The organism is Geodermatophilus marinus (genome assembly GCF_003428645.1).
GTDB lineage: Bacteria > Actinomycetota > Actinomycetes > Mycobacteriales > Geodermatophilaceae > Geodermatophilus.
The window spans coordinates 115,344-158,344 of the sequence record NZ_QVQH01000010.1 but is presented as its reverse complement, the minus strand read 5'-3'; the positions used below and the strand labels follow the sequence as shown (position 1 = coordinate 158,344).

43 protein-coding genes and 1 tRNA gene (1 of these 44 only partly in view) are annotated in these 43,001 nt (G+C 75.0%); 20 read left to right on the top strand and 24 right to left on the bottom strand.

Annotation, left to right across the window (positions count from 1 at the left end; genetic code table 11):
- Nucleotides 1-239: 239 nt before the first annotated feature.
- Nucleotides 240-980 (bottom strand): GntR family transcriptional regulator, encoded by a 741-nt coding sequence (locus tag D0Z06_RS13445; protein ID WP_233517663.1) that lies wholly within the window; start codon nt 978-980, stop codon nt 240-242.
- Between the two features lie 160 nt (nt 981-1,140).
- Between D0Z06_RS13445 and D0Z06_RS13440 the strand changes: the two genes are divergently transcribed.
- Entirely contained in the window at nt 1,141-1,707 is a 567-nt protein-coding gene (locus tag D0Z06_RS13440; protein ID WP_117377932.1) for a TetR/AcrR family transcriptional regulator, read from the top strand.
- 82 nt (nt 1,708-1,789) lie between these two features.
- Here D0Z06_RS13440 and D0Z06_RS13435 read toward each other — a convergent pair whose 3' ends face one another.
- Together D0Z06_RS13435 and D0Z06_RS13430 are read right to left on the bottom strand one after the other, a co-directional pair.
- Complete coding sequence (locus tag D0Z06_RS13435) at nt 1,790-2,902, bottom strand: metallophosphoesterase (protein WP_233517662.1); 1,113 nt, start codon at nt 2,900-2,902, stop codon at nt 1,790-1,792.
- A 214-nt stretch (nt 2,903-3,116) separates the two neighbouring features.
- Nucleotides 3,117-4,727, bottom strand: coding sequence for a CYTH and CHAD domain-containing protein (locus tag D0Z06_RS13430; RefSeq protein ID WP_117377930.1), 1,611 nt, complete (start codon nt 4,725-4,727; stop codon nt 3,117-3,119).
- Nucleotides 4,728-4,861: 134 nt separating this feature from the next.
- Between D0Z06_RS13430 and D0Z06_RS13425 the strand changes: the two genes are divergently transcribed.
- Together D0Z06_RS13425 and D0Z06_RS13420 are read left to right on the top strand one after the other, a co-directional pair.
- Nucleotides 4,862-5,872, top strand: coding sequence for a PRC and DUF2382 domain-containing protein (locus tag D0Z06_RS13425; protein WP_117377929.1), 1,011 nt, complete (start codon nt 4,862-4,864; stop codon nt 5,870-5,872).
- A gap of 106 nt (nt 5,873-5,978) precedes the next feature.
- Nucleotides 5,979-6,344, top strand: coding sequence for a DsrE family protein (locus tag D0Z06_RS13420; protein ID WP_117377928.1), 366 nt, complete (start codon nt 5,979-5,981; stop codon nt 6,342-6,344).
- Here the strand turns inward: D0Z06_RS13420 and D0Z06_RS13415 are convergent.
- From D0Z06_RS13415 to D0Z06_RS13390, 6 genes are read right to left on the bottom strand one after another with little or no spacing between them, the layout of a single operon-like run.
- Nucleotides 6,338-7,150 carry a nitrilase-related carbon-nitrogen hydrolase gene (locus D0Z06_RS13415; RefSeq protein WP_117377927.1) on the bottom strand — a complete coding sequence of 271 codons (813 nt, stop codon included), beginning with the start codon at nt 7,148-7,150 and terminating at the stop codon, nt 6,338-6,340. The genes D0Z06_RS13420 and D0Z06_RS13415 overlap by 7 nt on opposite strands.
- A complete protein-coding gene (locus D0Z06_RS13410; RefSeq protein WP_117377926.1) occupies nt 7,147-8,337 on the bottom strand; it encodes a pyridoxal phosphate-dependent aminotransferase in 1,191 nt (396 codons plus the stop codon). Before D0Z06_RS13410 ends, D0Z06_RS13415 begins: the two co-directional genes overlap by 4 nt.
- Nucleotides 8,334-8,537: a hypothetical protein gene (locus tag D0Z06_RS13405; RefSeq protein ID WP_117377925.1), complete on the bottom strand. Its 204-nt coding sequence runs from the start codon at nt 8,535-8,537 to the stop codon at nt 8,334-8,336. Before D0Z06_RS13405 ends, D0Z06_RS13410 begins: the two co-directional genes overlap by 4 nt.
- A complete protein-coding gene (locus tag D0Z06_RS13400) occupies nt 8,534-8,749 on the bottom strand; it encodes an RNA-binding S4 domain-containing protein (protein WP_199522300.1) in 216 nt (71 codons plus the stop codon). The genes D0Z06_RS13405 and D0Z06_RS13400 overlap by 4 nt, the downstream gene beginning before the upstream one ends.
- Nucleotides 8,750-8,754: 5 nt before the next feature.
- Entirely contained in the window at nt 8,755-9,471 is a 717-nt protein-coding gene (locus tag D0Z06_RS13395; protein ID WP_233517661.1) for an MOSC domain-containing protein, read from the bottom strand.
- 2 nt (nt 9,472-9,473) lie between these two features.
- Nucleotides 9,474-10,397 (bottom strand): aldose 1-epimerase family protein, encoded by a 924-nt coding sequence (locus D0Z06_RS13390; protein ID WP_117377924.1) that lies wholly within the window; start codon nt 10,395-10,397, stop codon nt 9,474-9,476.
- A 364-nt stretch (nt 10,398-10,761) separates the two neighbouring features.
- On the opposite strand from D0Z06_RS13390, the gene D0Z06_RS13385 reads away from it, so the two are divergent.
- Complete coding sequence (locus D0Z06_RS13385) at nt 10,762-11,979, top strand: HNH endonuclease signature motif containing protein (protein WP_370453337.1); 1,218 nt, start codon at nt 10,762-10,764, stop codon at nt 11,977-11,979.
- Nucleotides 11,980-12,160: 181 nt separating this feature from the next.
- Here D0Z06_RS13385 and D0Z06_RS13380 read toward each other — a convergent pair whose 3' ends face one another.
- A complete protein-coding gene (locus D0Z06_RS13380; RefSeq protein ID WP_233517660.1) occupies nt 12,161-12,646 on the bottom strand; it encodes a GNAT family N-acetyltransferase in 486 nt (161 codons plus the stop codon).
- Nucleotides 12,643-13,230, bottom strand: coding sequence for a TetR/AcrR family transcriptional regulator (locus tag D0Z06_RS13375; RefSeq protein WP_117377922.1), 588 nt, complete (start codon nt 13,228-13,230; stop codon nt 12,643-12,645). Before D0Z06_RS13375 ends, D0Z06_RS13380 begins: the two co-directional genes overlap by 4 nt.
- Before the next feature lie 89 nt (nt 13,231-13,319).
- On the opposite strand from D0Z06_RS13375, the gene D0Z06_RS13370 reads away from it, so the two are divergent.
- From D0Z06_RS13370 to D0Z06_RS13350, 5 genes are all read left to right on the top strand, one after another.
- Nucleotides 13,320-14,486 carry an acyl-CoA dehydrogenase family protein gene (locus D0Z06_RS13370; protein WP_117377921.1) on the top strand — a complete coding sequence of 389 codons (1,167 nt, stop codon included), beginning with the start codon at nt 13,320-13,322 and terminating at the stop codon, nt 14,484-14,486.
- A gap of 95 nt (nt 14,487-14,581) precedes the next feature.
- Nucleotides 14,582-15,055: a pyridoxamine 5'-phosphate oxidase family protein gene (locus D0Z06_RS13365; RefSeq protein WP_117377920.1), complete on the top strand. Its 474-nt coding sequence runs from the start codon at nt 14,582-14,584 to the stop codon at nt 15,053-15,055.
- A gap of 96 nt (nt 15,056-15,151) precedes the next feature.
- Nucleotides 15,152-15,625, top strand: coding sequence for a DUF1707 SHOCT-like domain-containing protein (locus D0Z06_RS13360; RefSeq protein ID WP_117377919.1), 474 nt, complete (start codon nt 15,152-15,154; stop codon nt 15,623-15,625).
- A 53-nt stretch (nt 15,626-15,678) separates the two neighbouring features.
- Nucleotides 15,679-16,065: a nuclear transport factor 2 family protein gene (locus D0Z06_RS13355; RefSeq protein WP_117377918.1), complete on the top strand. Its 387-nt coding sequence runs from the start codon at nt 15,679-15,681 to the stop codon at nt 16,063-16,065.
- Between the two features lie 33 nt (nt 16,066-16,098).
- The gene (locus tag D0Z06_RS13350; protein ID WP_117377917.1) at nt 16,099-17,004 is read left to right on the top strand and encodes a DNA-3-methyladenine glycosylase family protein; all 906 of its coding nucleotides are present in this window, start codon (nt 16,099-16,101) and stop codon (nt 17,002-17,004) included.
- 99 nt (nt 17,005-17,103) lie between these two features.
- Here the strand turns inward: D0Z06_RS13350 and D0Z06_RS13345 are convergent, their stop codons facing one another.
- Nucleotides 17,104-18,753, bottom strand: a complete 1,650-nt coding sequence (locus tag D0Z06_RS13345) for a methyl-accepting chemotaxis protein (RefSeq protein WP_117377916.1) — start codon at nt 18,751-18,753, stop codon at nt 17,104-17,106.
- Between the two features lie 456 nt (nt 18,754-19,209).
- Nucleotides 19,210-19,295: transfer RNA gene (locus tag D0Z06_RS13340), tRNA-Leu, on the bottom strand.
- Between the two features lie 166 nt (nt 19,296-19,461).
- Here D0Z06_RS13340 and D0Z06_RS13335 point away from each other — a divergent pair.
- The 7 genes from D0Z06_RS13335 (at nt 19,462) to pknB (ending at nt 29,046) form a co-directional block, all read left to right on the top strand.
- On the top strand, nt 19,462-20,271 hold the full coding sequence (locus D0Z06_RS13335) for an FhaA domain-containing protein (RefSeq protein ID WP_117377915.1): 810 nt from the start codon (nt 19,462-19,464) through the stop codon (nt 20,269-20,271).
- A 19-nt stretch (nt 20,272-20,290) separates the two neighbouring features.
- Nucleotides 20,291-20,755 carry an FHA domain-containing protein FhaB/FipA gene (locus D0Z06_RS13330; RefSeq protein ID WP_117377914.1) on the top strand — a complete coding sequence of 155 codons (465 nt, stop codon included), beginning with the start codon at nt 20,291-20,293 and terminating at the stop codon, nt 20,753-20,755.
- A gap of 58 nt (nt 20,756-20,813) precedes the next feature.
- A complete protein-coding gene (locus D0Z06_RS13325; protein ID WP_117377913.1) occupies nt 20,814-22,295 on the top strand; it encodes a PP2C family protein-serine/threonine phosphatase in 1,482 nt (493 codons plus the stop codon).
- A complete protein-coding gene (locus D0Z06_RS13320; protein ID WP_117377912.1) occupies nt 22,292-23,707 on the top strand; it encodes an FtsW/RodA/SpoVE family cell cycle protein in 1,416 nt (471 codons plus the stop codon). The genes D0Z06_RS13325 and D0Z06_RS13320 overlap by 4 nt, the downstream gene beginning before the upstream one ends.
- Nucleotides 23,704-25,143: a peptidoglycan D,D-transpeptidase FtsI family protein gene (locus D0Z06_RS13315; protein ID WP_117377911.1), complete on the top strand. Its 1,440-nt coding sequence runs from the start codon at nt 23,704-23,706 to the stop codon at nt 25,141-25,143. Before D0Z06_RS13320 ends, D0Z06_RS13315 begins: the two co-directional genes overlap by 4 nt.
- On the top strand, nt 25,143-26,933 hold the full coding sequence (locus D0Z06_RS13310) for a protein kinase domain-containing protein (RefSeq protein ID WP_117377910.1): 1,791 nt from the start codon (nt 25,143-25,145) through the stop codon (nt 26,931-26,933). The genes D0Z06_RS13315 and D0Z06_RS13310 overlap by 1 nt, the downstream gene beginning before the upstream one ends.
- 163 nt (nt 26,934-27,096) lie before the next feature.
- On the top strand, nt 27,097-29,046 hold the full coding sequence (gene pknB, locus D0Z06_RS13305; RefSeq protein ID WP_117377909.1) for a Stk1 family PASTA domain-containing Ser/Thr kinase: 1,950 nt from the start codon (nt 27,097-27,099) through the stop codon (nt 29,044-29,046).
- A 44-nt stretch (nt 29,047-29,090) separates the two neighbouring features.
- Here the strand turns inward: pknB and D0Z06_RS13300 are convergent, their stop codons facing one another.
- Nucleotides 29,091-29,744 carry an aminodeoxychorismate/anthranilate synthase component II gene (locus D0Z06_RS13300; RefSeq protein WP_117377908.1) on the bottom strand — a complete coding sequence of 218 codons (654 nt, stop codon included), beginning with the start codon at nt 29,742-29,744 and terminating at the stop codon, nt 29,091-29,093.
- Between the two features lie 57 nt (nt 29,745-29,801).
- A complete protein-coding gene (locus tag D0Z06_RS13295) occupies nt 29,802-30,569 on the bottom strand; it encodes a DUF881 domain-containing protein (RefSeq protein ID WP_233517659.1) in 768 nt (255 codons plus the stop codon).
- Nucleotides 30,570-30,635: 66 nt separating this feature from the next.
- Here D0Z06_RS13295 and crgA point away from each other — a divergent pair, with 66 nt between their 5' ends.
- Both crgA and D0Z06_RS13285 read left to right on the top strand, forming a co-directional pair.
- Complete coding sequence (gene crgA, locus D0Z06_RS13290) at nt 30,636-30,905, top strand: cell division protein CrgA (protein WP_117377907.1); 270 nt, start codon at nt 30,636-30,638, stop codon at nt 30,903-30,905.
- 526 nt (nt 30,906-31,431) lie between these two features.
- Complete coding sequence (locus D0Z06_RS13285; protein WP_117377906.1) at nt 31,432-31,827, top strand: PH domain-containing protein; 396 nt, start codon at nt 31,432-31,434, stop codon at nt 31,825-31,827.
- Nucleotides 31,828-31,862: 35 nt separating this feature from the next.
- Here the strand turns inward: D0Z06_RS13285 and D0Z06_RS13280 are convergent, their stop codons facing one another.
- From D0Z06_RS13280 to D0Z06_RS13270, 3 genes are all read right to left on the bottom strand, one after another.
- Nucleotides 31,863-32,633, bottom strand: coding sequence for a rhomboid family intramembrane serine protease (locus D0Z06_RS13280; RefSeq protein ID WP_158579980.1), 771 nt, complete (start codon nt 32,631-32,633; stop codon nt 31,863-31,865).
- A gap of 137 nt (nt 32,634-32,770) precedes the next feature.
- Nucleotides 32,771-33,307 carry a peptidylprolyl isomerase gene (locus tag D0Z06_RS13275; protein WP_117377904.1) on the bottom strand — a complete coding sequence of 179 codons (537 nt, stop codon included), beginning with the start codon at nt 33,305-33,307 and terminating at the stop codon, nt 32,771-32,773.
- Between the two features lie 61 nt (nt 33,308-33,368).
- Complete coding sequence (locus D0Z06_RS13270; RefSeq protein WP_117377903.1) at nt 33,369-33,863, bottom strand: DUF1059 domain-containing protein; 495 nt, start codon at nt 33,861-33,863, stop codon at nt 33,369-33,371.
- A 144-nt stretch (nt 33,864-34,007) separates the two neighbouring features.
- Here D0Z06_RS13270 and D0Z06_RS13265 point away from each other — a divergent pair, with 144 nt between their 5' ends.
- A complete protein-coding gene (locus D0Z06_RS13265; protein WP_117377902.1) occupies nt 34,008-35,549 on the top strand; it encodes an HD domain-containing phosphohydrolase in 1,542 nt (513 codons plus the stop codon).
- Between the two features lie 74 nt (nt 35,550-35,623).
- Complete coding sequence (locus tag D0Z06_RS13260) at nt 35,624-36,478, top strand: alpha/beta fold hydrolase (protein WP_117377901.1); 855 nt, start codon at nt 35,624-35,626, stop codon at nt 36,476-36,478.
- 461 nt (nt 36,479-36,939) lie between these two features.
- Here D0Z06_RS13260 and D0Z06_RS25100 read toward each other — a convergent pair whose 3' ends face one another.
- The 6 genes from D0Z06_RS25100 to D0Z06_RS13230 form a co-directional block, all read right to left on the bottom strand.
- Nucleotides 36,940-37,509, bottom strand: coding sequence for a hypothetical protein (locus tag D0Z06_RS25100; RefSeq protein WP_147332048.1), 570 nt, complete (start codon nt 37,507-37,509; stop codon nt 36,940-36,942).
- Nucleotides 37,510-37,515: 6 nt separating this feature from the next.
- Entirely contained in the window at nt 37,516-37,728 is a 213-nt protein-coding gene (locus tag D0Z06_RS13250) for a hypothetical protein (protein WP_117377953.1), read from the bottom strand.
- A 133-nt stretch (nt 37,729-37,861) separates the two neighbouring features.
- A complete protein-coding gene (gene vsr / locus D0Z06_RS13245; protein WP_158579979.1) occupies nt 37,862-39,529 on the bottom strand; it encodes a DNA mismatch endonuclease Vsr in 1,668 nt (555 codons plus the stop codon).
- 101 nt (nt 39,530-39,630) lie between these two features.
- Entirely contained in the window at nt 39,631-40,062 is a 432-nt protein-coding gene (locus tag D0Z06_RS13240) for a hypothetical protein (RefSeq protein ID WP_117377898.1), read from the bottom strand.
- The gene (locus D0Z06_RS13235) at nt 40,059-41,825 is read right to left on the bottom strand and encodes a DEAD/DEAH box helicase (protein WP_117377897.1); all 1,767 of its coding nucleotides are present in this window, start codon (nt 41,823-41,825) and stop codon (nt 40,059-40,061) included. Before D0Z06_RS13235 ends, D0Z06_RS13240 begins: the two co-directional genes overlap by 4 nt.
- Nucleotides 41,822-43,001 carry the 3' portion of a hypothetical protein gene (locus D0Z06_RS13230; RefSeq protein WP_117377896.1) on the bottom strand. Its footprint extends 398 nt past the window's final position, so only the last 1,180 of its 1,578 coding nucleotides appear in the window; the start codon falls outside the window, past its right edge — the gene reads right to left on this strand; the stop codon is at nt 41,822-41,824. Before D0Z06_RS13230 ends, D0Z06_RS13235 begins: the two co-directional genes overlap by 4 nt.

Below are 43,001 nucleotides of genomic sequence, written 5' to 3'. Positions count from 1 at the left end.
GCATCGGTAGAACCCGGCGCGGAATTCCCGCAGTCGATCGGCGGCCTCCGCGGCCGAGACCTCGCCAACGCCGCCTTGCGGGTGAACACTGTCCATCACGGCCACCGGTGATCGTTTGCAGCTCGCACCGGTGATCGTTTGCAGCTCGCAACTCCAAAGGATCACCCGGTGGCCGCCCTCATGCCAGCCCCCGGATCACGGTCCTGTCATTCGAGGACCCACGGGGTTAAACGACAAGCTCAGCGCCCGGGGACCGACACCTCGAACTCCACCTGGCTGACGTCCGGTCGCAGGCGGGAGAAGCTGTGCACCTGCGGCCGGCCGGCGCTGTCACGCACCGTCGTCCGCACCACCAGCAGCGGGGAGCCGGCCACCACGCCCAGCACCTCGGCCTCGTCGGGCGCCGCGGTGCCGACGTCCACGACGATGCGGGCGTGCGCCAGGTCGGCGTCGTACTCCCGGCGCAGGAAGTCGTAGAGCGAGCCCTCGCTGAAGTCCTCCTCCGCCGCGCGGGGGTAGACGTCGGCGGCCATGAAGCTGTGGGCCACGTGGTTGGGCAGGCCGTCGAGGCTGCGCAGCCGCACGAGCTGCACGACGTCCGCCGCCGGTTCCAGGCCCAGCTCGCCGGCGACCGAGGGCGGGACGGAGACCACCCGCTGGGTGAGCACCGTGGTGCCCACCTGGGCGCCCTGCTCGGTCATGACCGAGCTGAACCCGGCGATCCGGTGGACGAAGCTCTCGCGGTACTCGTGCCGGATGGCCGGCCGGGTGACGTAGGTACCCCGCCCCTGCTCGCGTACCAGGTGGCCGTCGGCGACGAGGCCGTCGACGGCGCGGCGCAGGGTGATCCGGCTGACCCCGTACTCGGCGCACAGCACCGGCTCGGGCGGCAGCAGCGTGTGCTCGGGCAGCGCGGAGACCCGGCGGCGCAGGTGCTCCCGGACCGCGAGGTACTTCGGTCCCGACACGGTGCTCGTCACGACGGCAAAGGTACTGGACGCCTAGACGTCTGGTCGTATGAGACGTCTCTCCGGTGGGTAGTGGTCCCGCCGTGTCCACCCGGTGGCGGTGCGTGGTGTGACCGGGACCACGGAACCCCGGCGTCCGGAAGCCTGTGCTCCCGGGTGAGGATGGCTCCTCGTGAGCGAGCCGCGGGAGCCCCGCACCCCGCGCTGGGAGCGGACCCACCGGCGCATCTACGAGGTCGCCATGGGGCTGTTCGCCGAGCACGGCTTCGAGGCGGTCACCGTGGCCGCCATCGCCGCCGCCGCCCGGGTGACCGTGCCGACCTTCTACGACCACTTCTCGAGCAAGGAGAACATCGTCCTGCCGCTCCCGGAGACGAGCGACGTCGAGGCCGTCATGGCGCTGCAGCCGCCCGGCCTCCCCCTCGGCGAGCGGCTCCGCCGGGGGATCCGCGGCTGGCTCGGCGCCGTCCAGGGCCGCGACCGGGAGGAGCTGCTGGACCGGTGGCGCATCGTGATCCGCACCCCCGGGCTGCGCAGCCGGGCGGCGGAGTTCGAGCGGCGGACGGTCGACATCGTGCTGGCCGCGCTCGGCGCCGAGCGCGACGCGACGGCGGCCGTCGTCACGGCGGCGATGTTCTCGGCGTACACCCAGATCCTGCTGCGGTGGGCCGAGTCCGACGGTGACGTCCCCCTGGAGGACCTCATCGAGGAGGTGCTCAGGGCGCTGCGGGAGCTGTGAGCCCGGGGCGCAGGGCGCTGCGGGAGCTGTGAGCCCCGGGGGGCGCAGGGCGCTGCGGGAGCTGTGAGCCCCGGGGGCCCGGTCAGGGCGCGCGCAGCTCCACGACGGTGACCTCCGGCCGGGCGCCCACCCGCATCGGCGGGCCCCAGAACCCGGCGCCGGAGGTGACGTAGAGCTGGGTGTCGCCGAACCGGTGCAGCCCCTCCACCGCCGGCTGGTCGAGCCGGATCGCGTAGTCGAAGGGCCACAGCTGCCCGCCGTGCGTGTGCCCGGACAGCTGCAGGCCCACCCCGGCCGCCCGCGCCTGCTGCACCTGGACCGGCTGGTGCGCGAGCAGCACCACCGGGACGGCGTCGTCGCGGCCGTCGAGCGCGGCGTCGAGGTCGGCACCGTGGCCGGCGACCCCCGAGCCGGCCGCCGTCCGGTCGTCGATGCCGGCCAGGTCGAGCGTCGCCCCGCCGCGGCCGATGGGCACCCGCTCGTTGCGCAGCACCCGCACGCCCAGGGTGGGCAGGTGGGCCAGCCAGGCGGCGGTGTCGACGAAGTACTCGTGGTTGCCGGTCACGAAGAACACGCCGTGCTCGCTCACCAGGTCGGCCAGCGGGGCGACCTCCTCGCGCAGCTCGGCGAGCTCCCCGTCGACCAGGTCGCCGACGACGGCGACCACGTCGGGCCGCTGGGCGTTGACCGTCTCCACGAGTCGCTCGAAGCGGCGGCCGCGGAAGGTCGTCGACAGGTGCGCGTCGGAGAAGGTCACCACGCGCAACCCGGACAGCGCCGGGTCGAGCCCGGCCAGCGTCACCGGCACCCGGCGGACGACGGGCGCCGAGTTGGCCAGCACCATGCCGGTGCCGGCGGTGCCCAGGGCCACGGCCCCGGCGGTGACCGCCAGGCCGCGGGCGAGCAGCAGCCGCCGGGAGGGGTCCGCGACACCGCGGTCCGCGACACCGCGGTCCTCCCGGACCGGACCGCTTCCCGGTGCCGTCCCCCGGTCCGGCGCCGGCTCGCGCACCTCCCCCCGCGCCCAGCGCCGCAGCACCAGCCGCACCGGTTCGAGGACGAGCAGGGTCAGGGCCGTGTAGAAGGCCAGGCCGAGCCAGGTGAAGCCGATCCAGTCCAGCGCGGTGGCCGCCGGGGTGACCGCGTCACGGCCGACGACCACCGCCGCGGCGGGCAGCAGGGCCAGGAGGACCACCGCGGCGGTCCCCCAGCGGCGGGCCCGGCCGGGTCGGGTGGTGCTGCGGACCAGCCGCCACCACAGGTAGCCGTGCAGCAGGACGAGCGCGAGCAGGACGACGGTGACGAAGCCCAGCAGGGCGATGAGGGACAGCGGTGCTCCCCGGTCGGGCGGACGGTGCTCGGGCCGTGGCGGTGCTCGGGCCGTGGCGGTGCTCGGGCGGTGGGGGCGCTCAGGCCTTGGCGGCCGCCTTGACCGCCGACCGCAGGGCGGGCCACAGGTCCCAGAAGTGCGCCTCGCGCGCGTCGGCGCGGGCCTCCTCCAGCGCGTGCAGCCGGCCGTAGGTCCAGGCGTCCTCGCCGGCGGCGGCGGCCTCCCGGCCCACCCGCAGCGCGTACTCCCGGGTCACCACGGTGTCCTGGGCGTCGCCCAGCACGTCCTGGACCTCCTTGGCGCAGGCGACCAACCCCTCGGCAGCGGCGCCCAGCACGGGGACGGCGACCTCGGCCGTGTAGCGCACCCGCTTGGCGGCCTTGCGCGCCTCGTGCAGCGCGTGGTGCCGCTCCTCGCCGGTGGTGTCCTCGGCGGCGTGCACGGCGCGCCGCAACCGCTTGCCGCTGCGCTTGACCGCGTCGGCGAGCACCACGGGGGCCGCCTCCCCGGCGCGCTCGCCGTGGAGGGGGTGGGCCAGCAGGGCGTCCAGCTCGTCGAGCAGCCGCAGGTAGCGGCGGTCGGTGAGGGCGCGCAGGGCCCGCCGCTCGCCGGCCTCGTGGTCTCGGTTCTCGGTCTGCTCGAGGCGGGCGGCGACCGGGCCGCGGACCAGCTCGGGCGGCTGCTCGGCGACCAGCGCCCGCAGGTGCTCGAGCGCGACCTCGCCGTCCCGGGCGCCGGACAGCTCGGACCCGACCCACTGCAGCTCGTCGCGCAGCGGGTCGGTCACCTCGCGGGCCAGCACGGTGCGGTAGGCGGCGAAGATGCTGCGCAGCCGGCGGCAGGCCACCCGCAGGTCGTGCACGCCCTCGGGGCCGCCGGTGCGGACGGCGATGTCCGCCTCGCGCAGGGCCGCCAGCTGACCGGCCACCGCGGCGAGGACGACGTCCCCGGCCGTCACCTGCCGGCCGGCGTCCGCCGCCTCCCGGGCCGCCTTCTTCGCCGCCTTCTTGGTGGCCTTCCCGCCGGTGCCGCCGGTGCCGCCGTCCGCCGGCACCGCCGGGACGTCCTCGGCGGCGCGGGCGGGGCCGAGCACGCGGGCCACCTTGGACGGCGAGGCCGACACCTCGGCGCCGGCCGCGACCAGCCGGTCGCCGACCGCCTGCAGCAGCGCCTCGTCGCCGTCGACGAGCTCGACCTCGATCTCCCGCCACGTCGTCACGGTGGCCGGCTCCCCCGGCTCGGCGGCGAGGGCGGTGCCCCGGACGGTGTCGTCGGCGACCTCGGCCAGCACCCGGCCGTCCTCCGCCTGCAGCCGCCGGACCACCCGGCGCGTGGACAGCGTGGCGACCGGTGCGGTCGTCGCCGTGCCCAGCAGGCCCAGCAACGGCGCCACGACGGCCTTCGGCGCGGTCCTCGCGGCCCGGCCGAGCGGCTGGTGCAGCTCCCGCCGGGCGCCGGCCGCGGCGGGCAGCTTCACGTGCCAGCCGGCGTCGGAGCCGCCGGTGCGCCTGCGCAGCGTGACCCGCGAGCGCAGCAGCCGCAGGTCCGGGGTGTCGTGGTAGGTGGCCTCGAGCTCCTGCTCCTCGGGCTCCCCGACCGCGGCCACCCCGTCCAGGTCCGCGAGGTCGGGGAGCTCGAAGGACTCCTCGGCCTCGAACTTGCGCTCGACCTCCACGTGGCTGGTGCTCACGGAGAGAACGGTAGGCCACCGACCTGCGGCCCAGCAGGTCGGCGGCGTGCGCCGCAGGCGATGTTCGACCTCTGCCCCGGGTGGGCACGTCGGGTCCGAGGAGCGCCGCCCGCGCTCCGGGAGGGAGGGCGACGATGCTCAGCGAACGCGAGCTGTCCGCGGCGATCGGGGCGACGGCGTACGGCCCGGACGGCGACCGCATCGGCACGGTGGAGCACTTCTTCACCGACGACCGGACCGGAGCGCCGACCTGGGTCGCGGTCTCCACCGGGCTGTTCGGCACCCGGCACTCGGTCGTCCCGGCCACCGACGCCGTCCTGGACGGGGGCGGGTTGCGGCTGCCGGTGACGAAGGAGGCCGTGCGCACCGCCCCGCACGTCCCCGACGAGCACCTCGACCCGGAGGCGGAGACGGTGCTGCGCCGCCACTACGGCCTGGAACCGGCGGGTGCGGAGACCACCGGCGGCGGGTGGACGCCGACGGGGACGGGGATGGCCCCGGCGGGCGCCGGGGACGACGTCCCCGACCGGACCGCGGCCGCGGCCGGCGCCCCGGCCGGTGGCGTGCCCCCGACGGTCCCCGCCCCGGTACCGGGGGCAGCGGTCGCCGCCGCCGGCCCCACGGCCGCCGCCGCGGGCACCGGGCCGCGGGCGACCGACGGCGCGACGACCCCGACAAGCGCAGTGACGACCCCGACCGGCGGAGCAGCGACCCCGACCGACGGCGCGATGACCCGCAGCGAGGAACGGCTCGACGTGCACACCGAGCGCGTCGCCGACCGGCGGGTGCGGCTGGTCAAGTACGTGGTGACCGAGGAGGTCCACCTCACCGTCCCGGTGCGGCGGGAGGAGATCCGGCTCGAGGAGGTGTCGGACGACTCCCCCGACCCGGGTCCCGGGGAGACGCTCGTGCCGGCCGGCACGGAGGCGCGTGGCGGCGCCGGCGCGAGGGCCGGTGGCGGCGCGGGCGCCGACCTGCCGGGCGAGATCGTGCTGCACGCCGAGAAGCCGGTGGTGACCGTCGAGGTGGTGCCCGTCGAGCGGGTCCGGCTGCGCACCGAGGTGGTCCGCGGGCAGGAGCAGGTCACCGACCAGGTGGTGCGCGAGCAGGTCGTCGTCGACGAGGACCGGCGTCCGGGCAGCTGACCGACCGCACCGACCCGGCGCACCGCCGCGGCTCCCGCGCGGGGGCCCGGCGGGCTAGGGTCCGGCGGCAGCACGGGGGCCGACTCCCACGCTGCCGGAGGACGTTATGGCCGACAAGGCCGTCATCAGCCTCACCACCGGGCTCGAGGACGCCGAGCGCGTCACCGTCGCCTTCCTCGTCGCGGTCGGCGCGGCCGAGACGGGTCGCCGGACGCTGGTGTTCCTCACCAAGGAGGCCGTGCGGCTGGCCCTCGAGGGGGTGGCCGTGGGCACCGCCTGCGAGGGCTGCCCCTCGCTGCCGTCCCTGCTGCAGCGCTACGCCGCCGCGGGCGGGCGCTACCTGGTGTGCCCGATCTGCTTCGACGCCAAGGGCCTGGACAAGGGCGACCTCATCCCGGGCGCCGAGCTCGGCGGCACCGTGCCGATGTGGCAGTGGATCGGGGAGGACCACGCCGTCACGTTCTCCTACTGACCGGCCCCCTGCTGCGCGGCGGCGGACCGCCGGTCGGGGAGGAAGGCGAAGCGCTCCCGGGTCGCGGCGACCTCGGCAGGGTCCACGTCGGCCACGACGAGGGTCTCCCCGCCGGCCGCGGTGGCCAGCAGCTCCCCCATCGGGCTGACGACCACGCTGTCACCGGCGTGCTCCGTCCCGTCGCCCGCGGTGCCGACCCGGTTGCAGCCGACCACGTAGGCCTGGTTCTCGATGGCCCGGGCCCGCAGCAGCGTGCGCCAGTGCACCCGGCGGGCGGCCGGCCAGTTGGCGGGGACGAGGTAGACGTCGGTGTGCGGCGCGGCGTCCCAGAAGACGTTCGCGAAGCGCAGGTCGTAGCAGATGAGGGGGGTGACCCGCAGCCCGCCGATCCGCACCGTCGCCGGCTCCTCCCCGGCGCGGAAGCGCTCGTGCTCCCCGCCGTGGGTGAACGGGTGCAGCTTGCGGTAGCGGTGCACCGTGCCGTCGGGGCCGGCCAGCACCAGCGAGTTGAACGGCAGCGCCGCGTCCGCCCCGGCCGCACCGCCGGGGCCCGGCGCCACCTCCGGGCAGCTGCCGGCCACCCACACGCCGTGCAGGGCGGCCTGCTCGCAGAGGAAGGCCGACGACGGCCCGCCCTCCGGCTCGCCGATCCCCGGGGTCATGGAGAAGCCGGTCGAGAAGGTCTCGCTCAGCAGCACCAGCTCCGCCCCCGCGCCCACCGCCCGGGCCACCTGCGGGGCCAGCCGCGCGAAGTTGGCCGCGCGGTCCTCCCAGACGATGTCGTGCTGCACCGCGGCGATCCTCATACGGCCATCCTGCCGAGTCGCTCGACGGCCTCGCCGAGCACGGCGTCGCTCTTGCAGAACGCGAACCGCACCAGGTGCCGGCCCAGGTGCGCGTGCGCGGGGTCGTAGAAGACGACGGTGGGGACGGCGACCACCCCGGCCCGCTCCGGCAGCGTGCGGCAGAAGGCCAGCCCGTCCCCGTCGGGCTGCACCGGCCGGACGTCCACGGTCGCGAAGTAGGTGGCCTCCGGGCTGACCACCGGCAGCCCGGCCGCGGTGAGCCCCTCGACCAGCACGTCGCGGCGGTACTCGAGGTCGCGGGCGGCACCGGCGAAGTACTCGTCGGGCAGGCCCAGCCCCGCGGTGACCGCGGGCTGGAACGGGCCGGCGTTGACGTAGGTGAGGAACTGCTTGGCCGTGCGGACGGCGGCCACCAGCTCGGCCGGGCCGCAGACCCACCCGACCTTCCAGCCGGTCACGTTGAAGGTCTTGCCGGCGCTGCTGATCACCAGCGTGCGCTCGCGCATGCCGGGCAGCGTCGCGAGCGAGGTGTGCCGGGCCCCCGAGAACACCAGGTGCTCGTACACCTCGTCGGTGAGCACGAGCAGCTCGTGCTCCATGGCCACCGCGGCGAGGGTCGCCAGCTCGGCGCGGCTGAAGACCTTGCCGGTGGGGTTGTGGGGGGTGTTGACCAGCAGCACCCGGGTGCGCGGGGTGACCGCGGCGCGCAGCTCGGCCGGGTCGAAGGTCCACGGCCCGGCGCCCGACGGCGGCGGGCGCAACGGCACCGGGCGCGCCACCCCGCCGGCCATCGCGACGCCCGCGGCGTAGCAGTCGTACATCGGCTCGAAGAGCACGACCTCGTCGCCGTGCTCGAGCAGCGCCAGCAGCGCACCGGTGAGGGCCTCCGTGGCGCCGGCGGTGACGAGCACCTCGGTGAGGGGGTCGTAGGCGTGCCCGCCGAAGCGCTGCACGTGCGCGGCCACCGCCTCGCGCAGCTCCGGGGTGCCGGGGCCGGGCGGGTACTGGTCGTGCGCGGTCCCGATGGCGGCGCGGGCGGCGTCGAGCACCTCCGGCGGGCCCGGGTAGTCGGGGAAGCCCTGGCCGAGGTTGATCGAGCCCGTGGCCACGGCCAGGGCGCTCATCTCGGCGAACACCGTCGTCCCGAAGCCCTGCAGCCGGCTGGACAGGTACGGCACGCGGGTCATGCGACGTCCTCCCTCCCGAGGCGGGCCGTGCGCCCGGCGACGCCGGCCCCGGTTCCACGTGGAACGGCGCTCACGCGATGCTGGTCGGCGCTCACGCGATGCTGGTCGGCGCTCACGCGATGCTGGTCGGCGCTCACGCGATGCTGGTCGGCGCTCACGCGATGCTGGTCGGCGCTCACGCGATGCTGGTCGGTGCTCACGCGATGCGCACGTCCCCGGCGCCGGGGACGCTGACGACGTCGCCGCGACGCAGCTGCCGGCCCCGCCGGTCCTCGGGCTCGCCGTTGACCCGGATGCCGCCGGTGAGCAGCACGTCCTTGACCTGCGCCCCGGTCGGCACCGCGTCGACGAGCTTGAGCAGCTGCCCGAGCCGGATGGAGTCGTCCCCCGGACGCAGCTCGACGGTCCGCACCCGGCTCAGCCCCCGGTCACCGGCTCGTCGCCGACCCGGACGGTGCCCGGCCGGGCGACGAGCGCGCCCACGGCGAGGGTCCCGCCGCGCTCGCGGTGGATGGTCTTGAGGACCGAGGTGTCCCGGTCGATGCCACCGGGCTGCGGGCGGGTCACCATCACGCAGCGGGGCACGGCGAGGCCGACGTCCAGCACCGCCCCGCCCAGCCGCACGCGGCTGCCGACCAGCGAGTCCTCCCCCGCACCCTCGAGGACGACGTTGGCCCGGAACCGGCGCCTGTCCCACGCGCCGGTGGTGCCGGTGGACAGGAGCGTGACCCGGGCGGCGGCGCTGTCGTGGAAGGCGCCCGCGGCCCCCTCGAAGGCCTCCCACCGCTGCTCCTCGTCGTCGGGCACCTCGTAGGAGGGCGCCGACCCGTCCGCCCGGCGCAGCGCCACCGACCGGCCGAGCCAGTCCGAGAGCACGTCGTCCTCGGTGGTGGCCGAGCCGTCGGGCAGCACCACCTGCAGCTCGCCGTCCGGCCGCAGGCGGGCCGAGCCGAACAGCAGCGCGGGCACCCGCCGGGCGGTCAGCCCGAGGCCGGTCCCGCGGTCGAAGAGGGCCCACTGCCGGTCACCGGCCAACCCCTCCGGGCCGACCTCGGCCACGTCGAGCCGCTCGCCCTGCAGCGACTTCACCGGGTACCGCCACAGCTCGGCGACCCGCATCCGGGTGGCGCCCATCGTCAGTCCCCCCAGGCCAGGCTCCACGTGCCCGACCAGTCGGCGCCCGGCTCGAGGACGACGAGGTCGGCGCCGTCGGCCAGCGCGTTCGGCGGGCAGGTCATGGGCTCGACGGCCACGCTGCGCCGCCGCTCACCCGGCGACAGCGTGTCACCGGTGTAGACCTGCAGCCAGCCCCACGCCGGGTCCACGGCCAGCTCGGTCCAGCCGGCCGGCCCGCGCAGCCGCACCCGCGCCCAGCCGTCGCCGTCCCGCTCGAGGTCGGTGAGCGGGGTGTCGAAGGAGCGCTCGCCGAGGCGGCCCACCGCGCCGTCGAAGGGCCGCCGCTCACCGGTGGGCAGGCCGGCGGCGTCCACCACCAGCTCGGTGCGGGCGGGCAGGGAGAGCTCGGCGTCGGCGATGCCGCCGTCCTCGGTCGCCCCGACCCCGAGGTAGGGGTGCAGGCCCAGCCCGAACGGCGCCGCGGCGTCACCGGCGTTGCGGACCCGCGCGGTGACGGTGAGCCGCCCGGCCTCGAGCCGGTGGTCGAAGGCCGCGGCCAGCCGGAACGGGTAGCCGGGGCGCGGCTCGACGACGGTGCCGACGGTGACCGCCCCGTCGGCCTGCGCCAGCACCGACCACGGCTGCCAGGAGACCAGGCCGTGGATGGCGACCGGCTTCTCCGCCGAGGAGACCTCCAGCCGGTGCTCCTCGCCGCGCCAGGTCCACCGGCCGTCGCGCACCCGGTTGGGCCAGGGCAGCAGCACCCCGCCGCGCCGGCCGGAGGGGAGCGCGCCGGCCGGGTACCCGTCGAGGACCTCCCGGTCGCCGGCGATCAGCGCGCGCAGGGTCCCGCCGCGCAGGTCGACCACCAGCCGGGTGTCGCCGGCGCTCACCACCACCTCGGTGGGCTCGGTGGCGGGCCAGGGCGCGGTGGGGTCGCTCATGGCCTCACCCCACCACACGCCGCCGACGTCCGCGGCCCGCGCTTCTGCAGCCGGCCCCCTCCCCCCGACCTGCTGGCCGGCGCCCGCGACCCGCCGGGCCCGGCCGATCTCGACTGCCGTCCCGCCGATCGGTGTGCGGCCGCGGCGCCGCCCGTCGCGGCGGCGTGCACCGCGGCTGCACATCACCTGCCTGCCAGGCCCGGGCCCGTCCGGACCCGGCCCGTCAGGGACCCGGGCCCACGGCCCTGTCAACCTCTCACCTCCGTCTGTGGACAGCCCGCTGAACTGGGGATTCATGGTGCGACGAGCCCCGTCTGGCGATAGCATTCGTACACGCATTCGATGAACGGGGCAGGGAGGTGCGGTGACGGTGGAGGACCTGTGCGCGGCGATCGACGGGCTGGCCGGGGCCGAGCTGGCCTCGGCGTTCGGCCCGGAACTGCTCGACCGGCTGGGTGGGCTGCTGGTCGCCCAGCACCGGATCGCCGCCGAGGTGGCCCGCACCGTGCGCGCCTGCGAGCTGGCCGGCGCGGCGGAGTTCGACGGACTCAAGACCATGGCCTCCTGGCTGCGCGGGCACGGGCGCATGTCGACCCTGGCCGCGGCCGGGCTGGTCCGCGCCGGCCGGGCCCTGGAGGCGCTCCCCGCCCTGGCCGAAGCGCACGCCGCCGGGGCGGTGTCGGCCGAGGCCGTCGCGACGGTGGCGCCGGTGGCCGCCGACAAGAACCTGGCCGCCGCCGCGGCCGCCGGCGTCGACCTCGCGGAGGTCGACCGGCTGCTCACCGGCGTCGCCGCCGAGCGCCCGCACGCCGACCTCGTGCAGGTCGTGCGGCACTACCTCACCGGCCTGGACCCCGACGGGCCCGAACCCGACCCCACCGAGGGCCGCCGGCTCTCCCTCGTCCGGCACGCCGACGGCACGCTCACCGGCCGGCTGGAGCTGGACGCCGCCGGCGGGGAGAGGCTGCAGGCCGCCCTGGAGAGCCTCCTGCAGGCCGGGCGGTGCGCCGGCGACGAGCGCACCCGGCCCCAGGCGCAGGCCGACGCCCTCGTCCAGCTGTGCGATCTCCAGCTCGCCGCCGGCACCCTGCCGGTGCTGCGCACGGTCAAGCCGCACGTGGCCGTGGTGATCAAGGCTGAAGACCTCATCGACCCCACGGCCGGCCCCGGCGCCGCGGAGCTGGGCTTCGGCGCCACGATCTCCGCCGCCCGGGCCCGCTGGCTGGCCTGCGACGGGGCGGTCACCCGCATCGTGCTGGGCCCCGACGGCACACCCCTGGACGTCGGGCGCACCCACCGGGTGGTGCCCCCGCACCTGCGCCGGGCGGTGGAGCGCCGGGACCGGGGCTGCGTGTTCACCGGCTGCGGTGCCCCGACCCACTGGTGTGACGTGCACCACCTGCTGGAGTGGCCCCTCGGCGGGGAGACCTCGCTGGCCAACAGCGCCCTGTTGTGCGAGCGGCACCACACGAAGGTCCACCACGGCTTCCGGGTCGAACGGCGACCCGACGGGCGTTGGCGCACCTGGCGCCCCGACGGCACCGAGATCCACATCCTCGCCCCACCCCTGGCCGCAGCCTGAAGCAGAACGGCCGGACCCCGAGCAGAGCCGGGGCCAGAACCGCAGACCCGCCGACCCGGCGCACCCACCCGTGCGCCGGGCACCCGGCGTGCCCGGCTGCAGGGCCCGCCGCCGGGTGCTGTGCGCGGCGTGCGAGCGCAGGGACCGCGCAGGCCACCTGGCCGAACCGCCCGCGGCCCCGTCAGCCGGCGCCGAGGACCCGCTCGTAGAAGAGGGAGTCGGCGGCGTCCAGGGAACCGGCGTACGCGCCGAAGGCCGGGATGGGCCGGTAGCCGGCTCCCTCGTAGAGGGCGATCGCCTCCGGCTGCTGCGGTCCGGTCTCCAGGCGCAGGGTCCACCAGCCACGCGCCCGGGCCGCCGCCTCCAGACCGGCCAGCACCAGCCGGGACAACCCGCGGCCGCGGGCGGGCGGCACCACGTACATGCGCTTGACCTCGGCCACGCCGTCCCTCAGGGCCCGCAGGGCGCCGCACGCCACCGCCTCCCCGTCGGCGTCCCGGGCGAGCAGGACCACGCTGACGTCGTCGGCGGTCGGCGGCGTCCCGGGCTCGCCGGCGCCGTCGTACCGGGCTCGCAGCTCGGCCTGCTGCGCCGCCGTCAGCCGGCGGACGTCCGGGTCGTCCCAGGGGGCGGCGGTGAGCGTCACGGTGGATCGGGTGCCGGTCACAGGCTGATCCCGTGCAGCAGGAGGGCGGCCAGCTCCCGGTAGGCGGTGGCGTCGTCCAGGCCGGTGGCCTGCGCGGTGTCACCTCGGCCGATCCGGAGCATCAGCGTGGTCACCGTGTCGGCGACCAGCGCCGGGTGCACCTCCCGGAACCGGCCCCGGGCCACCCCCTCGGCGATCAGCTCGCGCACCCGGTCGGCGGCCAGCGCCGTGTTGCGCTCGTAGACCGACCGGCCGGGCGGGAAGGCGTCGAGGTCGCTGCGGAACCGCGGCCCGGCCGGGGCCAGGGCCCGCGCCACCGCGCTGAGGTAGGCCGTCACCCGCAGCGCCGGGTCCTCCTCGGTCGCCGTCCCCGCCTCCACCGCCTCGGTCGCCTTGCGGAAGAAGTGCCGCACCACGCGGACGGCCAACTGCTCCTTGCTGTCGGCCAGCGCGTAGAGCGTGCTCTTCGAGCAGCGCAGCCGGACGGCGAGGTCGTCGAGGGTGAACCGGGCGAAGCCCTCGGCAAGGAACAGCGCCTCGAGCTGGTCGAGCAGCTCGGCCTGCCGGCGGGTGAGCCGGCCGTCGGCGGCGGTGGTGGTCGTCATCGGGCACCTCCGGCGGGGACGACGTGGCCCAGGACGCCACACAGTACTGCGGTACCGTCGTCAGTACTGTTCGCGAGGGAGGGGACGCCGTGCCGGTCGACCGTGAACTGCCCACCCAGGAGGCCGCCGACCTCCTGGCGCTGACCCGCGAGATCGCCGACGCGGAGCTGGCGCCGAGGGCCGCGCAGCACGAGCGCGAGGAGCGCTTCCCGCGGGAGGTCTTCCGGCTGCTCGGCGAGGCCGGGCTGCTGGGCCTGCCCTTCGGCGAGGACGTCGGCGGCGGCGGCCAGCCCTACGCGGTCTACCTGCAGGTGGTCGAGGAGCTGGCGGCGCGCTGGGCGAGCGTCGCGCTCGGGGTCAGCGTGCACACCCTGGCCTGCTTCCCCGTCGACACCGCCGGCACCGAGGCCCAGCGCCGCGAGCTGCTACCGGCCATGGTCGGCGGCGACCTGCTCGGCGCCTACTGCCTGTCCGAGGCGCACGCCGGGTCCGACGCGGCGGCGATGCGCGCCAGCGCGAAGGACGCCGGCGACGGGAGCTGGGTGGCCACCGGCGAGAAGGCCTGGGTCACCCACGGCGGCCACGCCGACTTCTACTCCACCTTCCTCCGCACGCCGGACGACGGCCCGCGGGCGATCTCCTGCTTCCACCTGACCCCGGACCTGCCCGGGTTCAGCCCCGCGAAGCCGGAGGAGAAGATGGGGCTGACCGCCTCCACGACGGCCGCCGTCCGGCTCGACGACGTCCCCGTGCCGGCCGACCGGCTGGTCGGCGAGCGGGGTCGCGGGCTGGGCATCGCGCTGGCCGCGCTCGACTCCGGCCGGCTCGGCGTCAGCGCCGTCGCGGTGGGCCTGGCCCAGTCGGCCCTGGACGTCGCCGTCGCCTACGCGCTGGAGCGGGAGGCGTTCGGCAAGCGCATCGTCGACCACCAGGGCGTCGCCTTCCTGCTCGCCGACATGGCCGCCGCGGTCGAGTCCGCCCGTGCGACCTACCTCGTCGCCGCCCGCCGCAGGGACGCCGGCAAGCCCTACGCCCGCCAGGCCAGCATCGCCAAGCTGGTGGCCACCGACGCCGCGATGAAGGTCACCACCGACGCCGTCCAGGTCCTCGGCGGCGCCGGCTACACCCGCGACCACCCGGCCGAGCGCTTCATGCGCGAGGCGAAGGTCATGCAGATCTTCGAGGGCACCAACCAGATCCAGCGGATGGTCATCGGCCGGCACCTCGCGAAGGAGGCCGCCCCCGCCGCGGGCTGAGGCCCGGCCGCGGGCCGAGTGCCCGGCCGCGGGCCGAGTGCCCGGCCGCGGGCCGACCCCTGGGCGGAGACCGCCGTGCGCGCGACCATCCCGGCATGGCTGCCTTCGCCGACCTGGACCGCGACGACCCCGACCTCGCCCGCCGCGTCCGCGCGTGCTTCGACGCCCACGCCCACAAGGTGCTGGCCACGCTGCGGGCCGACGGCGGGCCGCGCGTCAGCGGCATCGAGATGGCGTTCGTCGGCGGCGAGCCGTGGCTGGCCGGCATGCCCGGGTCGGTCAAGTTCGCCGACCTGCGCCGCGACCCCCGTTTCGCCCTGCACAGCGGCAGCGACGAGCCGGACGCCTTCACCGCGGACGCCAAGCTCTCGGGGCGGGCGACCGAGGCGACGGCGGACGAGCGCGCCCGGTACGCGGAGCAGGCGGGGCTGCCCGGCCCCGGCGGGTTCGACCTGTTCCGCGTCGACCTCGACCAGGTCGTCCTCACCGCCCTCGACGAGGGGCGGACGGCGCTGGTCGTCTCCTCGTGGCGGCCGGGCCGCGGCGTGACCCGCACCCGGCGCACCTGACCGGGGACACGGGACAGTCGTGACGTCCGTCAGTGGTCCCGGCCCGGTGCGGCCGACCAGACTGGGGGCAGCCGATCCCGAGGAGGGTCCCCCGCGATGCCCGAGCCGCACCTGCGCGCCGCCGACGCCGACCGGGCCGCGGTCGCCGCCCAGCTGGGCGAGCACCTGTCCGCCGGCCGGCTCACGGTCGTCGAGTACGACGAGCGGCTCGCCGCCGCCTACACCGCCCGCACCTACGGGGAGCTGGCCGAGCTGACCGCCGACCTCCCGGCGACCTCCGCCGCGGCGCCGGTCGCAGCAGCCCCGGCAGCCACCGCGTCCCGGTCCGGTTCGCACACCGCCCACCTGCACGGCGGCTGGAGCGGCGGCCCGAGCCGCGCGGCGGCCTGGCGGAACTGGGCCTACGTCGCGGTCGTCGTGCTCGGGGTCTGGCTGACCACCTGCCTGGCCACCGGGGAGCTGCTCTACCCCTGGCCGATCTGGGTGATCGGGCCGTGGGGCGCCGTCCTGCTGGCCCAGACCCTCACCCGCCGCGGCGAGGACGACGAGCAGCGGCGGCAGCTGCCCTGACCGCGCCGCCGCCGGCGCGGGTGCCCCGCCCTTCCGGCGGGTAGACCCCCCGCATGCACACCCTCACCGAGCGCTTCACCGACGCCCTGCACCACCTCGACGCCGAGCGCGACCCCCAGCCGCTCGTCGACCTGGCCGGGGACGACACCCAGCTGGTCAAGCTCGACGAGCACCACGAGACCCGCGGCCAGGACGGCGCCCGGCGGTTCTGGCAGGACTACCGGGACGTGTTCGGCGACATCGAGACGACGTTCACGCACAGCGTCGTCGGGGAGAGCAGCGCCGCCCTCGAGTGGACCTCGACCGGGACGCTGCGCTCGGGCAAGCCGTTCACCTACCGCGGCGTGACGGTGATCGAGGGCGACGAGGACCAGCTGTCCGGCGTCCGCACCTACTACGACTCCGCCGCCTTCGTGCAGGAGCGCGCGGGCACGGCCTGACCGCTCGCCCGCCTACGCTCGCACCGGGAGGCGGTGCGGGTGACGGCGGAGGTGGCGGTGCCGGTCGGCGACGTCGACCTCGGCGCCACGCTCGCCGGCCTCGCCTGGCTGGCCGGCGACCCGACCCTGCGGTGCGTGCCCGGGCGGTTCGAGCGGGCGACCGTGACCCCCGAGGGCACCGCCGCCGTCGAGGTCGCCTGGCGGGACGGCGCTGCCGAGGCCCGGGTCCGTGCCCACGGCCCCGGCGCGGACCGGCTGCTCGACGGGGCGCCGGGGCTGCTCGGCCTCGAGGACGACGTCACCGGCTTCGACCCGGCCGACCCGCCGCTGCGCGACCTCTGGCGCCGGCACCGGCGGGAGCGGATCCCGCGCACGGGCACCGTCTGGCACGACGTCGCCTGGCTCGTGGTGCAGCAGCGGGTGACCCGCCAGGACGCCGCGGCGCAGTGGCGGCGGCTGGTGACCGGGCTCGGCGCACCGGTACCCGGCCTGCCGTCGGTGACCGCGCCGCCGACGCCGGACCGCGTGGCCCGGCTGGACCCCGCCGGCCTGCACCGGTGGGGCATCGAGCGGCGCCGCGGGGAGGCGCTGATCGGGGCGGCCCGGGCCTGCCTGCGGCTGCACGCCCAGGACGACGCCGACCCGGCCACGGTCCTCGCGGTGCTGGGCGGGGTCCGCGGCATCGGGCCGTGGACGACGGCCTCCCTGGCCACCTGCACCTGGGGGGACGCCGACGCGGTGCCCCCCGGCGACGCCGGCCTGCCCGCCCGGGTGGCCTGGACGCTGGCCCGCGAGGAGCGCGCCGACGACGCCCGCATGCTCGAGCTGCTGGAGCCCCACCGCCCGCACCGCCAGCGGGTGGTCCGCCTGGCGCTCCACGCCCCGCCGCCGCCGCGCCGGGCGCCGCGCGGCCGGCGGCACGACATCCGCCCCCGGTGACCCGGGCCGGGGAGCCGCCCGGGGCACGGACGGCGGGGCCCGGCAGCCGGCCGGCTGCCGGGCCCCCGCCCCGCGGGTGGGCGACGGGGAGCGCTGTGCTCAGTAGGTGAAGCGGGCGACCGAGGCGCGCAGCCCGGCGGCCATCCGGGACAGCTCGTCGACGGCCACGCGTGTCTGGGTCAGGGCCTGGGTGGTGGAGTCGGCCGCGGTCGAGACCCCGGTGATGTTGTCCGCGATCTGGCTCGACCCCTCAGCGGCCTCCTGGACCGACCGGGACATCTCGTTGGTCGTCGCGGTCTGCTCCTCCACCGCGGAGGCGATCGTCGTCTGCCGGTCGGCGATCTGCGCGACGACGTGGCTGATCTCCCCGATGGCGGCCACCGCCGCCCCGGTGTCGCCCTGGATCGCCTGCACCCGCCGGGCGATGTCCTCGGTGGCCTTCGCCGTCTCCTGGGCCAGCTCCTTGACCTCGTTGGCGACCACGGCGAAGCCCTTGCCGGCCTCCCCGGCGCGGGCGGCCTCGATGGTGGCGTTGAGGGCCAGCAGGTTCGTCTGCTCGGCGATGCTCGTGATGACCTTGACGACGTTGCCGATCTCCGCCGAGCTCTCGCCCAGCTTCGCGACCGTGGCGGTGGTGGTCTCGGCCGCGGTGACGGCGCGGGCCGCGACGTCGGAGGCCTCGGCGGCGTTGGTGGCGATCTCCCGGATGGACGCGCCCATCTGCTCGGCCCCGGCGGCCACGGTCTGCACGTTGCGGCTGACCTCCTCCGCGGCACCGGCCACGACACCGGACTGCGCGCTGGTCTCCTCGGCCGAGGCCGAGATCTGCGCAGAGCTGGCGCTCAGCTCCTCGGAGGAGGCGGCGACGGCGTCCGCCGAGGATGCGACGCGGGAGAGGACGTCGCGCATGGTGGCGACGGCGGTGTCGAGGGCCCGGCCCATCTGCCCGAGCTCGTCGCGGGTCTGCAGGCCGCTGCTCTGCGTGAGGTCACCGGCCGCGAGGGCCTCGGCCACCCGCTGCACCCGCCGGACGCTTCCGGCGACCCCGCGGGCCACGGCGAGCCCGATCACGGTGGCCAGCGCCAGGCCGGCGAGCAGGACGACGACGGCGAGCGTGCGCTGGGAGCTGTACTGGTCCTGCGCGGCGGCCGCGGCCGCCGAGGCGTCCGCGTGCTCCATCTCGCGGACCTGCGCGAGGTTGTCGTCGACCTGGACGGCCAGCGGCGCCACCTCCGTCTGGTTGGCCGCCCACCACCCCTGGTGGTCCAGCGCCACGGCGAGCGGACCCAGCCGGGTCTCCGACGCCTGCACGTACCGGGCGAACGCGGTGGCGGCCTCGTCGACCAGGGCCTGCTTCTCCGCGGTCGGGGACGAATCGGCATACGCGTCGGCGGCGGCCCGGAAATCCTCGGCCAGGCCCGGGAGCGTGACCTCGAGGATCTGCGCGCTGTCCGCTTCCTCCGGCGTGAGGAGTGCGTTGCGCGAGTCGATGCGGAACTGCAGCAGCGCCTCCTTCATGTCCGCTGCCGCCTCGAGGCCGGCGATGTTGCTCTCGTACAGCTCCTGGCTCGTGTCGGCCGAGGTACCCAGAGCAGTGATGCCCATGACCCCGATCCCCACCGCGACGGCGGCGGCCGTTCCCACGGCGGTCAGGGTCTTGGTGCTCACGCCACGGTCGCCCCACCAGGCCCGCGAGGAGGTCGGCGTGCTCGGCCGGTCGCCGGTGTGGACGGTGTCGTTGCTGGACATCGGGAGCTCCTACGGTGGTCCGCTGGCGCGGACGACGTGTGCGGGGTGCCGGCACCGTGGCCGCGGCTGCGCGGCCCCGATCTCCGGGTGCGGCAGGACGTTAGGGGCTTCGAGAGCCGATCAGCCGGAAAGGCACGTGCGTGTCGGAATTGCTCCGCGCAACGATTCGGGGACGACATCACCATGTCGACAAGAAATGCACTGCTACCATTCCTCGACTGACCGACGGAATGGCATCGGCTTGTTGACAGCACAGGGTGTTCCCGCGCCGGACCACGTCACGACCGGTTGCCGGCGCTCCGGTGCGGACCGCCCCGGGGCCGGTCCGGTCGGTGGGCGACCGGTTGCACCCTCCCCCTGTCGGCCTCCACGGCCGGCAGCCGACGGGCGATGCCGACCGTCCCGGACCCCGCCGACGCGAACGGCCCCCGGGGGATCCCCGGGGGCCGTCTCGTCTGGTGGGCAAGGGGGGAGTTGAACCCCCACGTCCTTCCGGACACACGGACCTGAACCGTGCGCGTCTGCCATTCCGCCACTTGCCCGAGGCGCAGGGACGAGGTTAGCAGCCCCCACCGGCCCTCCCGCGCCGGCCCCCGGGAACGCCTGGGGCGCACGGTGCGTCCGGGGCCACCGGCCGGTCCGGAGCCCCATCCCCGGCTACGATCACGGGTGGCAGAACGGACGACCGGCGAGCGCGAGGGAGCGACTGTGGGTGTGCTGCAGCGCTTCGAGCGGCGGCTGGAGGGGATGGTCGGGCTGGCCTTCGCCCGGCTCTTCAAGGGCAAGGTCCACCCGGCGGAGATCGCCAAGGCGCTGACCCGCGAGGCGGAGGAGCAGCGCTCGGTGCTGGGCGAGGGCCGGGTGCTGGCCCCCAACGTCTACGACGTGCGGCTCGGCCCCACCGACTACGACCACCTCGCCGAGTGGTCCGAGCAGCTCGCCGTCCAGCTCGCCGACATGGTCACCGAGCACATCGAGGACGAGGGCTGGCAGGTCTTCGACCGCGTCCAGGTGCGCCTGGAGCGGGACGAGGAGCTGCCCACCGGCGTCTTCGAGGTCAGCTCGCACGTCGCCGACCCGGCGCGGCCCCCGGCGCGCCCCGACGAGCCGGCGCCGGAGGGTCCCGGCAGCGGCGTCGTCCCCCCGCTGCCGCCGCTGCGCGGCCGGGTGGCCACCGACACCGGTCGCCAGTCGCCCTCGGTCGTCGGGCGGGCCGGCTCGAAGCCGGGTCTCACCCACGTGCTCGTCGTCGACGGGCCGGGCACCCGCCACGAGCTGACCACCGGCCGCAACGTCATCGGCCGCGGCACGGACGCCGACATCCGGCTCCCCGACACCGGGGTCAGCCGCAAGCACGTCGACGTCGTCCTCGACGCGGGGACGGCGGTGGCCGAGGACCTCGGCTCCACCAACGGCACCCTCGTCAACGGGCGGCGCATCACCCGCCAGGCGCTCTCCGACGGCGACGTGATCCGGATCGGCCACTCCGTGCTCGTCTACCGCCAGGACGGCGCGTGAGGCGGGGCGGAGGACGCCGGTGACCGCCGAGATCGTCCTGCAGATCTTCCGCTTCGGCTTCCTGCTGCTGTTGTGGTTGTTCATCTTCGCCGCGTTCCGGGTGGTCCGCGCCGACCTCTTCGGCGGGCGGGCCGGCCGGGTCTCCTCGGTCCCGCCCCGTGCGGCCGCCGCCCCGGGCCGCCGCCGCAACCGCGGGCCGAAGACGCTGGTCGTGACGGCCGGCCCGCTGACCGGCACCAAGATCACCCTCGGGGAGCAGCCGATCCTCATCGGCCGCGCGGACGACTCCACGCTCGTGCTCACCGACGACTTCGCCAGCTCCCGGCACGCCCGGCTGACCAACCGCAGCGGCCAGTGGTACGTCGAGGACCTCGGCTCGACCAACGGCACCTACCTCGACCAGCAGCGGGTCCAGGGCCCGCTCCTGGTGAGCCCCGGCCAGCCGATCCGCATCGGCCAGACCGCCCTGGAGCTGCGCTCGTGACATCCCGCCCGAACTCCGCGACCCGGCTCGCGGCAGCGGGCGCCGCGGAGGGGGTCCGGTGAGCCTCTCCCTGCGCTACGCCGCCCGGTCCGACCGCGGCCTGGTCCGCGGCAACAACCAGGACTCCGTCTACGCCGGCCCGCGCCTGCTCGCCGTCGCCGACGGCATGGGCGGGCACGCCGCCGGCGACGTCGCCAGCAAGGTCGTCATCGCCGCGCTCGAGCACCTCGACGACGACGCGCCCTCGGGCGACATGCTGCAGGCGCTGCGCGAGGCGGTCTTCGACGGCAGCGAGCACCTGCGCGAGGTGATCCGCGAGTCCCCGCAGCTGGAGGGCATGGGGACCACCCTGACCGCCGTGCTCTTCGCCGGGGGACGGCTGGCCCTGTGCCACGTCGGGGACTCCCGCGCCTACCTGCTGCGCGACGGGGTGCTCACCCAGATCACCCACGACGACACGTTCGTGCAGACCCTCATCGACGACGGGCGGATCACGCCCGAGGAGGCCAACCACCACCCGCAGCGCTCGCTGCTGCTGCGCGCGCTCAACGGCCAGGACGTCGACCCCGACCTGTCGATGCGGGAGGCCCGCGCCGGCGACCGCTACCTGCTGTGCTCCGACGGGCTCTCCGGCGTGGTCAGCGAAGAGACCCTCGCCGAGGCGCTCACCGACCCCGACCCGCAGGCCACCGCCGACCGGCTCGTCGAGCTGGCGCTGCGCAGCGGGGGCCCGGACAACATCACCGTCATCGTCGCCGACGTCGTCGAGGACGGCGCCGGCCCCGCGCCCGTGGACCCGGTCGTCGACGGCGCGGCCGGGGACAACGCCGGCCAGCGCGCCGTCGACCCGAGCTCGGCCGCCGGCCGGGCCGCGCTCGCCGGGCCCCCGCCGCCCCCGTCGGCCCCCGCGACGCCCGTGGCCACCGCGCCGCCCCCGCCCCGCCGCCGGCGGCTGCTCTGGGGCCTGGCCGGGCTGCTGCTGGTGGCCGCCGCGGCCGTGGGCGCCTGGCTGTGGCTGCTGTCGAACTGGTTCGTCGGGGTCGAGGACGTCGCCGACGGCGAGCGGGTCACCGTCTACCGCGGCCTGGACACCTCGCTGCTCGGCCTCGAGCTCAACCAGGTCGCCACAGTCACCGACCTCGACGTCGAGGACCTGACCCCCGCCGACGCGAGCAAGGTCCGCCGCGGCATCGAGGCCACCGACGGCGCCCACGCCGACCGCATCGTCGCGATGCTCCGCTCCTCGCGGCTGCCCGTCTGCCCGTCCGGGGACGAGCAGGCCGACGACGGGGCGGGCGCCGGCGCGAGCCCCTCGCTGGGCCTCCCCCTCCCCGGGACCGACCTGGGCGCCGACGCCACCGCCGGCCTGCCCGCCCCGTCCGTGCCCACCGACCCCGTGCCCACCGACCCCGTGCCCACCGACCCCGTGCCCACCGATTCCGTGCCCACCGACCCCGTGCCCACCGATTCCGTGCCCACGGGACCGACGCGGTCGCCCTCGACGCCCGAGCCGGGAGTGGACTGCCGGGAGGTGCCGTGACCGTCGGACCCACCACCGACCCCCGCGCCGCCGCGGGCGTCACGACGCCGAAGCGGCGCGGCACCGAGTTGGCGCTGCTGGGCTTCGCCGTCCTCATCACGCTGACCGCGCAGGCCATCGTGGACCTCACCCTCACCGGGTCGCTGACCACCGAGCTGGCCACCTTCGGCGTCTGGATCAGCGCCCTGTGGCTGGTCGCCCACCTGGTGGTGCGCCGGTTCGCCCCCTACGCCGACCCGCTGCTGCTGCCGTGCGTGGCGCTGCTGGTCGGCCTGGGCCTGGCCGTGATCCACCGGCTCGACCTCGCCGACCGGCAGATCGACGCCACCGCGACGCGCGAGGACGCGCCCGTGCAGCTGGTGTGGGCCACGCTCGGCGTGGCGCTGTTCGTCGCCGTGCTCGTGCTGCTGCGCGACCACCGGCTGCTGTCCCGGTTCGCCTACACGCTGGCGCTGGTCGGCCTGGTCCTGCTGGCGATCCCCGCCGTGCTGCCCGCCTCCCTGTCGGAGGTCAACGGCGCCAAGATCTGGATCCGGGTCGCCGGGTTCAGCATCCAGCCGGGCGAGTTCGCCAAGATCTGCCTGGTCGTCTTCTTCGCCGCCTACCTGGTCGACAAGCGCGACGTGCTGGCCCTGGCCAGCCGCCGGGTGATGGGCCTGGAGCTGCCCCGCGGCCGCGACCTCGGCCCGGTGCTGGTCGCCTGGATGCTGTCGATCCTCGTGCTGGTCTTCGAGCGGGACCTCGGCAGCTCGCTGCTGCTGTTCGGCATCTTCGTGGTGATGCTCTACATCGCCACCGAGCGGGCCAGCTGGCTGCTCATCGGGCTGGCGCTGTTCGCCGGCGGCGCCTTCATCGCCTATCAGGTCTTCGGCCACGTGCAGCAGCGCGTGGACGCCTGGCTGGACCCCTTCGCCTACTACGACGGCTCGGGGTTCCAGGTCGCCCAGTCGCTGTTCGGGCTGGGCACCGGCGGGCTGTTCGGGGCCGGGCTCGGCGGCGGCCGCCCCGACCAGGTGCCGATCGCCAAGAGCGACTTCATCGCCTCGGCGGTGGGCGAGGAGCTCGGGCTGTTCGGCCTGGTCGCGGTGATCATCGTCTACCTGGTGCTCGTCGAGCGCGGCCTGCGGACCTCGCTGATCGTCCGCGACGCCTTCGGCAAGCTGCTGGCCGCCGGGCTGGCCTTCGCCGTGGCCTGGCAGGTCTTCGTCGTCCTCGGCGGGGTCACCGGCCTGCTGCCGCTGACCGGCCTGACCACCCCGTTCCTCGCCTACGGCGGCTCGTCGCTGGTGGCCAACTTCGTGCTCGTCGCCGTCCTCGTCCGGATCAGCGACGCCGCCCGCCGCCCGGCGCCCGCCGCCGCCCCGCCCAAGCCGGCGCTGGGCGACGCCCCCACCGAGGTCGTGCAACCGTGAACGCCCCCCTGCGCCGCGTCGCGATCAGCGTGCTGGTCCTCTTCACGCTGCTGATCGTCAACGTCAACGTCATCCAGGTCGTCCGCTCCGACGAGCTGCGCGAGGACACCCGCAACACCCGGGTCCTGGCCGAGGAGTACGACCGCGAACGCGGGTCGATCGTCGTGGAGGGCAGCGAGGTCGCGCTCTCGGTCCCCACCGACGGCCGGCTCACCTACCTGCGCCAGTACCCGGAGGGCCCGGTCTACGCCGGCGTCACCGGCTACTACTCGCTGGTCTACGGCAACGAGCAGACCGAGCGCGCGGCCGACGAGGTCCTCTCCGGCAACGACCCGCGGCTGCTGGTGCGCCGGCTGGCCGACCTGTTCACCGGCCGGGACCCCTCCGGCGGCGACGTCGTCCTCACCCTCGACGCCGAGGTGCAGCAGACCGCGATGGCCGCGCTCGAGGGGGTCACCGGCGCCGTCGTCGCCCTCGACCCGTCGACCGGCGCGGTCCTGGGCCTGGCCAGCACCCCGACCTACGACCCGGGCCTGCTCTCCAGCCACGACCCGCAGGCGATCCGGGACTACTGGGCCGAGCTGAACGAGGCCGAGCGCGACCCGCGGCTCAACCGGGCGATCGGCGACAACTACCCACCCGGATCGGTGTTCAAGGTGGTCGTCTCGGCCGCGGCCCTGGCCGAGGGCTACACCCCCGACAGCGTGATCCCGGCCCCGCAGACGCTGACCCTGCCCGGGACCTCCACCGAGCTGGAGAACTTCGGCGGCTCGGCCTGCAGCAGCAGCGGCGAGCAGTCGCTCATCGACGCGCTCACCATCTCCTGCAACACCGCCTTCGCCCAGCTGGGCATCGACCTCGGCGAGGACCGGGTCCGCGAGATGGCCGAGGCGTTCGGCATGGACGGCGACGGCCGGGAGATCCCGCTCGCGGTCGCGCCCAGCAGCATCGGCGACATCGAGGGGGACGCCCAGCTCGGCGTCAGCTCCATCGGCCAGCAGGACGTCCGGATGACCCCCCTGCAGGCCGCGATGATCGCCTCGGCCGTGGCCAACGACGGCACGCTCATGGAGCCCTACCTGGTCGACCAGGTGCGCGCCCCGGACCTGTCGGTGATCGACCAGACCGACCCCGAGGAGCTCGGCGAGCCGGTGACCCCGGAGGTCGCCGACCAGCTGACCGAGATGATGGTGAGCGTCGTGACCGAGGGCAGCGGCCGGCGCGCCCAGGTGCCCGGCGTCCAGGTCGCCGGCAAGACCGGGACGGCGGAGAACGCCGGACCGGACCACAACTGGTTCATCGGCTTCGCCCCGGCCGACGACCCGCAGATCGCCGTGGCCGTGTTCGTCGCCAACGGCGGCGGCACCGGCGGCGACACCTCCGCGCCCATCGCCCGCCAGGTCATCTCGACCTACCTCGAGGGGCAGGGCGGCTGATGGCGCTGTCCACCGGCACGGTGCTCGCCGGCCGCTACGAGATCACCGCGCCCATCGCCACCGGCGGCATGGGCGAGGTGTGGCGCGCCCGCGACCGGGTGCTCGACCGGGTCGTGGCGGCCAAGGTGCTGCGCAGCGAGTTCACCGGCGACCCCAGCTTCGTGGCCCGGTTCCGCAACGAGGCCCGGCACACCGCCGCGCTGACCCACCCGAACATCGCGTCGGTCTACGACTACGGCGAGACCGAGGACGACCGCGGCGCGCGGCTGGCGTTCCTGGTCATGGAGCTGGTCGAGGGCCAGCCGCTGGTGACGATCCTCCACGAGGAGGGGACGCTCCCGGTCGACTGGACGCTGCACGTGCTGGGCCAGGCCGCCGACGGGCTGTCGGCGGCGCACCGGGCCGGCGTCGTCCACCGCGACATCAAGCCGGGCAACCTCATCGTCCGCCCGGACGGCGTGGTCAAGCTGACCGACTTCGGGATCGCCCGGGCCCGGGACGCCACGCCGCTGACCCGCACCGGCATGGTCGTCGGCACCGCCCAGTACCTCTCCCCCGAGCAGGCGCAGGGGTTCGAGGTCACCGCGGCCTCCGACGTGTACTCCCTCGGCGTGGTCGGCTACGAGTGCCTGACCGGGGGGCGACCCTTCGACGGCACCTCGCAGGTCGCCGTGGCGCTGGCCCACATCAACCGCCCGCCGCCACCGCTGCCCACCGAGATCCCGCCCGCCGTGCGGCTGCTGGTCGAGCGGGCGCTGGCCAAGGACCCCGCCGACCGGTTCCCCGACGGCGGGGCCTTCGCCGCCGCCATCCGCTCGGTCGCGGCCGGCACCGGGCTGACCGGCGTCCCCCCCGCGCCCGGGCCGGTCAGCGGTACGCGGCCGGCCACCGGTGCCACCCCCACGGCGCGCACCGAGGTGGTCCGCGACGCCGGCGACGGGCACACCGCCGTCCTCGGTGCCGCGGCCGCCGGCGGTGCGGTCGCCGGGGCGACCGGCGAGCGCACCGGGGCCCGCCCCGTGCCGCCGCTGCGGAAGCCGGACGACGGGGACGACGCGCCCCCGCCGGGAGCCGGCCGGCACCGCGGTGCGGCCGCCGGCGGCCGTGGGCGCTGGGCCTGGCCGGCCGCCGGGCTGGTGCTGCTGCTCGTCGTCGCCGGCGGCCTGTGGTTCCTGCTCGGTGGCGACGGCGAGAGCACCGACACGACCCGGACCAGCGGCCCCGCGCCGAGCATCACCACCTCGGCCGGCACGGTGCTGGTCGACACCCAGGCCTACGTCGGCCGGGACGCCGACGAGATCGCCGAGCTGCTCGGCGGGAGCGGCCTGCAGGTGCAGCAGCGGGGCGCCACCGCCGACGAGGTCTCCCGCTGGGGGATCGCCCTGGCCGCCGGGTCCGTCGTGGGGTCCGACCCGGCCGACCAGGCGGTGCCGGAGGGCAGCACGGTGACGCTCTTCGTGGCGCCCGACGACTACGCCCCGCCGGCCGAGGAGACCGAGGACGAGGGCGAGCCGGAGGAGACCGAGGAGCCCGCGCCGACCACCACGGCCGCGCCCACCACGACCGCCGCCCCGACCACCACCTCGGCCGCGCCGACGACGACCACCACGACGCCCGCGGCGCCGACCACGACGACCGAACCGACGGAGACCGGCGGACAGCAGGGCAGCCCCGCGCCGACCGAGGCCCCGCTGCCCGGCGAGGCCGCGCCGGAGGACGACCCGACCGGCGGGGACGCTGGTGCGCGCGAGGGCCGTGCGGCGGAGGACGCGGAGGGTCCGGTCGGGTGAGCCGGCTGCCCCGCGCCGCCCGGGACGGCGCCGTCCCAGCGGTTACGCTGCCCGCCGGTCACCCGTCGGGCGGCCGTCCCCCGCGCCGGCGGGAGCACCGTCGCCGGGATCCCGGCTCCCAGGCCCCCCGCACGCAGGACCGCACCGCCCGAGAGGACCCCCGATGACCACGCCGCAGGTGCTGGGCGAGCGTTACGAGATCGGAGGGGTGCTCGGCCGCGGGGGGATGGCGGAGGTGCACCGCGGCCGCGACCTGCGGCTCGGCCGCGAGGTCGCCGTCAAGGTGCTCCGCCAGGACCTCGCCCGCGACCCGTCGTTCCAGGTGCGCTTCCGCCGCGAGGCGCAGGCCGCGGCCTCGCTGAACCACCCCGCGATCGTGGCCGTCTACGACACCGGCGAGGACCGCGACACCAAGGGCGCAACGCCCTACATCGTCATGGAGTACGTGGAGGGCCAGACCCTCCGCGACGTGCTGCGCGGCGAGGGGGTGCTCTCCCCCGAGCGGGCCATGCACTTCGCCGCCGACATCTGCGGCGCCCTCGACTTCAGCCACCGCAACGGCATCGTGCACCGGGACGTCAAGCCGGGGAACGTGATGATCACGCCCCAGGGCGCGGTCAAGGTCATGGACTTCGGCATCGCCCGCGCCGTCTCCGACTCGGCGGCCACCATGACCTCCACGGCCGCGGTGATCGGCACCGCCCAGTACCTCTCCCCCGAGCAGGCCCGCGGCGAGGGCGTCGACGCCCGCTCCGACGTCTACTCGGTGGGCTGCCTGCTCTACGAGCTGGTCACCGGGGCGCCGCCGTTCACCGGGGACTCGCCGGTCGCGGTGGCCTACCAGCACGTCCGCGAGGACCCGCGGCTGCCGTCGTCCATCAACCCCGACATCCCGCCGGAGCTGGACGCGATCCTGCTCAAGGCCATGAGCAAGAACCCGGCCAACCGGTACCAGTCGGCCGCCGACATGCGCAGCGACCTGCTGCGCGCGCTGGCCGGCCAGCGCGTCGAGGCCACGCCGGTCATGAACGACGCCGAGAAGACCACCATCCTCGGCGCCACCCCCGGCGGCTACGACGGGGACGGCCCGTGGGACGAGGACGACGAGGCCGCGTCCCGGCGCCGGCGCACCCGCACGGTCGCGCTGATCGCCGCCGCCGTCGTCCTGCTGGGCGGGATCATCGCCCTGGCGCTGGTCCTGGGGAACGCCGACGACACGCCCCCGCCGGTCACCCAGGTCGCCGTGCCCGACGTCGTCGGCGACACCGAGGCCGACGCCCGCTCGGCGATCAGCGACGCCGGGCTGACCGTCGGCGCGGTCACCGCGCAGCCGAGCACGGCCGAGCAGGAGGGCCGGGTGCTCAGCTCCGACCCGGCCGGGGGCGCGCAGGTCGACCCCGACAGCGAGGTCACCCTCGTCGTCGGCGGCGGCGTCGACACCCTGACCGTGCCCCCGGTGGTCAACCTGGACGTCGACGACGCCCGGACCGCCCTGGAGAACGCCGGCTTCACCAGCGTGGACACCGAGACCGTCGACTCCGCCGAGCCCGAGGGCACCGTGATCGCGGTCGACCCCGAGCAGGGCAGCGCCGTCGCCCCGGACACCCGGGTGAACCTGCAGGTCTCCGACGGGGACGTCGCGGTGCCGGACGTGACCGGCCAGGACCAGGCGGCCGCGACCCAGGAGCTGCGCGGCGCCGGGTTCACCGACGTCGCGACCGAGGAGGTCGAGTCCGACCGGCCCGCGGGCACCGTGGTGGCCACCGACCCGGCGGCCGGCACCCAGGCGACGGCCGACCAGACCGTCACGCTGCAGGTCTCCGGCGGGGTCACCGAGATCACCGTGCCGGCCGGCATCGTCGGGCAGAGCGAGGCGGCCGCCCGGCAGGCGCTGGCGGCGGCCGGCTTCACCGGGACGATCTCCGTGCAGCCGACCGAGTCCGGCGGCGGGCAGGCGCCGGGCACGGTGGCCGGCAGCGACCCGCGGCCCGGCCAGACCGTGGAGCCCGACGGCGAGATCACCCTGCTGGTCGTGCAGGAGGCCCCGCCGACGGAGCCCCCCGCCGGCGGCGGGGAGGACGGCGGCGGGGAGACCGACACCGGGGGCGGCTGATCCCGGACGACGCCCGGGAGGCCCCTGGGGGCGCGGCCGGGCGCTCAGGCGGTGGCGACCGTGGTGAGCCGCCGGGCGGCGGCGCTGGCGGCCTCCAGGGCCGCCGGGTCCGGCGCCAGGCCGCAGGCGGCCAGCCAGGTGGCCAGCATCCGGTGCCCGCCCTCGGTGAGCACCGACTCCGGGTGGAACTGCACGCCCTCGACGGGCAGCTCGCGGTGGCGCAGCGCCATCACGATCCCCGACGGCGTGCTCCCGGTCACCTCGAGCTCGTCGGGGACGGTGGACCGGTCGAGGGCCAGCGAGTGGTATCGGGTCGCGGTGAACGGCGACGGCAGCCCCGCCAGGACGCCGGCGCCCTCGTGCACCACCTGGCTGGTCTTGCCGTGCAGCAGCTCCGGGGCCCGGACCACCCGGGCGCCGAAGGCCTCCCCGATCGCTTGGTGGCCGAGGCATACGCCCAGGACCGGCGTCCCGGCCTCGGCCGCGGCCCGGACCATCGGGACGGTCACGCCGGCACCGGAGGGGGTGCCCGGCCCCGGGGAGAGGAGCACGCCGGCGACGTCCAGGTCGGGCAGCTCCTCCACGGTGACCGCGTCGTTGCGCCGCACCACGCAGCGCACGCCCAGCTGCCCGAGGTACTGCACGAGGTTGTAGACGAAGCTGTCGAAGTTGTCGACGACGAGGACGGGGCGGGTCACGGCGGCTCGGCTCTCCCGGGGGACGGCGGTCGGGGCACCCGGCCCGCCCGGCCCGGCTCAGCGGTCGACGGCGCTCGCGTGCTCCATGTCCAGCGAGCCATCGTAGGCGGGCACGGTCAGCTGCCCGCGGTCGCGGACGTCGAAGCCCAGCCCGAAGTCCGCCACGGCCTGCCGGAACAGCCCCACCTGCGGGGAGGCGGCCAGCTGCGCGCGGATCGCCTCGGCGTCCCCGATCGCGCTGACGACGAAGGGCGGGGAGTAGGTGCGGCCCTGGAGCAGCAGCACGTTGCCCACGCAGCGCACCGCGCTGGTCGCGATCAGCCGCTGGTCCATGATCGCAACGGCGTCCGCGCCGGCCGCCCACACGGCGTTGACGACGGCCTGCACGTCGGACTGGTGGATGACCACGTCGTCGGGCCGCGCCCCCACCGGCAGCGACCCGTCCGGCCGGCGGGGGGCGTCGTCGAGGGTGATCTCCACCCCCGGCCCGGTCAGCGCGACCAGCCCGGCCGAGAGCGCCCCGCCCTGAGCGCGCTCCTGCGCGGCGGCGACGTCGCCGTCGTGGGCGGCGATCCGGTCGGTGACGGCCTGGACCTGCCGCTGGAGCGCGGTCAGCTCCTCCCGCTGGCCGGCGAGGTCCTCCCGGCGCTGCTGGACGAGGGTCGAGAGCTCGGTGACGTCGCCGCCGCGCAGGTCGACGCCGTCGGCGGCCTGCCGGGAGGTGGCGAACAGCAGGCCGGCGGCGAGGGCCACGACCGGCACGAGGACCGCCCACGCCGAGGGGCGGCGCCTGCCCCCCGCGGTCAGGCTGCGGACTGCGGCCACGCGATCAGCTTAGGCTGGGATCGGTGACGGCCGGTCGCGACGACCCGGCCCCGGAGGGAGTTCCACGTGCCGAAGTCGAAGGTGCGCAAGAAGTCGGTCTACACGCCCCCGCAGGGCACCCTGCAGCCACGGGGGAACGTCCGGGCGCTGCAGCCCAGCCCGCGCTGGTACGCGCCGGTGATGGTGGCGCTCATGGTGCTCGGCCTGCTGTGGATCGTCGTGTACTACGTCGCCGGGGACCAGATCCCGGTGATGGTGTCCCTGCAGGCCTGGAACTTCGCCATCGGGTTCGGCCTGATGGTCGCCGGCCTGGTGATGTCGATGCGCTGGCGCTGACCCGACCCCGGCGCCCGCCCCCGGCCCCCGTCCCGCACCCGGGACGGGGGCCGGCCTGCGTCCGGGGGAGGTGTGAAGGCTCGGCCACGGCCCGTGTTGTGCACAGGGAACGCTGTGCACAGGGCCGCTCGTCGTCCACAGGTCGACGTGGCGCGATACCCCCAGAGTTGTCCACCGCGTGTGGAGAACGCCTGTTCGACGAGATCGCGCTGACCTGGGGTTTCACGCCTGCTGAGGCGGATGTGACGCGAAGGGCACGCGGGTAACTACAGACGTGGAACTTGTCCCCAGGTGTGCACACAGCTGTGGACGAGTCGACAAGGCGCCGGCGGGGTCGACGGTCACCGCGCGATGTGACTACCCCGTGCGGTGGGCCCTGACACGCGGCCTGACCACGGATGATGCGACCGCCGCGGGCACCGCGACCCGCCCGTCCCCGGCTGTGGACGGGCCGTGGCCGCGGGGGAGCGCACGGGAGGGCTGGGGACGGACGGGTCCGGGGCCGGGGTGCTGGCAGGCTGGGGACGTGGAGTGGTCGGCACCGCGTGCGCAGGGCGTGCTGCTGTGGGTCGGCGGGCTGCTGCTGGGCGGGGCCGCGCTGCTGCTGGACCCGGCGGGCCGGGTGCTCGTCGGCGCCGCGGCCCTGCTCCTGGCGGCGCTGGGGACCCGGGACCTGCTGCTGCGGCCCCGGCTGTCGGCGGGCCCGGCGGGGGTCGCCGTCCGCACCCTGGGCGGCACCGAGCGGCTCGGGCGCCCGGACGTGCGGGTGCGGGAGACCCGGCGGTGGGGGGTGCGGTCGCGGCTGCTCGAGCTGGACACCGCGCGGCCGGGGCACGACGGCCGGCTGGTGCTGCTGGGGCGGCGCGACCTGGGTGCCGACCCGGCCGACGTCGCCCGCGCGCTGCACGACCTCTACCGGTGAGCTCCACCGGTGGGCTCCACCGGTGAGCGTCGCCGCTACCCGGAGGCGTGCCCGAGCACGGCGAGGGTCGGCACGGTCAGGGCCGTCGCGAGCAGCACGCCGGCGAGCAGCAGCACCAGCACGACCTGCAGCCGCTGCCGGCGGCGGGACAGCACCAGCACGCCGGTGGCCGCGATGCCGGCGGCCAGGCCGCCGAGGTGGCCGAGCAGCGAGACACCGGGCAGGAAGCTGATGACCACGTTGATGGCCAGCAGGGTGAGCAGCGCCCGGAGGTCCTCGCGGCGGACCAGCATGAGGACGCCGAGGCCGCCGAGCAGGCCGTAGATGGCGGCCGAGGCCCCGGCGACCGGCCGGCCGGGCTCGCCGAACAGCTGCAGGGCGGCCGCGCCGCCGAGCAGCGAGACCACGTAGACGGCCAGGTAGCGCCACCGCCCGAGCTGGCGTTCGAGCTCGGAGCCGAACAGCAGCAGGGCCAGCATGTTCAGCGCGAGGTGCACCGGCCCGATGTGCAGGAACGCCGCGGTGAGCACCCGCCAGTCCTCCCCGAGCGCGACGAGCACCGGGACCTGGGAGAAGCGGGCGAACAGCGGGGAGAGCTGGTTGTCCAGCGGGCTGGCCCCGGCCAGCCCGGCCGAGACCGCGGTCACCACGAAGACGGCGACGTTGACCGCGATGAGCGAGACGGTCACCACGCCGAACCGCCGTCCGGCGCGGCGCAGCGGCGGGGTCGGGCGCGGGCGGCGGACCGAGGCCTGCCCCTCGCGCACGCACTCCGGGCACTGGAACCCGACCGAGGCCGGGGTCATGCACTCCGGGCAGATGGGCCGCCCGCACCGGGTGCAGGAGATCCGGGTGGGCCGGTCCGCGTGCCGGTAGCAGGTGGGTGTCGGGGGCGCCGGCTGCGGCTGGCCGGGGCCGGCGCCCCCGTCGTCCGGGCCGGTGGTCAGCTGCGCTGCACCTCGACCGACTCCAGGACGACGTCCTCCACCGGCCGGTCACCCCGGGCGGTCGGGACCTTGGAGATGCGGTCGACGACCTCGCGGCTGGCCTGGTCGGCGACCTCGCCGAAGATGGTGTGCTTGCCGGTCAGCCAGGTCGTCGGGGCGACGGTGATGAAGAACTGGGAGCCGTTGGTGCCGGGCCCGGCGTTGGCCATCGCCAGCAGGTAGGGCTTGGTGAAGGCCAGCTCGGGGTGGATCTCGTCGCCGAACTGGTACCCCGGGCCGCCGATGCCCTGCCCGAGCGGGTCGCCGCCCTGGATCATGAACCCGTCGATGATCCGGTGGAACACCGTGCCGTCGTAGAGGCGGTCGGTGGTCGTCGCGCGGGTCTGCGGGTGGGTCCACTCGCGGCGGCCCTCGGCCAGGTCGGCGAAGTTGGCCACGGTCTTGGGCGCGTGGTCGGGGAACAGGTCGACGGTGATGTCGCCCTGGTTGGTGTGCAGGACGGCACGCCGTGCAGGCTGGGTCTGTTCGGTCACGCCCTCCACTCTCCCACTGGCGCCGGCAGAGGAGGCGGGCAGGACGGCGTCCCCGGCCTGCTCACATGCGCAGGACCTCGACGACGTCGAGGTCGCGGAAGGACGCCTCCCCCTGGACGACCTCCTGCAGGCGCTTGGCGAAGTCGGCGGTCACCGGGTGCTCGGAGTTGCGCATCGCCGAGGCGTGGTCGGGGAAGGCCACCACCTCGACGTAGGTGCCCGACCGGTCCCGGTCGGCGCCCACCACCGCCCAGCGGGCCGTGGCCTCTCGGCCGATCCGCTCCCGCCACTGCTCGGCGGCGCTGCGGAACCCGTCGAGGTCCGCGGCGTGGAACTCGACGAGCTGGAGGAAGGCGCCCTGCTCCAGCTCGAGTTCGTGCTCGGGGCGCATGGCCCGGCGCAGCCCGTCCCGGAGCTCCGGGCCGTCGGCGTGGCCGTGCGCGCTGACCGCGTGCTGCGCGGCGAGCTCGAGGACCTCGTCCTCCTCACCGGCGATCAGCACGGTGCAGTTGTCGTCGCTGGGCATGCTGCGGCAGTCCATGGTCATGCGGGCCATGGCTCCTCCTCGGGGAGAGCCCCGGCCCGCCCCACCGGCCGGCCGGTGGCGGCTTCCGACCGTGGCGGTCCCGGTGGCCGCCGTCCAGGGCCGGAGGTCCCCGGGCCGTCGCGCCGGCGTCGACGCCGGCGCGACACTGGTGCGGTGGTCTCGTCCCCGGCGAACGGCGGTCTGCGGACGACGGAGCTGATCGCGGCGATCTCGCTGGCCACCGACCTCGCCACGGGTCAGCCGATGGAGCACGCGCTGCAGACCTGCCGCCTGGCGACGGCGGTGGCCGCCGACCTCGGGCTCGACCCGGCCACCGCCTCCGACGTCCACTACGTCGCCCTGCTCCGCTTCCTCGGCTGCACGGCCGACGCCGCCGCGACCGCGCGCCTCGCGGGCGGGGACGACCTGCGCTTCGTCGCCGAGGTGGCCCCGGCCTACATGGGCTCCCCCGGCGAGGTGCTCCGGACCGTCGTCCGCGAGACCGGCCGCGGCGCTGCCCTGCCGCGCCGGGCGCGGCTGGTCGGGGAGGTGCTGCGATCGGCGCGGTCGGAGGTGTCGCACTGCGAGGTGGGAGCCCGGCTGGCCGCCCGGCTCGGCCTGGCCCCCGGCGTCGTCGACGCCCTGGCGCACGCCTACGAGCGCTGGGACGGGCACGGGCTGCCGGACGGCCTGGCCGGGGAGGCGGTGCCGGTCGCGGTCCGCGTGGTCGTCGTGGCGCGGGACGCGGTGCTCTGGCGGCGGCGCGCGGGCCCGGACGCGGCGGTGGACGTCCTGCGGCGGCGGCGCGGCCGCGCCTACGACCCCGCGGTGGTCGACGCCGTCCGGCGGGTCGGCGTGCCCGACCCGGGCGGCGAGCCGTGGGAGGACGTGCTGGCGGCCGAGCCGGGGCCGGTGCACCGGCTCGGCCCGGAGGCCCTGGACGGGGCGCTGGCGGCGGTCGGCGACTTCGCGGACATGCGCTCGCCGTGGCGCCGCGGCCGCTCGGCGCGCCTGGCCGGCGCTGCCCGCGCGGCCGGCCGCGCCTGCGGGCTGCCCGGGGCCGAGCTCGCCGTGCTGCACCGGGCCGCGCTGGTCGCGGACCTGGGCACGGTCGGCGTGCCGGCCGGCGTGTGGCAGCAGCCCGGCCCGCTCGGCGTCGAGGCGACCGAGCGGGTGCGGCTGCACCCGTACCTGTCCGAGCGGGTCCTGGGCCGGTGCCGCGGGCTGCGTCCCGTCGCCGCGCTGGCCGGCGCGCACCACGAGCGCCTCGACGGGTCGGGGTACCACCGCGGCAGCCGGGGTGCGCAGCTGCCCCGGGGGGCGCGGCTGCTGGCGGCCGCCGACGTGTGGACGGCGCTGCTCGAGGACCGCCCGCACCGACCGGCGCACGACCGCGCACGGGCGCGGGACCTCCTCCGGGCCGAGGTGACCGGTGGCCGGCTGGACGGGTCCGCGGCCGACGCGGTGCTGGCCGGAGCCGACGACCGGCACCGCAGCCCGCGGCCCACCCGGCGGCCGGCCGGGCTCTCCGACCGCGAGGTCGAGGTGCTCCGGCTCGTCGCCCGGGGGCTGTCCAACCGCGAGGTGGCCGGCCGGCTGTGGATCTCGGCCAAGACGGTCGGCCACCACGTCGAGCACATCTACCGCAAGGCCGGCGTCACCACGCGGCCCGCCGCGGCGCTCTTCGCCGTCGAGCACGGCCTGCTCGGGGAATAGGGCGTCCGCCCGATGCGGGCGGGGACCCGCGGCGAGAAGGCTCCCTGCCACGGGGTACCCGGAGGGAGACCACGATGGACGCCCACGAACCGCCGCTCGTGTCGGTCACGTCCCGCGACGGCACGCCGATCGCGTGGGAGAGCCGCGGCCGGGGACCGGCCCTGGTGCTCGTGCACGGCACGACCGCCGACCGCACCCGGTGGCGGACCGTCCGCCCGCTGCTCGAGCCGCACGTCACCATGCACGCGGTGGACCGGCGCGGGCGCGGCGCCAGCGGCGACGCCGGGTCCTACGCCCTCGAGCGCGAGGCCGAGGACGTGGCGGCGGTGGTGGAGGCCGTCGCCGGGGCCACGGGGACGCCGGTCGACGTCCTCGGCCACTCCTACGGCGCGCACTGCGCCCTGGAGGCGGCGCTGCTGACCGACCGCATCCGGCGCCTGGCGCTCTACGAGCCCGCCGTCCAGGCGGTCTCGCCGCCGGGGTGGCGGGAGCGGATGGAGGGGTTGCTCGCCGAGGGACGCCGGGAGGAGGTCGTCCTGTCGATGCTGAGCGAGGTCGCCGGGGTGCCCCCGGAGCACCTGGCGCTCATGCGGGCGGACCCGTCCTGGGCGGGCCGGGTGGCGGCGGCCCACACCGTCGTGCGGGAGACCCGGGCGGAGGAGGAGTACCGGTTCGACGGCGCCCGGTTCGCCGGCCTCGGGATCCCCGTGCTGCTGATGGCCGGCACGGAGAGCTCGCCGGAGCTGGCGGCCGCGAGCCGGCTGGTCGCGGGTGCGCTCCCCGGCGCCCGGGTGGTGGAACTGCCCGGCCAGGGGCACGTCGCGATGACGACCGCACCGGAGCTGTTCGCCGGCGTTCTGCTGGACTTCCTGCGCGCGCGGCAGCAGGAGCCGGCAGGAGTCCGGGACGCGGCGGGCGCACCGACGTGAGCGCTGCTCCCGCCGTCGGTGCTGCGGTGGGGGGCGGTGCGGTGGAGACGAGGGGAATCGAACCCCTAACCCCCGCCTTGCAAAATCGTCCGAGGGGCGGTTTGGCACAGTGGGCTGTGACTGGAAACCCGTCTTGAACAGGCCTTTCACCGTTGGCTGTTGCCGGGCGCCGTCGGCCGATTTCGGCCGTTTTGCGGACCATCTGCGGACTGTGTGCGGACTGCGGGGCCGGCGGCAGCAGCGTCAGACGCCGCTCCCGGAGGCGGCACCCGCCCCAGCCCCGCGGGATTATCTCCGACCGCGCCGGCCGCCGGAAGGGCGCTTGCGCGTCCCTTCGGGATGGGCCTTCGGCCCACCCTTCCCCCGGCGCCGCGCGGTCGGAGGAGGGCGGGTTATGGGAAGCGGGGTGGACCCTCGGCTGACCAACCCACGCTCTGGATTCCGCGAGGTGAGGCCCGGCATCACCGGTCAGTTGCCAGCGGCGGCGGGTCCTCCGACCACGATCGGTAGAGCTGGTGGATGCCCTCCGACTCGGCCAGCACGGTGCGCCACTGGGGGTTCTGCGGCTCTGCTCCCATCTCGATGCACCACTGCACCGCCGACTCGAGGGTCTGTCGCGGCGTGACGAAGTGCCCTTCGGAGCGGACGGTGTACAGGTGGAGGTGCGGGAAGGTGGCGTGGCTCTTGCCAGCCGGGTGCCAGTGCATCGCCCACAGCTTCGCGTTGTCCGGCGTCCGGAACTCATACAGGTAGGCCGACGTCGTGACCCGCCAGCGCCCCTGTTCGACGTCGTACTTCTCGGGGTCGGTTGGGATGATCCGGTAGTGCATGGACGCCAGGAACCGGCAGCCGGCCGCGTCACCACGTAGGACAAGGCCGTCTCCGCCATTGAGCCGCCAGAGATGCGTCTTGTCCGTCGCCGCGCGCCCGCCAGGCGAGACAACGATCTTTCCGCTGCCTAGGCAGGCAATCGCTCGTTCTAGAGGGGCCAGGAACGCCTCGACCGCTTGATACGGCGAAGCTCCCGGCACGAGGCGTCAGCGTACGAGGGGAAGAGCCATGAGCACGTCGAGCAGCCCGGGGTGGTCATCGGGGTCGACGTCATCGAACTTGCCCTCATCGAGGGCGGCGAGGAACTCCTCGCCGCTCACGTCCATCGCGGCGTGGGCGATTCGGTCGAAGGCCGCGCGGGCTTCCTCGGGGGTGAGCTCACTGACCTCGACAGACGCGCTGCTCTCTGCGATCGACATGGTCACCCCTCCTTCATCCACACGCTGTCCACAAGGACGTCCACACCCACCTGTCTACAGGGTGCCACCGACGGAAACCCCGCGGCGAGCCGGGGCGCATGCGCCGTCACACCATCGAGCAGGCCGAGGCTGGTCAGGCAGCCGGTTCCCTGTGCCTAGCGATCGTCTGCGCGACGACGTCGGCCACGTGCTCGGGCTGCTCGTGCTCCCAGAATCGCAGTACGGCCCAGCCCTGCGCTTCCAGGTCGCGCACCGTCTTGGCGTCGCGGCGCTTGTTCGCCGCGATCTTGTCGGCCCACCAGACGGTGTTGGACTTGGTGGCGCGCTCATGCTGTGGGCAGCCATGCCAGAAGCATCCGTCGATGAATACGGCGACCTGCTGATTCGGGAAGGCGATGTCAACTGAGCGCCGATCAGCCAAGGCCGCATAACCCTTCCGGAACCGGAGCCCTCGGGCATGCAGTGCCTTCCGGACGGCGACTTCGGGACCCGTGTCCACTCGTCTTTGCCGCCGCATGCGTGCGCGCGTCTGGTCGGTCGGCGGCTTGTACGCCGGCTGCATGGGCTTGATGGTGACACGCCAGGGGGGGCGGGCACCATCGAGCAACTGATCGGCGAGCGCGTCCGCAAGGGTTGCAGCCAGCAGTGGGGGGACGGCGTTGCCGATCTGTCGGTAGCGCGAAGTGAGCTTCCCGACAAACTCGTAGGTATCGGGGAAGGTCTGCAGCCGAGCACCCTCACGCACCGTCAGGGCACGGTCCTCGAAGGGGTGCGTGTAGCAACCGGTGCTCGGGTTATCGAACTGCGTGTTGATCGTGTACGCCGGCAGGGACGGGTCGAGGCGGCCGTAGAGATTGGTGCTGTCCGTACGCCGCATCCCCCGGAACCGGTCAGGCAACAGATGTGGCGGGATGTCCCGCCAGGTGCCTCCGCGGGGCACCAACTCGAGCAGCTGCCTGTGGTCATCGCTCAGTGGAGCGACCTCGTGGTCTCTCAGGACCCGGCTTCGACGCCGCAGCCAGGTGGCAATAGGAGACGTTGAGGTCCGGCGACCGTACGTGCTCTCAGAGCTTCCGGCCTCGCCGCCCAGCGGGGGCAGGTCGCGGATGGCTTCCCAGCAACTGATGTGCGGCAGCTTGCCGCTCTGGACACGGCGGGCCTCCCACAGGTGCAGCGTGTCCCGACGCCAACCGCCCATGTGGGTCTCGACGGGCCAGTTGAACTTGGCGTCCCCGAGAACGCCGACCACGAAGAGCCGACGGCGGCGCTGCGGCACACCGAAGTCGGCCGCCAGAAGGATCTTGAGGTCGACGGCGTAGCCCAGGTCCTTGAACGCCTGCAGGACCGTCTCGCCGAGAGACCCTTGTTTCCAGTAGACGAGTCCAGGGACGTTCTCCAGCAGGAAGGCCTTGGGCTTAACCGCTTCGACGACCTTCAGCATGTGGCGCCAGAGGTCATTCCGAATGTCGTCCGGGCGGACCCAGCGCTCGGCGTCCGGTTCGGCGTCCCGACCGAGCCGGCCGAGCCGCCCGGCGGTCGAGAAGCCCTGACAGCTTGGCCCGCCGACGATGACGTCGATCCTGCCGCCCGCGAGCTGAAGGAAATCTTGGGGCGGGACGTCAGTGATGCTCTTCCGGATAACGACGGCGCCGGGATGGTTGTGGGCGAAGGTCTCGCAGGAGTCCTTGTCCCGGTCCAGGCCCAGAGCGATCTCGAAGCCAGCCTCCTTGAAGCCCTGGCTCAGGCCGCCGGCCCCGCAGAACAGGTCGGCGACACGGAGCGGAGCGTCAGGGCAGTTCACATGGTTGGACACTACCCGGGGGAAATGACATCGTCGATGTTCTCGTCGGAGAGTCGGCTCCGTCACGCATCGTGATGGTGGGCGCCGCCGGGAGCCGAGGCTTAGGGGAGGAACGCCTCCCAGACGACGGCGCATCCGGCGTCGATGACATCGAGGCGAGCTTCGGCCGGGCCGTTCACCACTTCGGTGCAGACGTCCTGGAGGACTCGGAGCCAGCCGTACCGCTCGACGGTGGGGACGGCCAGTGCAAACACGCCGAGGCCGCCGGCCGCCACGTACTGGCCGAGGAAGGCGGTGTACTGCCGTAGCCGCCTGAGGGTCTCAGCACTCCGGGGGGTCTCGGTCGCCTTGGCGTCGCCGAGGAAGAGGGAGCGGTCTCCCGGCCGAACCAGGGCCACGTCTGGCCGGCTGCCGTCGGGAAGGGCATCGATAGGAGCCACGTGTCCCGCCAGTCTCGCGAGCGTCGCGAGGAGGTCGACCCGGGCTTCGTGTGCCGGGCTCGGCCGACCGGTGACCAGGGTGGGGGCGCTCACGGCGCCCCCACCGTCGCGCCCTGCTCGCTGCCCCGCAGCTCGGTCAGAAAGCGTTCGCGCGTGACAGGAGGCTCGACCGCGTCGCCGAGGAGATCTCTGGCCCGCTCCTCCTTCGCCACCAGCCGGTCGAACTCGTGCGGCTCGATGGAGCTTTCTGCCAGCAGCACCAGGTACTCGACCTGCCGCTTCTGGCCGCGCCGGTGGATGCGGTCGAGGCTCTGCAGATAGTGCGCCGCCTGGTTGGTGAAGGACTCGTAGACGGCGTATCGAGCAGCGTGCAGAGTGAGGCCGGCGCCGGCCGCTGCCGGGTTCGCAACGAATACCCGGGTGTCAGCGTCGGTTTGAAAGCGGTGAACCGCCGCGCGTCGCGCCTCGATGGCTGTCACGGTGCCGTCGTAACGGACCGCGCCCAGGTGTTCGTAGCGGCGGACGATGGCGTCGAGCGAGGCCGTGAAGCAGGACCAGACGACCAGCTTGTCGCCGGACTGGACGACCAGCCGGTCCACGATGTCATCGAGTGCCGCGAGCTTGCCGGGGATCTCGTCGTAGTTGGGGAAGATGCCGGACGGGTTAGAGGCGATGCGCAGCAGTGCCATGCGACGGCTGAGGAAGTCGCCGAGGTTGCGGAGGAACTGGGCCTCGTCGAGTGCTTCGACGTCGGCGATCAAGCTGCCGAGGGCACTGGTGTACAGCTGGCTCTGTGTCGGCGCGAGCGGCACGACGACGCGGGTGAAGACCTTGCCGGGCAGCTCGGGCAGGACGTCGGCCTTCAGGTTGCGCAAGTAGATGGCGCGTTCGTCCAAGGCCCGCCGGACGACCGGCACGGCCGCGGCGCGGTCCTTCGGGATCACCACGCCGTCGAAGGTCTGGCCGAAGTCAACCAGGTCGATCTGCGCAACGATGTCGTGTGCGCTGTTCGGCGCCGGTGTGCCGCAGAGCATCCAGACCCGGCCGAACCAGTCGCGGATCGACTCGAGGTCACGCGTCCTGCGTGCATCCGGGTTCTTGACGTTGAACGACTCGTCGACCACCAGCAGGGCCCGGTCGGGGTTCCGGCGCAGCTGTCGGACGAGCGCGTCCCCCACCGAGGCCACGGCCTCGTAGTTGGCCACCAGCACGTCGGCTCCGGAGGCCAGGGCTTGCTGGCGCTCGGCCGCAGAACCGGCGATCACCGCCACGCGGTAACGGTCCCCCATGAACTCCCTGATGGCGTTTGCCCACTCGCCGACCATGGATTTCGGTGCGACGACCAGCATCCAGTCGTGGATGTTGAGGTCGACCAGGCGGTCGAAGGCGTAGATGACGGACACCGTCTTGCCGGCTCCCTGCTCATCGAAGAGGCACATCCCGTAGCCGTCGGGATCGGTCATCGCCGCGAGGTTGACGATCTGGTGCTCATCGAGCGCGTCGATGCATTGCCGGGTCGGCCTCCGCGCCAGCCGTGTCCGCGCGGCTTCGACGCCGTTGTCCCGCAGGTCGCGCACTCGTCCCCTATAGCCAGCGTGGACCGCATGGGCGTGACGCCGGACCCCGAGAGCCCGCACGGCGCTGGGATCGAGCCGTACGCCGATGCGCTCTGCGGCACCCGGCTCCAGCAGCCACGTCAGCTGTCGGGCCGGAGCCGTCAGTGCGCTGCCGGCGCGTCGGACCGTCCCATAGCCGAGCTGGCGCCGCAGTTCCCGGAGGAGCGGTGTCAGGTCCGACGACCGGACGGCGGTGAAGCGAAGCAGACGGCCGTCCGCCCGGCACTCGGCGATGGTCATGCCGCCCCCGGTGCCGCTTGCGGCGCAGCGGAGCCTTCCACCAGCGAGCTGATCATCCCGTCGACCGCTCGGGCGGCGTCCCGGAACTCTCGCAGGACCTCGGGGTCGAGCTTGCGCAGGACCGCCAGGGTCACGTCCTCGTTGAGCCACTTGGTGATGCGGGCCAACTCGTCGGCCCGGCCGGCCTGCCGCAGGGCTGTGCTCTGCTGGCGGGCGATGTCGATCGCGCGGTTGACCGCCGCCCGACCGATCGTGCTGTCCGTCTCGCGATGCGCCTGCTTCAGCTCATCGAGTGCCTCCGGGTTGTCGTACACCCGGCGCAGGTCCCGGATCTGCGCCCAGTTCTTGAACTTGCCGTCGAACATGAGGTCGAAGACGATGTCCCGGAAGCCTTCGTCGTCGCGGAGTTTGACGGCCAGCTTGTCGTCGCCGCGACCAGAGTCCAGTTCGTAGAAGTACTGGAACAGCGCGTTGGTGCGGTTGGCGATCTGACTCTCGTCACGGTCTTGTTCGCGGTGGTAGTCCTCGAAGTCGAGCGCCCAGACGACCATCTTGCAGTAGCGGGTCACCTCCTGGGTCTTGATGCCGAAGAACCGGCCGACCGCCGCCCGGATCTTGGTCTCGTCGCGTTCGGTCAGGACGCGCAGGCTCGCCTCGCTGTCGCGCCGCGCGATGTAGGTGTCGTAAACCTGGCGGGCACGGACGTACTCCGGCCAGGGCACCTTGAAGTCGTCTCCGAAGTTCAGCGACGTGACGATCGCCTGGATCTGGTCCTCGGTGGCGTGCTCGTCGGTCTGCCAGACGCGGATCCTGCGGGCTCGTGCCTTCTGCTCCGGCGTGTACTCGTCGCTGGCCAAGATGTAGCGGCAGGCGGCGAGGCGTCGGTTGCCGTCCCACGCCGTGCCCCAATAGTCGATCACCGGAGGCGTCTGTACGCCACGGGCGGCGATGTCGTCGGCCAGCGGAAGGATCTTGTAGATGTCCTCCTTCGGCAGGGCGCCCTTCGGCCAGAGCATCTGACGCAGCTCGTCCGGTTCGGGAGCACGGCCTTCCCTGCGGCGGAAGTCGTCGAGGTCGAGCTTCAGGCGGAGGTTGTCCTCCCAGAAGGCGATCTCCAGCGTGTCCGCGAACCCTTCGGTCAGGGGCACGTCGCTCCCCAGGAAGGTCGGCATCGGC

Coding starts and splice junctions, on each gene's coding strand:
- D0Z06_RS13425 (WP_117377929.1), top strand. CDS start 4,862: ATGCTCAGCGAACGCGAGCTGTCCGCGGCGATCGGGGCGACGGCGTAC.
- D0Z06_RS13420 (WP_117377928.1), top strand. CDS start 5,979: ATGGCCGACAAGGCCGTCATCAGCCTCACCACCGGGCTCGAGGACGCC.
- D0Z06_RS13415 (WP_117377927.1), bottom strand. CDS start 7,150: ATGAGGATCGCCGCGGTGCAGCACGACATCGTCTGGGAGGACCGCGCG.
- D0Z06_RS13410 (WP_117377926.1), bottom strand. CDS start 8,337: ATGACCCGCGTGCCGTACCTGTCCAGCCGGCTGCAGGGCTTCGGGACG.
- D0Z06_RS13395 (WP_233517661.1), bottom strand. CDS start 9,471: ATGGGCGCCACCCGGATGCGGGTCGCCGAGCTGTGGCGGTACCCGGTG.
- D0Z06_RS13390 (WP_117377924.1), bottom strand. CDS start 10,397: ATGAGCGACCCCACCGCGCCCTGGCCCGCCACCGAGCCCACCGAGGTG.
- D0Z06_RS13375 (WP_117377922.1), bottom strand. CDS start 13,230: ATGACGACCACCACCGCCGCCGACGGCCGGCTCACCCGCCGGCAGGCC.
- D0Z06_RS13365 (WP_117377920.1), top strand. CDS start 14,582: ATGGCTGCCTTCGCCGACCTGGACCGCGACGACCCCGACCTCGCCCGC.
- D0Z06_RS13360 (WP_117377919.1), top strand. CDS start 15,152: ATGCCCGAGCCGCACCTGCGCGCCGCCGACGCCGACCGGGCCGCGGTC.
- D0Z06_RS13355 (WP_117377918.1), top strand. CDS start 15,679: ATGCACACCCTCACCGAGCGCTTCACCGACGCCCTGCACCACCTCGAC.
- D0Z06_RS13345 (WP_117377916.1), bottom strand. CDS start 18,753: ATGTCCAGCAACGACACCGTCCACACCGGCGACCGGCCGAGCACGCCG.
- D0Z06_RS13310 (WP_117377910.1), top strand. CDS start 25,143: ATGGCGCTGTCCACCGGCACGGTGCTCGCCGGCCGCTACGAGATCACC.
- pknB (WP_117377909.1), top strand. CDS start 27,097: ATGACCACGCCGCAGGTGCTGGGCGAGCGTTACGAGATCGGAGGGGTG.
- D0Z06_RS13280 (WP_158579980.1), bottom strand. CDS start 32,633: ATGACCCCGGCCTCGGTCGGGTTCCAGTGCCCGGAGTGCGTGCGCGAG.
- D0Z06_RS13270 (WP_117377903.1), bottom strand. CDS start 33,863: ATGGCCCGCATGACCATGGACTGCCGCAGCATGCCCAGCGACGACAAC.
- D0Z06_RS13260 (WP_117377901.1), top strand. CDS start 35,624: ATGGACGCCCACGAACCGCCGCTCGTGTCGGTCACGTCCCGCGACGGC.
- D0Z06_RS13250 (WP_117377953.1), bottom strand. CDS start 37,728: ATGTCGATCGCAGAGAGCAGCGCGTCTGTCGAGGTCAGTGAGCTCACC.
- D0Z06_RS13235 (WP_117377897.1), bottom strand. CDS start 41,825: ATGACCATCGCCGAGTGCCGGGCGGACGGCCGTCTGCTTCGCTTCACC.